Below are 56,234 nucleotides of genomic sequence, written 5' to 3' on the forward strand. Positions count from 1 at the left end.
CTTCATCGTCTGTCCTTCCTTCAGGCCAGACTCTAATCAAGCTTGGAGGAAAATCAGGGGGTCACGTCAGGGACTCTGATCGTTTCAGTCCCAGGCTCTTCAAAGAAAAAGAGAGGGTCAGTGGGCATCGGCCAAAAGGTCACTGGGCAGCGGCGCAAAATCTCGATCGATTATGCCCAGCAGGTCATCATGGATCTCCTTCCAAGCGCGATTGAGATCAATTGCCACCACACGCAACCTGTGATTTGAGACCTGATAGTCGACAGAAATTGAGGTGCCCACTGCAGGGTAGACTAATGCGCCGTCCACCAGGGTGCCGGGATAGCGAAGGGTTGCGTGATGGAGATATGTGAACAACTGATAGAGGTGCGTCGAACGCAATCGTTTAGGAAAACCGGGCCGTCCAACTAGAGTTTCCTTGTAATACTTTGCGTCAATCACGATCGTCCGCTCGCTAGAGGTAAGCGAGATATCTGTTTCCATCGTGGGAAGGATCGCACCGGCTCCGGGTGTCAACGCATCGGCATCCCATGTCATATTGTCGCGTTTTACCCTAAAGTCAGACTGCTCGTGAGCGTAGAAATTCCGCAAAAATTCCTCGAAGACGGTCGACATTCGAACCTCGTCCTTGAGGATGTCTGCGAATTTTGAACTTGCGCCATTTTCGTCGGGCAAGAGCGAATAGAAGACGAACTCACAAAGGCGCATCAGCAAGCCGTAGAGGTGCCGATCGCGTGATAATTGAACTCTACGAAATGATGACCCCGTAAGCCTGATATCGCTGACTAGAGAAAGTTGACGGAGCAACAGGGCCAGACCCTCATGCTGTCGTTTCGATATACTCTCGACTGACATCAAAGATCGAGCGGTCGCCTTGATGATCTGATTGTGTAGAACATCGTGGCGAAGCTCGTCAAAACTGCAGATCGCCGCACCCCGACGCAGGGATTGCTCCTTGATCATCCGATCGATTAGCATACGCCCTCTCGGGGCTTTGAGCTCTTCGACCTGCTCTAGGTAACCACGGTCTAATCCTCGGCGTATCAACCGGTGGGTGTTGTCGAGCAGCAATCTGGCGAAAAGATTGGCTAAATCTGGGCAGTCGTCGATCCCCACATCGACCTGCGCGCCCGCCGGAAAATGGGACCAAGCGTAGCAGAAAATGTAATAGAGATTTTGGATCGGTATCGTCACGTCGCGTTCAACCGCAACCGTTCACACGCCTGCTCCACCTTCTCATCATCGTCGATCCAGTACTCCTCTAGAAGCGGTCGGATTTCGGTTTCGACCACTAGGTTTGACCAGGTGCGGGGATCGCTAATCTCACCGGTGGGCACGAAGAAGCTGTGACCGATCCTAAACCCACGTCCCAAGTTCAGCGTGTCTTCGGATATGGCTTGATTGAGATCACGCATGCGGTCAGCAATGTGAGAAATGACGGGCTGATCCACACCAGCATTGGACAAAGCTTCAACAAATTTCGGACTATCAAACTGTGGATCGAGGGTCAGGAAGCTGAAGCGCCGGCGCAGAGCGTAATCGACCAGCGATAGAGAGCGATCAGCGGTGTTCATCATGCCGATGATGTGAACATTGGCAGGCACGAAAAATGGCTCCTGGCCTTTTTCCGCATACGATAGTTTTGCGGCCCATTCTGCTGACCGCTTGTCAGCCTCAATGAGCAACATTAGCTCGCCAAAAATCTTGGAAAGGTTCCCGCGGTTGATCTCGTCAATGATGAAGACGTAGGGTCGTTCAGGATCTTTGCGCGCACGGTTGCAGAAATCATAAAAAATTCCGTCGCGCAGGTCGAAGCCTCCGGTACCATTCGGCCTGTATCCCTGGACGAAATCCTCATAGCCGTAGGATTGATGGAACTGGACCGTCTCAACGCGTTTGCGGTCGCGCGCTTCAAGTAGTGCGTAGGCCAAACGCCTGGCAACGAATGTCTTGCCTACCCCTGGGGCACCTTGAAGGATGACATTCTTCTTTTGGCGCCAGATTGTGAGAATTCTTTCAAACTCCGCCCGAGGCATGAACAGACCATCCATCGCATCAACCAAAGTGTAGGGTTCATGAGCGACAGGCCCATCAAGCGGGCCCGGCTCGAAGACTTCTTCCACTGCTTCCTGCTCAGCAATCGTGTCGTAAGTCTGGAGCAGCGCCTCCAGTGCGGCCGTGATCGAACCGTCGTCGGGGAGATCATCAGCGTTTAGCTTCATGTAAGCGACAGTTCCTCGTTCGTAGTTTGTTGCTAGTCTGCCGTCGCACTTTAAGTCCAAGTCGTTTCCAAGCGTGAAGCCATGCGCATCAAGCTCACCAGCTTTCGAGCGAAATTCGGCAGCTAGCTCTTGCAGGATCCGCGCGCCGTCAGTCGGTCCATTCTGGTCTATGATCTGCGTCACGCCCTGGGCGAGCGTAAGATAGACGGTCTTTAAGTCCTGCGAGATTAGGAAGACGCAATAAACGCCCTCTTGGGTCGAAGAGGTAATGTTTTTATTCAGGATCGAAATCCACGGGACACGTGCCCAAACGCCTTTTCCGGCACTCCAGCCGACGCTCAAGTAAGGTCGATCTTGGATTGGGGGGCAAGCACTCAGCCATTCTCGAAGATTGCTCGCTGCTTCCCAGAGTGGCTTCACAACACCGAAGGGCCCCTCACGAGCACTGTCGAACTCAAGGATCAAATTTTCAAGGCGCTCGGCAAACGCTCTGGAGGCACGGTCAATTTGGGGGGTGGGCTGAGCCAATTTCGCAACTCCTCCGGCTCGGACCATTCCCATGAGGGGGCGGAAGATCTCAGCCATTTCTGTCACCTCGGCCAGCAAATTCGCGGCATCCACCTGATCCTCGGTTAGATAGCGTGAGACAGCGCCGCCCGCTTCCGCTTTGCCTCGGTCTGACCTCAAAAATGCCAGCCAATCTTGCAAGTTTGCGAAGTCGCTCTGGTTAGGGGTTTGGCGGGTTTTGGTGCAGCAATGCCAGCCCCCTGCCGCATCGAGACGTGCAGCAAGTTGGGCTGCAAAAGGACTATCAGGAGCAGGTAATAGATCAAAAATCCTGGGTGCGGCGCCGCGAACAGCTGATCTAATATCGCTGTTTGAGAACCCGCTCGGGTGTGTCGAAGGGGCAAAGCCAAACTCGATTCCTCGCTCCGACACAATCATGAACAGCTGTGGGCTGCCCACGAACGGATTGGCATTCTCCTTTGCGAAAACACCGAACCAGAGGTCCTTTGGTATCGCCCCTCTTACCCCGCTCTTGAGATGATACCCCGAGGTTAGGCGATACTCATAATCATCCGAACCAAGCCCTTCGATTGTTGCTTTCGCCAATGTGCCGAGTGCGAAATGGACGCTCTGGTATGCAGACAATTCCTCTGCATCCAGATCGCTATACCGAGACTTTCGGCGGGATCTCCTGAGCAACTTGACTTGGTCGGATGTGATCGACACGACACCCTCACTCGTTAGCCTCGACTTTCCCTCTCGATAATTTCTGATGTAGTTGATTGTCGTCCGGTAATTGCTCAGGTCTCTGAGTAAATCGTTTTTCAGGTTGAGGTGCGAAGGATTGGGTTTTCCAGCAGCTGCGTCCTGGGCCGTGTACTGCAAGGTTCGCATAACACCGTCTAAGCGATCCTCATCATACAGTTCATCCAGGTCACCATATGCAGCCTGAAGCTGACGGAATTCGAATATCTTGGTGCTGACGGTGTTCGGCTTGTAGTTTTTCTCAAGCCACTCGCGAAATCCGCCTTCACTCATTGCCGCAGTCCAGCCCCTGATTGAGAGGTCCTATTGTGTAGATTAAGGATTTGCCGAGTCCACAAGCATTTGATCGGCTCTTCCCGGGTTGGCGTTTAGCTCTTCGGAATGCGAGAGGCGCCCTCAGTTGAACCTTGATTGAGAATGCCCTGGCGGAGTGTAGCTCCGCCACAAATATAAATATCCATCTGATATAATGCTATATTTACTTCCGAATATGTTTCATCCCACATTTCACCCCACATGCAATGGCTCGTTCGTAAATGGCACCTTTCAATGTGCCTCTGCATCAAAGAGGCGGACGATGATATGAATGGACGCGCAAAGTTCGCTATCGCAAAGGGCAAGCTCACATCACTCGAAGTTTTTCAAAACGGCCTACTGCCTTGCAGAGATTCGCCACACTTCCCAGGAAGGCGGTGGACCATCAATCAGAGACTTCGATGTTGCCACAGGGGTTCAATGATGGCTTCGATGAAAGAGATAGCGCTGGGACTGACAACCATTCTTCCCTTGCCGGCAACACCCGACCCGCTTTGTGTCGATCTTTGGAACGAAGCGCCGAGTGAATGCGCCAGGCTGGTTCGGCTGGTAATTGCTGAATGCCATGACGCCCAAATCTCACTCATTCTCGTCCGCGTTCCCCTTGAGGTTTGGGCAGAGCTTTCATTGGACGCTGAATCATTGGTGCAGTCGCCGGAGACGCGGATCGAATGCGATTCTGGACTTCGGGAGCGTCTAGAATTTTGGCGCAGCGAGCCTTCCTAGCTATTCTGCAGAGTGATCCTGGACTCCGCCTATGGCAAACGACAACAAGCGGATATAAGCCGCAACGACCAATGGCGCCGACGTCGCTGACATTCGCTGGCTCAGTTAAGTCCATTCAAACCTACCCTTGGTTCAACGCGAGTGCGCAATCACATTCGGCAGCACTTCTTGTACTTGCGTCCGCTTCCGCAAAAACAGGGATCGTTGCGGCCGATCTTGCGCTGCGCTTTGGAGGGCTGAAACCCCTCCAGTGTTTTCGGAAGGCGCGACCGGGCATTTGCCAGCGGCAAATCGCGCGCGAGCTCCGCGCGCAGCGGGTCATATTTCCATGGAAATGCAAGTGAGAAGCCGACCAAAGGCAGGCCGTCTGCCGGATCTACGAACAGTCCGAACCAGCGGTCAGCCTTGCAGGCATATTTGCGCGCTTCGAGATGGGCTTCCAGCCGGTCGCGAACCTGCTGGGGCGGCTCGTAGCTACTATGGACGGTCAACCCTTCGCCGCCCATCGCGAAGCTGAAATCATGCAGCCGCAAGTCGGCGAGCGTCTGGGCCGTGATCAGACCGACGCCCTCATTATAGGCCTTAATCGAGGTACCGCTTGCTTCGAGCATGTAGAGCGCCAAGTCAATGAGGGGCGGCTCGGGGCGCTCCTCGATGCGTTTGAGCATGCCGTCGAACGCGGTTCCGGCAAAGGCCGTGAGTGGCCCCTTCGGTGTCTTCTCCCCGGCGATGCCGCGCCGCCTGGCCAGCATGGCGATCTCAATCGTGCCGGTGATGCTGTCGTCGAGCATCATCCCGCAGAAATCATCGCTGATCCAAAGATTTTGACGGACATGGCAGGCGAGCAGGACCAGTTCGTGGGAATAGATAAGCCGGTCGACGAACCGGTCGCGCAGCTCGCAGTAACCGAGAAACCGCAACGGGCGATCGAGAAGTTCGGAAATGGCGTCGAGAGCGAAAATGTCCGTGACGATCGGCTGGGCGACGCGGTCGATGTCTCGCTTTTCGAGAAAGCGATCGGTCTGGAAAACCAGCGAGGGATAATGGTCGGAGACAAGGCAGATCGGGTAGATTTTCTGCGGTGGATGCTGAAGCGTCACGGCCATGCCGTCTGCACGCGTGATTGACGTGCTCGGATCGAACAGCGCCTCGGCGCAGATCTGGGCCTGGTCATAGGCGTCCTGCACAGCCCGCTTGAAGTCGCTGCGCAAAATGCGCTCGTTACCCCGCCGCGCCTCAATCGTCAGGCGCTTCGACTTGGCCTGAACCAGCAGCAGCCGACCGCCGAATTCGACAAGAATGTCGATCTCACCGATCCGGTCGCCCTTCGCGCGGTCGAGATTGAGACCGCGATGAACGTTAGCCGCTCCGAAGACATCGATCAGCCGCTGATGCGTAAACGCCTCGGTGAAGTCGCCCCGATGTGTTGCCGCTGTCGCCCGATACGCCTTGTCCTTGAACATCCAGTACATTGGCGCTTCGTAGAGCGCCTCGACCGGCGCATAATGTTGCAGGACTGCGTAGCGGTCTTCGCCGAGCGCGATCAGCGGCGCCGAGACGGCGCGATTATAGTCGTTGAGCGCTACAAACTCTGCGTTGTCGCCGAGCGGGGTCGAGAATGCCGCGATGACGGCACCAGCCTTTTCCTCGGCTACGCTGCTGCGCGCGACCAGATCGGCTTTCGAGACGATGAAGCCAGGGAGAAGCGACCAAGTCGACGGGTCGTCGCGATCTGCCATCTTCCATCGCGCGGTCACCTGTTCTTCGGTGAGCGCGAGGCACGCGTCGACGATCGCCGCGGCGTCCTCGATCGTGAAGCCGCAATTGGCCTCAAGCCAGGGATTGTCGGCCTGGAATTTTTCGACGGCGAAGTCGCGATACTGGAAATTGAACGCGGATTCGCCGCCGTAGAAGATCGGTTCGCGAAGCGTTTCGACCAGCTCGTGGGCGGCGACAAAATTCTCTTTGCCAGCTCCGAACATAGGCCAGCTTAGCCGGCGATGCAGTTCTTCGAGCAAGGCCTCCACCTTCGCCAGAAGCGCAGATGGATCATCGGGTAAGAGATCGAAGGCCTCGATCCCGCCCTGAATCATGTATCCGATTAGCGTCGCGACCTCGGTCCGGATCAGCCGCTTGAAGCCGAAGAGATGAGCCATATCCTCCGGCTTCATCTCTTCCTGGTAGAAAACGAAATTGTCGCGGACAATGACTTGGGCGACCACATGGGCGAATCCGGGCGTCCAGCACAGCTGGCGCAGCTCAGCGAGGATGTCTGCCTCGTCGCGCGGTGGCGTTGCGGGTTCGGCCGCCGCGCGTGCCCGACGATGCTTGTCGCGCTGCGCCTCGAAGCGGCGCCGGCGGCCGCCCTTAGCCATGTTCGGCCATGCCCGCTTGCTTGAAAAGACACGGCGCCGCGCTGGATCGTGGCTCAACTGACCTCGCGCGCGTCATCGCGGCCGATCCGACTTCGCCCAGAGCTGCGAGAACTCATTGTGACGTTTCAACAGGGGCTTGATGTCGTCGGCCGGGATCCCGAGGCGTTGAAGGAACAGGAGGGTCAACAAGAGGACGATGCGCCGCGTCGCCCAGTACATGCCCTCGCCATCGAAGGTACGCGCACTCAACTCCTCGGAAAAATGGGTATAGTAGTTGCGCGTGTCGACTAGCTTGCGCAGGTATCTGCTGTTGAAGCCGCACGGCGTCTCGCCAAAAGCCGCTGTCAGCGACGCTACGATTGAACGCAGGCGTTGCTTGAGGCTCGGCTCATTGGCGTAGCGATAGAGGGATTCGAGCTTTTCATGCATGTCGGCCTCGGTGTCGGGCGGGATTGCCGCCACCATTGCCTCTGTGAATTCAGTGAACTTCTCCTCAGCCATGATGGCTTCATCGCTGGTCCGGCGGTGGAACACTTCGAGCGCCTGGATCGCGAGCAGCAGCCGGATGTTCGTGAACATATGCCGGGCGCCGGTGATCGTGAAAAACAGGCGTAACGCCGGGTCGAACGCCTCGAACTGGTCGAACCACAACTGCATCGCCTGTGGATTGAAACGGTTGAGCTCGGGGCCGGTGACGATCGGCGTACGCTGCTTCGATTGGGTTTCGGCCCGCCCCTCGCCATGGATCATCTGCGCATAGAAATGGACTTCCGCCGGACGCGTCCCGCCGCCGCCAAGCTCGACGTCGGGTCCGCGCAGCTCGAAGTAGGTGAGCGGCAAGAAATGACCGGTGCACAGTGAGGCCAGTTCTTGAAGCCGCCTTGCCCGGTTGAGGTGCCAGTTGAGCGACTTTGGCTCATGCGGTGTGATCGCCATCTGGCTCGTGACGTCGATCACGAAACGCGTTGCCTGCTTGTTGTCGGAATAGAGGCTCCCGACCGAGCTCACCTCGAAATCGGCATGCGATGCGAAGGCCACTTCGCGCGGCTTCGCCGCATGGACGGTTAAAGTCTTGGCTTCGGTATTGAGCACATCGGTGAACGGACTGTGCTCGAGCCAGGTCTCGATCTCGTCGAATCGGAAATAGGATTTGGAGAAGATCGCTTCCTCATCAGCGCTGGTGAGATGCGCGCCGATAACCAGCAGATTGCTTTTCCAGGTCTCGTTGGGGATGCCCGGCATATTGAGTTGCCGATTGGTGTCATGCGCGTGCAGCAAGCTGATCGGCTTGCCCTTCATGGTAACACCGTGAATAACTGCCCCATGATTGTCACGGGCGCCACCCAATGCTCGACCGAATGCCTCGTGCAGCTCGCCGAAGATGCCCAGCAGTTTGAGCACCGCGCCGTTTTCGGAATCGTAGCTGAGTGTGCCGGGAACCTCATCTTCCCGCTTGTTTGGTAGCCAAAAGAGCCCTTTTTCAGTGAAGCTGTCGTAGATGCCGAGAGGTGGACTCGCCAACTTCATTCTCCCTGCGATCGCGTTATCGGGCTCGCCGCCTGAGAGGTCAGGAATAAGCCAATCATTTGTTACGAAATGCTCACTCAAGGAAGCCCACATTGGGTTTCAGGTGCAAAATTGATCTTCTTTAGGCAAACGCACAGCTTGGCTACTAAGACAAGTCCTCCAACCCTTTCCTAATGACTGCGTTCCTATGAGCGCGCCCATACATCTGAGCAATTTCACCATCCGACATGTCGGAAAAATCGGGCTCTTGTTCTCGCTTTAAAACAAGATCACGGGGGACGAGAGAGGCAACAATCCGCAAATAGCTTGCTGGATCATCTTCTCGCAGCTTGGCCAGTACATTGGGGCCGTGCTCTGCAAAATCGGCTTCGATCGTAGCTAATAATGTCTCAGTTAGCCGGTTGCGATTCCCCTTCCTGCGTCCACCACCGATATTGCCCGCCAAAAAACGGCCTTTTGAGTCTCGATGCGAAAGATCTACTCCTGAGCCATGATCGCCTGGGGATCCTGCTGGGCTGCCAGAATCGCTCTCAGCATCAGGACCAGTTTTGGGGATCATCCAAGCCATGGCAGCTTCTCCCGATTGCGATCCAGAAATCTTCCTTGGGTACAGCAGGCCGAAGCCTCGTCAAATTTCGAGCGGATACAGTCAGCCCATTCTTCAGATTGAATCGCTGCATGCATGATCTCGAGGCCAAGTCGCACTCGGTCGTTTGGCATCCAATCGACGGCGCGGCGCTTTACCCTGAGCTTGCGCTTGAGCATGCGCTGATAGGTCCAAGACGCGAGAATGCCCGCAGCAAGTAGGAGTTCGGCCAGGCTCCCATTCCTTCTGGCGCAGATTTGAATGAGCGCTGTCGCATAGCGATCCATCAAGTTCATCTCCGCACCAAGGCAGAATCGGATGCCTGCCAATGTCTGTGGCAACTTTGGCGAAATGGGGCGGGATGCATTTCGAGGCATATCAGACCATTGCAAGTGGGTCAGAATGTGGGATGGAGTAGAAAGAACCTTCAAGATTCCCACAGGCTCTAAGTAAAGCAGGCGGAAGATGCGTCCGCCGGTGCCATTCGCGCGTTGGACATGGGACACCCCTAAAGGGGGGTGTCCTGTCCTGTCCCAAACGGCGAAGATCGAACGAAAGGGACATGTCACGCCAATGTCCCTGTCTTGTCCGCCTGTCTGGCAAGTACGGCGGCGACAACGCCGTTCGTGGCGGCAGCGGTTGGACCGTCGAACTGACATAGGTCATTCGTCACGCGCACCAGGCCCAAGCCGACCAAATCGCCACGCGCACGATCGAACGCCTTCCGGTTCGCGTCTTCGGTTGCGTTCGGGCGCTGACGATAGAAGGCGGCTCGCCATGCCCCAGTGGGGACGCCGACAAACTCGCCGACTTCGTTCAAAGCGCCGTTGCTGCTCGCCGCTTCGTGCAACGTTGCCATTGCCACTTGGCGATTGCCGGTCAGCGGTTTCAAATGCGCGACTGCCGAAGCGTCGGGCGTTATGACGCAAGACGTAATTGCATCGCCGTCCGCATCTTCGCCGACCTCGACGACCTTCAGTCGGAAAGGGTGTTCATCACCGTCCCGACCATCCTTCGCCTTGTCGATCTTCCACCGTCGCGCGTCACCTTCGCGCGAAACAAGGATCGCCGCGTCGATCGCTGCGAACAAACTCGAATGCCCACGAATCCCCTTGGCCGGGTCTTTGCCAGTGTGGGCAATTAGGACGACAAGCCCGCCGGTTGCCTGTTGGAGCGCCTTCGCGCCTTCGATAATCAGTCCCATGTCCTTGGAACTGTTTTCGTCGGAACCAGGCGCGGCGCGGTTTAGAGTGTCGATGAATACGACGGACTTCGGCGGGCATATTGCGGCCAAGTCCGATACGTCGGCTTGATCGGTCAATTTGAACGGTTGAACCAGGAAGCGAATGTCGTCCGGCACTTCTCGCCCATACTCGCGCTGCCAAGCGCGCACGCGCGATTGAATGCCCGCTTCGCCCTCTAGAACGACGTACAGGACATGCGCGAAGCTGGTGACGTATCCGAAGAACGGTTCGCCAGTTGCTATCGCCCCCGCCATAGCCATTGCGACGAACGATTTCCCGGAGCCGGAGGCACCATAGACGACGGCAATGCCCTGGGTTGGGAGAATCGGCTTCAGCCGGTATTCCTGAGGCGCCATGCTACAGATTTCCGCCGCTGATAGCGGCTGGAAGCGATTGCGCCGCTTCTCAGCGAGCATTTGACGTTCGGCGGCTTCTTCAAGCGCGTCGGGGTCTGGTCGTGCCTTCGACCAAAGTTGCTTCGCCTTGAAGCGACCATAGGGTTTCGCCCAATCGGCGAACACGCTTTCGTACTTGTCGCCTGAGCATTTGAGCGCGGCAGCGACCATGCGAACATCGTCTTGGGTGCGCGGCTCGACGTATTTGAGAAGGGCGCGCATCTTCTCTTGCTCCTCAGCAAGAGAGGGAGGGTCGAAGAACATTGGAGCCGTCCGTCGGGGCGAACTACGCCGAAACGCCGCGTTGGCTTTCAAGGTCCGCCACTAGTCGCCGAATGTCGTCATCGGACTTGCCCGCGATCCGAGCCGCATTGATCGCCGCGATTTCGGATTCGGGCCAAGCTGAAGCGCGTTCGCCAATCTTGACCGCCTTCGGAAGAAGGCCCTTGCTAACGTAGGAATAGACGCCCGCGCGAGACAGGCCGGTTGCCCCCATGACATTCGGGAGCCGCAAAAGATAAGTCATAGTTATACCCCATTACATCTAAGAACGCCGCCGGGGTAATTCAGCGCTCCCAAATACGTCAAATATTGATTAAAGGTTTATGTCGTTATACGAACTAGGCGTTTTTCTTATTCGAATTTAATTTGAATAAGTTTTCCCCTGAATTCGGCGGTTGCGAGCAATATTTCGTCCAATCCGACATTAGACGCGCCCGCTTCGTCAACAGGTCGCCTCGCTGATACGCCGCTTCCGCTTTATCCTTCAGTTGATGCGCCAATGCGTGTTCGATCACTTCGCGCGGATATGCGGTCGTTTCGCCTGCCCAATCGCGGAACGTCGATCGGAAGCCGTGCTGCGTTAGATCGCCGCGCTCCATGCGCTTCAGGACCGCCGTAAGGGCCATGTCGGACAGAACGCCGCCCCGTGGCGCCGGGAAGACGTAATCGCTTCCCTTGACGCGCGGCAGGGCCTTCAGGAGCGCAACGGCGGCGTCGGACAGAGGAATGCGATGTTCCTTGCCCGCCTTCATGCGATCGCCGGGGACGGTCCATACCTTGCCCACAAGATCGAATTCGGCCCAAGTCGCGTTGCGGACTTCGCCGGATCGTGACGCGCATAGTACGCTGAATTCGAGCGCACGCGCCGATATGCCGTCACGCTTTCGAAGATCGGCCATGAATGCGCCGACTTCGGCGTATGGCAACGCCGCATGGTGTTCGACCTTTTGGACCTTGTTTCGGGCGGGTAACAGCTTGTCCAAGTGCCCGCGCCAGCGCGCCGGGTTTTCACCTTCGCGATATCCGTTGACCTTCGCCCAATCCAATACGCTTTCGATCCGACCGCGAAGGCGACTGGCGGTTTCGGTTTTCACGCCCCAAATTGGACGAAGTACGTCCTGAATTAACCCCGTGTCGATCGCTGCAACCGGCAATGCCCCAAGCTTCGGATAGGCATACGTTTCGAGCGTCGCGCTCCATTGCTTGACATGCTTGTCGTTCTTCCACCCGGCCTTGTGGGCTTCAACATAGGCTTCGGCGCAATCCTTGAACGTCTTCGACTTCGCCCGTTCGACGCGCAATGCGGCGCGGGCCTGCTGGCGTTCCTGAAGCGGGTCGATGCCGTCGCGAACCTTCTTCCGATGATCGCGGGCAGCGTCGCGAGCGTCGGCAAGCGAGACTTCGGGATACGGCCCAAGTCCGATATCGCATCGGCGGTTGCCGATCTTGATACGAAGAACCCATGCCCGGCTGTCGCCGACAATGCGAAGGTGCAATCCGTCAACGCCGCCGACGGCATATCGCCCTGGTTCCTTCAATCGCTGCACCGCCAGCGCCGACAGTTCCTTCGCCTTCTTCGCCATGCCTTGAATCCCTCATGCTGTCCCACATAAGATCGCAGATTTTAGTAGCACGTATTGGACGGCTGTAAACCGGAAAGAGGAATAGGTGATTGAATCAACGAAGTAATTTTAGCGGTCTTTGGACTTCTCTAGACCCCGCTAGAGCGGACTCCGTCTCCGCCAACGGCTATTCGTGACCGTTCGGCTCCGTATGATACTGACGCGGTGAGGCTCGGTGGGTCATCACCGGATTCGTGAACCCGCTGGCGATCCTGATCTTCATTGCGCAACTGACGCAATTCATCGGCGTGACCTGGCAAACAGATGCGATGGTCGCAGGCGGGCTTGCGATCATCTATCTTCTGCCCCGACTTACCAAGGCTGGGAACCATGCTTGCGCAGCAGATCGCGGCAAGACACCCGGACCTCCCTATTATTTCGTGAGCGGCCTTGCCGACACGGCCTCGATAAGGAACGCCGCCGACCAAGGCGTTACGATATTGCAGAAACCATTCGATCTCGATCAGCTGCTTTCCGCATTGAAAGAGTTATGATCGCAGAGCGGTGGGCATCGGCCGATCCGGCCTAATTACGCAACTCTCGAGCGAAGGCCGCTGGCGACGAAAACGTTCCCGCGGGCCGGCAGTCGCAATCCAGAAATGGTCCGTGGGCCGGAACCATCACCAGGGCCGCCCGCTTCACCAAACGATGTGCATTGCGCCAAGCCGTCCTGACGGCAGCCTCACACAAGTCGATCGAGGTGCCCGATGGGGAAGATGAGTTACTCGCGTTTCTTCGCAATGATTGCCGTTTCGACGATGGTGATGTTCCCACTGATGTATTTGAACACCTACGCGACAAGCCACCTCTGGTTCAGCCAGACTCGCATGTGGATGGCGCTGCTGATGGGCGCGGTCATGGCGTTGGTCATGCTGGCGTTCATGGGCGGCATGTATCCCAGCCGGCGCACAAACCTCGCCATTGCCGGAACGGCCCTGGCAGTCTTCGCCGCCACTCTCTGGCTCATCAGGAGCCAGGAGACGGTCGATGACGTCGCATACATGAAAGCGATGATCCCGCATCACTCGATCGCCATCATGACAAGCGAACGCGCACATATCCGCGATCCTCGTGTCCGCAAGCTCGCCGACGGCATCATCGACGCGCAAATTCGCGAGATCGCTGAGATGAAGCGGGCAATCGCGCGCCTGGAAGCGCACCCAATTCCGGCGAATGCTGCAGACTTGCCGTCATATCGCGATGTGGGAGGCCCGCCGCCGCCGCCCGCTACAGACCAGTCGACCGGGATAGACACGCACAAGCCGATACGCTGAACCATCGCTCGGAAGGACAACTAACTCCTTGTCCTGACGCTCGTCTGCAAGCTACGCGAAATCGGTGTGGCGCTTTATGAAAAACCGACGTGTGCTGGACTGGCTGGCCCGGTTTTCCGATCGCGGCGTATCGATCGACGAAGTCCATCGTCGGGTGGCTACCGGCCTTGGGGCGGTGCTCGTCGGAGCCGTCGCACTGGGGTTCGCGGCCTCGGCCGATCTCGCTCAAAAGGCGTTTGACGCGCTAGTTGTGCGGTTCCCGCTGGCTCCGCTTGCGCTCACCCCGGCCTTGTTCGTGCTCGTCGCGTTCGCGACACGGCGATGGCTGCCCAATGCACGTGGCTCCGGTATCCCGCAGATCATTGCCGCTGCACGCTTGCCCGACAGCAGTGGCAGCCGCGCCCTGTTCGCTCTCAAAACCGGGATCGGAAAGCTGATTTTGACCCTTGTCATGCTTCTCGGAGGAGCATCGGTCGGCCGCGAAGGCCCCACGGTACAGGTCGGCGCGGCGACTATGGCGTATGTCCATCGCCTGCTCCGCGTGCCGATGACCTCCGGCGTGATCATCGCCGGTGGCGCAGCTGGCGTCTCGGCTGCGTTCAATACCCCCCTTGCGGGAGTGGCTTTCGCGATTGAGGAACTTGCTTCCGCCTACGAACAGCGGGTCGCGCTTTTAGTCATGGGGGCGGTCATGATCGCGGGGCTGACGACCATGGTGGCGGCCGGAGACTACGTCTATTTCGGGTCGGTCCAGACGACGCTGTCCTTTCGCTCGACCCTGATAGTCGCCCCGGTGGTGGGTGTATGTGGAGGTGTTGCGGGAGGCCTCTTTTCCCGCGCCCTGCTCGGATTTACCAACGCCGCGCGTGGCTGGCGAGGAGCGATCAAGCGTCGCCCACTGCTTCTCGCGCTTTGCTGCGGGCTTGTTGTCGGCGCCGTCGGCGTTGGGAGCGGCGGCGCAACCTGGGGCACCGGCTATACGCCCGCGCGGCTGCTGGTTGAGGGCGGGCACCTCCCGGCCTGGTTCGGTCTGGCGAAATTCGTGGCCTCGCTGTCTACGGCGCTGAGCGGGGCGCCGGGCGGAATCTTCGCCCCCTCGCTGGCGGTAGGAGCCGGCGTGGGTAACGCGCTGTCGCCGTTTTTTCCGGATGCGCAGCCCGCCTCCATCGTGCTGGTGGGCATGGCCGGTTATTTCGTCGGCGTGGTTCGCGCTCCCCTCACCGCGGTCATCATTCTCATGGAGACCACTTCCGGCCGGGCAATGGTACTGCCGATGTTGGCGACCGCCCTCATCGCCGACGGCGTCAGCGCATTGATCTGCCCGGAAAAGCTTTACGTCGGACTGTCGCGCGCCTTCGCCTCTGCCGCCCAACCTGAGCCAGCCACAAGTTAGCCTCCGTACGGGGGCTTGGCGTTTGGCACTTCTCCCCTGACCAAGCGTTCAACTCTCGTGGAGAGCGACAAAGAGACGAAATCCGAGCTGCGCACGCAGTTTGCCGAAGACCGCACGCTGTTGGCAAGCGAGCGCACATTTGCCGGCTGGATGCGCACCAGCCTTGGATGCGTCGCTTTGGCATCGGACTCCACGCTCTCTTCTCGAAAGTCGAGCCGGCCTGGGTGCCGCGGGCGATTGCGACGGTTTTTCTGGGTCTTGCGGCGGTCATCATGGTTCTGGCCGAACGCAGGGCCTGCGCGGTTACGCGCAGATTGAGCGCGCACGTCATTCAGACGGCCGAGATGATCAACCTGCGTGCGTTCACCACTGCCGTCACGATTGCGTCGCTTGCGCTTGTCGCGATCGTCTGGACGATGCCGGTCTCGTAAGGAGTAAGCTTAGCTCCCGCTCCACTCGGCGAGAACTTCGTGACTGTCTGGAAGCTCGATTGCCGTCCGATCAAACGTCCCGGTTATCAGGCATGATGGCGGCAGTGAATCGCTCACCACCCGGCAACTGATCACGGGCTGCCCGGACTGCGCCCGCAAACGTCCCTCAACGACGAGGTCGAACCCTTCACCGCCGGTTTCCATCGCGTCAGGCATGGCCTTGGTCACCTTGAGGCCACGCCGATCGCGCCGGCGCGATCGCGTGTCAGTCTCGCGATAGATCTGAACGATGCCCACCCGCGGCGGCTCGGCAACGATGCCGGGCTCGCTCTTCCCAGGCGCCTCTCCTCCAGCCTCTCTATCATTTTCGACACGAACGCAGCCCGCTGACTGCAGCCAGGGCCTATACAGCCAAAATCCTTCGGCGTCCTCGAAGTCACCCGAAACCACCCACTTGAGCTCAGGGGAGTCGCGTGTAATCTCCGGGTCGACAGCAACGCGGAGGATATGCTTAGCGGTGTCCAGCGACCAGCGGCGTGTCCTGCTGTCGGCGGACGCACCTGGGCAGCCAAAGCGCATGCGAACTTCGAAGCGCTTCCCATCCAGATCAGCCTGCCCTTGATCAGCCAGACCGAGCGCAGCAGCGTTTGCCGCCCTTCCTATCGCATCCAGGACCGCCGCGCGATCCAGAGGCGGTTCCGACACCTGCACTATTGGCAGCTTGGGCGCCGGACTGGCGAGCGTCGGTGGCGGTTGGGGTTCACGGCGGTTGCATGCCACCAAAAGCGTCGAGCAGAGCAACACAGTAGTGCAAATCTTCAGCATCACCCGTGGCCTATCACGGAAGACGTGATGTTTGAACTTCCGTGCTCGCGGTTTGCCTTCCGTTGCCGCTTGCGCATAACGGCGCCATGAGTGCAAGCCAGTGGATCACCTTGGCGGTCTTGGCCGCAGTCGTTGCGGCGCTGATCCTGGACAAGGTTCGCTCGGACGTCGTTGCGTTGAGTGGTGCAGCGGTGCTGCTTATGACGGGTGTGGTTCGACCCATTGAAGTCGAAGCGGCTTTTGCGAGCCCGGCAATCATTGCCCTGGCTGCACTGTTCGTCATTGCTTACGCAATGGAACTGAGCGGCCTGCTGGATGCCGCCATTCGCATCGTCACGCGGCTGTGCAACCGCATCGGCAAGGCCGGCCTCTGGGTTCTGATCGGCCTGTCGGGCGGGGCCTCTGCTTTCCTGAATAATACGCCCATCGTCGTCCTCGCAGCGCCTGTGGTTCGCGATGTCGCGCGCACGCTCGGACTGTCTCCCAAGCGCTTTCTTATCCCACTGTCCTACGCCGCGGTTCTCGGAGGCTGTTGTACGCTGATCGGAACTTCGACCAACCTGCTCGTCAGCGACATGGCATCGGTCGGAGGCCAACCCCGGTTTGGAATCTTCGAGATCACGCCCGTGGGCGTGGCGGTGGCGCTGGCCGGAGGGCTTTATCTGTTCGTCTTCGGTGAGAGGTTGATCCGCGTAAACGACGGCGAAGAAGCTCCGGGCGGAGTGTCCGAGCTTGAGGAGCCCGGACTAACCGGTGCCCAAATGGGAAATGCACGATCGTTCGCCGAGCACTCACCTCTGCGGCCAGTGGCCGCTATCGCCTCGGCAGGCGTCTTCGTTTCGGTCGTCATTCTGGCAGCCCTGAATGTGGCTCCGATTGCAGCATGCGCTTTCGCCGGTGCGGTTCTGCTCATTGCCTGCAAGGTCATAACCGCCGACGAAGCTTACCGGGGCCTGCGCGCCGACGTTCTGATGCTGATCGCGGGCATGGTCGTCCTTGGCATCGCGCTCGATGTCACGGGCCTCGCAGGCTCGGTTACGAGAGACTTGGTCTCCTCACTCGGTGAACTGACCCCGCTGCTTGCCTTGGTTATCATCTACGGCGTCACTTTATTTGCGACGGAGCTGCTTTCCAACGCAACCGTCGCCGTCCTGTTCACGCCGATCGCCATCTCCCTGGCCGAAGCCTTTGGCGTCAGCCCGCGGCCTTTCTTGGTTGCGGTAATGGTCGCTGGCAGTGCGGCATTTGCCACGCCGTTCGGGTATCAGACCAACGCGCTGGTCTATCAACTCGGTGGCTACAGCTACATGGACTTTGTAAGAGTCGGCATTCCGCTCAATCTGTTGACCTGGGCGGTAGCTGTCGTCGCGATACAGGCGTGGTTTCCGTTCTAAAATCTAGTTGGTGGCTCTGTCACCAAGCAGGACTTAGACCTGGGTAATCTGACGAGGCGGGGCAGCTGAATGCAGATAGATCAGGTTCCGCGGTTCTTCCAGATGATCGCGCAGATGATGCTGGTGAACGCTACCAGGCGAATGAGGTAGATATAACTCTGATCCTCCTGCGCGATATTGGCAAAGACCTGCACCGCCTGACCCAATCCCAATATGGCGAAGGCGACTGCGAAGGCTACAAAGAGCTGATCACCTGTCTGGCGCCAAAATCTCAGGAAGAATACCGCTGCGAAGAGAAAGCCGAACGTGATCGCGCCGGATAAAAAGTCGATCATCGTCGCCATCATTCGGTTTCCGCATCCCAGATGAACCCCACAATCAGCACGGCAACGGCAGCTAAAGCCGTGAGAAGCCGGGCAATGCGCAGATTGGCGTCAGGGAAGACCAGCAGATCGAGCACTAGGAAAAGGTTGTTCGCTGCCAGAAATACAAAACATGCGGCGCTCCAGAGGAGCAGCCGGGCACCCGAGGAACGGTAGCTGCGCCCGAGAAGAAAAGCGCAGGCGCTGCTCGTGATGAAGCAAAGAATGTAGACAGCGGCTGGAAAAAACTCGTCCACCTTCAGTCCTTCAGCCGGAATGCATCAGAAAACGCCGTCAGGCCGCGGTTGGAGTAGGACACGATCAGCCGCCGCACCCGGTCGGGTCGGGAAGCGTAAAGTTCCTCTGTCTCCTCGACAAGGGCCGCAACTGCCGGGCTGACCGGCATATAGCGTATCATGGGTCCATCCGTCCCGGCGAGGCCAGCGGCCACGAGCTCTTGGCGCGCCTTTTCGACCACCGAGGAACTCGCGCGCATTTGCTCGACCAACTCCTCGGAGGATCTGGCAGTCGCTTCGCGTTTCAAAAGCAGAAGGAGTTCGAGCGCCCACACGGAGCGGAAGCTCGAGGTGATGAAGGTCGGGAGTTCGTCAGATGACGCCATGGCTGCCCGTAGCCGGGCCTCGTCCCGAAGATCAACCGCCGATGGGGGCGGAATCCGTTCCCTCGGCCGCTGCAAGCTGCAGACTGGGTCTTCAAGACGGAAAATGATACTGGATCGCGGCTATCGCGAAGATCGATACTATTTGGGCGTGGTGGTTGCGCATGGCGGCGACTAACGTTGCGTGATGATCAGCGCGACAGACCAGCCCTCCTACATTCTGACCCTCTCCTGCCTCGATCGGATAGGAATCGTCGCGGCGGTCAGCGGGCATCTGGCCAGTATCGGCGGCTTCATCCTGGACAGCCAGCAGTATGCCGATCTTGAGGCGGGGCGCTTTTTTCTGCGGGTCGAGTTCAAGGCGACGGGCGATGCATTTCCGGAAACGCTCGAGGAGCTGCGGGCCGGATTCGCTCCGATTGCCGCAGAGTTCGACCTGACTTGGGAGCTGCAGTCGTCCGCGCACAGGCCCAAGCTGCTCATCGCGGCTTCAAAAAGCAGCCACTGCCTGAACGATCTCCTGCATCGTTGGCAGACGGGTAACCTGCCCGTCGATATCGTCGGCGTGGTTTCAAATCATCCCGACCTGCGCAAGCTGACCGAGTGGCACGGGATAGCCTATCACCATCTACCGGTAGGAGCGGCCGATCGCCCGCAACAGGAAGAGAAGCTTATCGCCCTCTTGCGCGAAACCGATGCCGACTATCTCGTGCTCGCCCGTTACATGCAGGTCTTGTCCCCCCGGGTCGTCGACCAATTGGCGGGGCGATGCATCAACATCCACCACAGCTTCCTGCCGAGCTTCAAGGGCGCGCAGCCATATCGCAGGGCACATGAGCGCGGGGTCAAACTGATCGGCGCCACGGCGCACTTCGTAACGGGAGAGCTGGATGAGGGCCCAATCATCGAACAGGATGTCGAGCGGGTGGATCACCGCTCGACCGAGAAGGATCTGATCAGGATTGGACGCGACGTCGAAGCCAGGGTTCTAGCGCGTGCGGTCCGCTGGACGGCAGAGCGGCGGGTCTTCCTGAACGGCATTCGGACAGTCGTGTTTCGATAGGGGCCCTCAGAGCCGGTCGAGCGCACCATTGCTGACGCGCTCGACCGGACTGAACCTTACACGACCGGCATCGCTGCCATCAGCAGCGAGTGATCGTCGAGCGGCGCTATGCCCGCAGGGGCGATGTCGGCGGGCGCGAAGCCCAGTGTCGGATAGACGCCGTCGTTATTGCCGTCGATCGCGACGCTGAAGCTCGCGTCGGTGAAATCATGATCGCCATCCTCAAGCCGGACGCTGAAGTCGAGCGTCAGGTCGTTCGGAGGCTGGATGATCGTGATGTCGCCGAGGCCGATCTTCAGCGCAGGACCACTGACCTTCGTGACAGTGATGAAGTCGATCAGGTCGTCAGCGTGTAGTCCGATGGGATCGATCGTCAGAGCCGTGTTCTTCGGCACCGTCTGGCTGTAGGTCAGTGGCGCCAGATTGGGATCGTGGAAGTCGATCTCAATCTGATAGGTCGACGCCTTCGCAGACTTAGTCCCGATGACCAGGCCAAGGACCGGCAGCAACGCATCGTCCGATCCGTGAAGGCTGAAGATCATCGATTCCCCGGCATCCAGGTTGCCATTCTTCACGCCGACAAACCCGTTGCTCTCATTGATATTGCCGGGCTCTCCATCGATCAGGACATAGTTCCCGGTGGTATCCGTCGTTCCGACTTCGATGCTTCCGGTGTCCGGCCCTCCCGCCTTGATGTCGGTGACATCAAGCATGGACGACGTGCTGGCAATCGGACCGGTCAGGGTGAACTGGTAGTTGCCGTCCTGGTCGATAGTCAGCGTGTAGAGTTCGGCGGACGGGTTCGGGCCGCTGCCGTCGCTGTCATAGTATCCGGTGATGCCGGAACTGGTGGTAACGAAGGAGAAGCCGTCCGTATCGGGCGCGCTCAGTATGCTGAAGCTGTAGGGCGCGTCGTTGCCGGGATCGAGCCCGAACGAGCTCGAATCCGAGGCATTGTCCACGTTGGCAACCTGCAGGTCGTTGGGCGTCGGATTGTTCGGATCCTGCGGCGTGATGACGGGGTTGTCGTCGGTAATGGTGAAGGCGAGACCGATATTCGCCGTTGCCGAACTGGTGTCGGCGTTCGCCCCCTCGGAATCGTGGACGGTCGCGGTGAGCGTGACGTAAGTCTCACTCGCAAAGCCGACCACCGTGTCGGTGAGAGGGTCGCTCTTGTCATGGAAGACCGCGCGCGCCTGTTCGAGCGTGACCTCGCCCGTCAGCGCGTCGCAACTGATCGTCATGACGATCAAGCCGCCCGCGTCAGCCGCGCCGCCGGCCGTGCCCACCCGGCCGACCACAAGATCGGTTCCGTCGGGACCGGCACCTTCCTCGAGGAAGAGAAACACTTTCTGGCCCGTCTCGGTATCGAGCAGGCCGCTGTCGGTGCCGTCCACGCTCCCTACCTTGTAAGTCACCGAACCCTCACCGTCCGGGCCGAAGTCGGGTGTGCCGAACAGGGTCGAGAAATCCTGCGAGGCCGGGGTGTTAAGCTGGGAATCCGCCACTGACAGCGAAACCGTATCTGTCGAAGGCGCGATAGACGGTCCGCCATCTTCGAAGATCACGTGCGAGCCGAGTTCGACGTAGCCCGTGTCGGTTCCGCCAACCAGCGTCGTCACGTGGATCTCGCCCACGTCGAAGGTGCTGGGCCCGCTGCCGTTGTAGGTGTTGGTGATCACGAAGCGATCGAAGGGAATGTTGTCACTGGTGAACTTGACCTGCTCGCTAGCCAGAAGCCCCGTGACCTTGACGCCCAGTCCGTCGGCCACAATCGTCCCGCCGCGAGCAACGAAATCGGCGGTGATGTCCTGGTCCGCAGCGTTCAGGACACGCACGTCCTCCGCGTCGATCTCCACCGCCGATCCCTGGTCGCTGATCGCCTTGGTCGGGAACAGGGTTCCCTGGTAATCGGCTGAGTCAGGCCCGGCTCCGTCGGTGTCCTCGTCCTGGAATGCGAAGACGCTGACCGTCGCGGCCTTGTTGGTGGGGTTCAACTGGTCGATCTCGAACGTCGCAGAGATCGCGTTGGCATGCGCGGTGTAGTGAATATTCGCCGCGTCCTTCACGAAGGTGGAAGTCAGGGCGCCGCTCGTATCCAGTCCGGAGACGATGTCGATACGGATGGATTCGTTGGGATCGACGTGCTGCGCGTTGGTGCCGAGACCCTGCACGCTGACGTTGACCGTACCCACCGTGTTTCCGGCAAATCCGGTTATCAGGAGCTGGACCGTGTTCGCGCCGGACGTCGGAACGACGGGCGCAAAGGCATCCTGGCCCGACTTCACGCCGCTGAAATTCTCGAACGGCACTTCGGTTGCGGTGTTGAAGTTGTAGCCGAGATAGACGGTGCCGAGCAGGTCGAGCGTATCGACGTCGAAGTTCGACGTGTCAGCCTGATCGTGGACAAGCGGGGCATAGACGACCAGCCCAAAATCGAGGTCCGTCACGATCCCGGCCCCGTCCTTCGTTTCGTTGAGCATCAGCACGAAGGCGATGTCGCCCGAAGGATCGTCGCCGATCCGGCCGACAATCGCATTCGGGTTGATCTGGCTGGTGTTCGGATCGACCGCGGCAAACAGATAGACGGTTGTGGTTCCGACCTTCAGTTCGGTCGCGATGCCGGTCGTCGTCGAGAACGCGGCGCCCGTGCTGCTGGCGGTCAGGAAATAATCCGTGACCTGTTGGTCGGTCACGACGAAGCCGCTGTCGTCCTTCTCCGCATATTGCGGAAAGCCGGTGTACCCGGGCGTCGGCAATGGAAGCGTGCCCAGGCCCGCGAGAACGGCCTGCATGCTGGTTGAAAACGCGCCGACATCGTCGTCGTTGTCGTCGATGAGGAAACCTTCGTCATAAACAAAGGTGCCGTCGATCTGCAGAGCCATCTGATCTCTCCCACATCACGCGGGCTGCAGACGCGCGGAAACGCGCGAGACTTGCCCGCTAGAGTCACGACCCCGAATGCGACCCTGCCGGGTGGCGCGGTCGCGCGATTCACTGATGCATGGGTGTGCCCGCCACGACGGACCTCGCCCCTACTCGCTCTTGCGAGGGCTGGTCGGTGAACGGGCCGTAAGCGGGTCCAGGGGTCAGTCGACGCTTGAGCTTCGAAATGTCCGGTGGGCCGGATCTGGGACAACCTGAATTGCGGAAACTGCGGCGATCATCGCGCGATGTCAACAACGAGTTAGGTTAACGCGCTTGACAAGAAGCAAAGGTTTGAATCGCGATATTAATTGATTCGCCAGTCCGCCCCAGGAAGCGCTCATCACGGCGACTGACGGCGAACCGGGGGAAAACGACTCGCAAGGCGTTCGTGTCCGCTGCCAACATTTTCGACGCTCGCCACTTTCGGAACTCCATCCCACTCCCAGCATGGTTGACTGCGTTCTAAAGCTTTGGCGGTTTCTTTAGCCGATTTTAACGACGATGCTGGATGATGGCACGATGGCGCGCCCCAATGTCCAGATGAAGATGCTCGGCCATGAGCGGCGCGCGTTTGCGCGCGATCAGGTTGCGATTTCCGCGCGTCTGGAACTTCCCAGCGGCGGTCGCACCGTCCTGATCGTCGATCTGACCGATCGCGGCGCGCGTCTTCAGCTCGATCGGCCGCCCCCCGCCGGCGCGCCCGCCGTACTGAAGTGGGAATCGCGCGTCTGCTACGCCACCGTGATCTGGTCGGAGGAACAGGCGTGCGGCCTGCAGTTCGAACAGATCCTTCCGAAGGCCGTCGTCGCCGAAGTCACCCCGCAGGAGGCGCCGCGGATCAAGCCCGTTGCCGCACTCGACAAGATTCGCATTGGCGCAAGGCGCGGAGACGGCCGGTCGCGGGTGCCGGTGCTGGGGGCGCTGGAACCCGGTTCCTATGCTTGGTCGGTGGTCCTGCGGCGACCTGGCGGTTCGACGACGCAACGGCTTTCGGCGGCAGAGGAAATGTTCTTCTACGGCGCGCCCAATGCACACCTGGTCAGTTACGAGCAGCGCTTCCGTTAGCTCAGCGCGCCGCCGGCTCAGGGCTTTCCATCGAGACGAAGCCGGGCGTGGGCGAGGCCTTGCGCACCGGCAAATCCGCCAAGCTGATGCGAACCACATAGTCGGGTCGGGCACCGCTGCTGGAACACGACGCAACCGCCAGGGCTCCGAGCAGTACCGTTGCAGCCAGCTTCATCCCATCGCCACCTTTCCGGCTGTTCGATCCGCGCCCTGCGCCGGTTTTGCATCCCCATGGTTGATTTGACGTTAAATCGGCCCTCCAGCGACAATTTCTTTATCCTATAATCTGCTTTGCCGCACGATATTGTCGCAAACGTACAAGTTTCGCGGCCGCGAACGCGCTACGGAGTGGTCGTGGAGTCTTTACTGCGACCCGAAGGCTCAACGGACGGCGGCCCACCTCGGTGGGTCGCCGTTTTTCATGTCATGGCCGCTCGCTAGCGTACCGCCGAGACGGTTCTTGCCGCCGCTGACGGCGTAACTCGCCAGATCACATTGCCGACATCGTCGGCGACAAGCAGCGCACCGCCTCGATCGAACGCCACGCTGACCGGGCGACCGCGGGTGTGGCCGTCCTTGCCGAGGAAGCCGGTTAGGAACGTCTCGACCTTCCCTGCCGGTTTTCCGCCCGCAAACGGGACGAAGGCGACCTGGTAGCCACTTGGCACGTTGCGGTCCCAACTGCCGTGTTCGCCGATGAATGCGCCGTTGGCGTAGTGCGCCGGGAACGCCGGGAAGCTGTTGAACGCAAGGCCGAGTGCCGCAACGTGGGCACCAAGAGCATAATCGGCGGGAATGGCTTTGGCGACCATGTCGGGCCGTTCGGGCTTTACCCGGATATCGACATGCTGCCCGTAGTAGCTCCACGGCCAACCATAGAACGCTCCCTCGCGCACCGATGTCATGTAGTCGGGAACCAAGTTATTGCCGATTTCGTCGCGTTCGTTAACCACGGTCCACAACTGGCCAGTGGCAGGCTGGAAGGTCAGTCCGTTGGGGTTGCGTAGGCCGGTGGCGAACGGCCGCGACGCGCCGGTCACCGGGTCCACCTCCCAGATCTGCGCGCGCTGGTATTCGGCACCGATCCCGCGCTCGACGATGTTGCTGTTCGAACCGATACCGACATACAGCTTGCTGCCATCGGGACTGGCGGTAAGGCTCTTGGTCCAGTGATGGTTGACCGGCCCGCCGGGAAGCTCGGTGACGAGCGATGCCGGACCGGCGATCCGCGTCTGTCCCACGGTGAACGGATAGCGCATCACCCGGTCGGTCTCCGCCACGTAGAGCGTGTTGCCGACCATGGTAATCCCGAACGGGGAGTTCAGCTTGTCGATCAGGACCGCTTGCTGATCGGCCTTGCCGTCGCCGTTGCTGTCTCGAAGCAAAACGACGCGATTGCCCGGCTTAACCGGACTGTGCGCCTTGCCGATAACCATACCGTAGATGATGTTCTTTGGGCGCAGCACGTTCTCGGTCCCCGGACCACCGGACTCGACCGCAAGCACGTCGCCGTTCGCCAGGGGCAGGATATTTCGCGGCCCTTTCAAGCCGCTCGCGAACGCAGTCACCACGAAGCCCGGCGGAGCGGTCGGCGCTTCACCCGCCTTCCAGCCCACCGGCGTCGCGATCTTCATCGGCGGGAAAAGGTACTGGATCGGATCGGGCAGGACAGGTTGACCGCCAGTCTGCGCCTCTGTCGTCCCCACGTTATGCGAGCAGGCGGCAAGCACCAATGCGGCGGCAGTCGCACCAAGGGCGAGGCGCGCCTTCACGGCCGTGCTCCGACGTGACGATAGGCCATTCGGTGTCCCAGGAAGCCTGTAACGACCATCAAGGCCACGGTTACAATCGAAAGAATGAGACCTGTCGGCACTACCGAAGTCCACCCATCGCGCGCGTGGACAAAGTTATTCACCAGCGCGACGGCCATCAGCAGGGCGTTGCCCCCGAGATGCCACCATCCGATGGAAGGTCGCGGCCGGGGGCCTGACAGGAAATCGACAAGTCCGAACAGACCCGCGATGACAGCCATCAGCAGCCCGAAGGCGAGCAGCCATTGCGAGAAGTTCGTCCACTGAATATCGGCCGACTTGGCGTAGGTGATGTCGGTCAGCAGCGCGCCCGTGAAGCAGGCAATCGGAAACGGGACCAGCATTGCATGGATCGGCACTCCGCCAATCGACGCGCGAGGCCTAATCGGATTTGCTTCCATGTAATGCCTCGCGCTTTGCGTTGCCGGACTGTCGAGGCCCAAACGTGCGTCGAGGAATAAGGTTGCAATCGGGCGACCGGCAGGCGCTTTGACGGACTAGGTCGCGAACGTGATGCCCGTCATGCTTTCGGAAACAGCCCACAAGCGTTCCGCCAGCGCAGCGTCGCGAACGTGCGGGTGCACTCCCTGATAGGGCGGCTGCCCCTCCATCCATGGGGCCGAAATGTTGCAATCGGCGCAATAGACGCCGCCTTTGCCTTCGAGCAGCGGCGAGACCGCACACCACACGCTGGTCGCCGCGCCCTGCTCGACGGTCTTGAACAGCGGGTTGGGCTTGCCGTCCTTGTCGTACCAGCCCATCGCCACCTGCTCTTCGTGGGGAAGATGGCGCTGGAGCGGGGTAAAGATGCCGCCAGGATCGACCGCAAACGCGTGAACGCCGTGTTCCGCCCCCCGCCGGTCGAGCTCGAGCGCGAACAGCGCATTGGCAGACTTGGCTTGGCCGTAGGCGGTCCATTTCTCGTACTCGCGCGAGGCGAAGTTGAGATCATCTAGATCGAGCCCGTTGCGGGCGTGCCCGGATGAAGACAGCGCTACCACCCGCGCGCCGTTGGCCGCCTTGAGCAAGGGCCAGAGCCGGGCGGTCAACTGGAAATGGCCGAGGTGGTTGGTGGCGAATTGGCTTTCGTAGCCGCGCGCATCGCGCGTCAGCGGATTGGCCATGACCGCCGCGTTGTTGATCAGGATCGCGATCTTCGGCGTGATAGCCTCGACCTCTCCAGCGAACTCATCGATTGAACCCGGGTCGCCAAGATTCAGTGACAGGATCGTCACGTCGCCCTGCACCTCTGCTAGATCGCGGCCCGCCACTTCCGGACGACGGGCGCCGACGATGACGGCCGCTCCTGCTTCGGCAAGGGCGCGGACGGTTTCGAGGCCCAATCCCGAATAGCCGCCGGTAACGACCGCCACTTTGCCGGTCAGGTCAATGCCCGCAACCACCTCGCGCGCGGTCGAGCGATAGCCGAACGGCGATGCGACTGGTTCCTGCAGAGTGATCATCGGGGGGCTTCCTCATGCTGCACGTTCGGGGTGCAGCATGGGTGCGTCGATCGGGACTGGCAAGCGCGGCGAGATTACTCGTTGCTGGCCGCGTGCAGCCAATCGGCGTGGCGCGGCGCCTTCTTCGTCTGGCTCCACTCGTCAAGCATCGGCTGGGCAACGCGCTTCAGCTCGGCATATTGCTCGTCAGTCCCGATATCGGCCGCCAGTTCGATGCGGTGGCCGTTGGGATCGAAGAAGTAGATCGACTTGAAGATGCCGTGGTGCGTCGGGCCGAGCACGTCCACGCCCTCGCCCTCGATATGCGTCTTGGCCGCGAGGAGGGCATCGAGATCCGGCACGCGGAAGGCCATGTGCTGGACCCACGCGGGGGTATTCGGGTCCCTGCCCATTTCGGGCTGGTTGGGCAGTTCGAAAAACGCGATCACGTTGCCGTTCCCCGCATCGAGGAAGACATGCATGTAGGGATCGTATTCACCGGTCGACGGGACATGATCTTCGGCAAACGCGGTGGTGTAATCCATGCCCAATACGCGGCGGTACCAATCGACTGTCTCGGCGGCATCGCGGCAGCGATAGGCGGCATGGTGTATCCCGCCCAGTTTGACCGGATGCCCGGTCATTCCGCCGGCTCCGCTTCGACCGCCAGAGCGCCTCGGCGAATCTGGTCGGCCTCCATCGATTTGAAAAGCGCGGTGAAGTTGCCATTCCCGAAGCCTTCATCCTTCTTGCGCTGGATGAATTCGAAGAACACCGGTCCGATCTGCGCCTGCGCGAAGATCTGGAGGAGAAGGCGCGGGTCGCCGTTATCGGTCGATCCGTCGAGCAGGATTCCGCGCGATTGGAGATCGGCGACCGGCTCGCCATGGCCCGGAAGCCGATCCTCGAGCATTTCGTAATAGGTGTCGGGCGGCGGGGCCATCAACGGCACTCCCAGCGCCTTCAGGCGATCGATGCAGCTGATAAGGTCGTCGCAGATGAGCGCGATATGCTGGATGCCCTCGCCGTTATAGGCGCGCAGGAACTCGTCGATCTGGCCGCGGCCGCCGGCGCCTTCCTCGTTCAGGGGAATGCGGATCTTACCGTCGGGCGCGGTCATCGCCTTGCTGGTAAGGCCGGTGTACTCGCCCTTGATATCGAAGAAGCGGATTTCGCGGAAATTGAAGATCCGCTCGTACCAGCTGGCCCAGTGATCCATCCGCCCGCCGTAGACGTTGTGCGTCAGGTGATCGATCATGCTGAAGCCTGCGCCGACCGGATGGCGATCAGCGCCCGGCTCATAGACGAAATCGATGTCGTAGATGCTGAGATCGTCGGCCCCGCCGGCCTCATAGCGGTCGATGAGATATATGATCGACCCGCCGATTCCCCTGATCGCGGGAAGCCGGAGTTCCATCGGGCCTGTCGCAACTTCGACCGGCTCGGCGCCCCGCTCCAGCGCGCGCTCATAGGCCATGCGGGCATCGCGGACCCTGAATCCCATGCCGCAGGGCGAGGGGCCATGCTCCGCCGCGAAATAGGCGGCCGGGCTTTTCGGTTCATAGTTGGCGATCAGGTTGATGCCGCCCTGCCTCCACAGGTCGACGTCCTTCGACCGGTGGCGGGCGATGCGGGTGAAGCCCATCGCGGCGAAGACAGGCTCGAGCAGCCCCTTTTCCGGTGCACAGAATTCGACGAATTCGAAGCCATCGAGGCCCAACGGGTTGTCGAACAGGTCGGTCATTGCATCCAGGCCCTTTTGCAGCACCGCATTATGTGGTTTCAATTGAAACCTTATCGGCAGCAGGGCCCGAAATGTCAAGCGCGACGGCGGCGAACCGTCGCGGTCGAGCTATGTGGCGAGCCGCCGTGCATGCCACGCCAGGTGGTCGGCCATGAACGTCGAGATGAAGTAATAGCTGTGATCGTACCCCGCCTGCATTCGCAGGGTCAGCGGTTGCCCGGCCTGGTCGCACGCGGCCTTGAACAGTTCGGGCCGAAGCTGCTCGGCAAGAAATGCGTCGGCGCTGCCCTGATCGATCAGGATTTCTCCGCTTCGCGCCCCGCTCTCAACCAGCGCTACCGCATCGTGCGCGCGCCAGGCGGTGCGGTCTTCGCCGAGGTAGCCCGAGAGTGCCTTTTGCCCCCAAGGCACCTGCGACGGCGCGACAATTGGCGCAAACGCCGAGATCGAGCGGAACCGCTCGGGGTACGTGAGGCCCAGCGTCAGCGCCCCGTGGCCTCCCATCGAATGACCCATGATCCCCATGCGGGCGAGATCGAGCGGGAGCGACGCGGCGAGGAGCTGAGGAAGCTCGTCCGCGACGTAGCTCCACATCCGGTAGTTTGTGGCATACGGCGCCATTGTCGCGTCGACATAAAACCCTGCGCCGAGGCCGAAATCGTAGGCGGCGGCGGGATCGTCGGGCACGGCCTCGCCGCGCGGACTCGTGTCAGGGGCGATGAAGATCAGCCCAAGCTCGGCGCAAGCCGCGCGAAATTCTCCCTTCTCGGTGACGTTGGCATGCGTGCACGTCAAACCTGACAGGTAGATCACCGCGGGGAGCGAAAGCGCGTTCTGGGCCGCGGGGGGCAGGAAGACCGAAAAGGTCATCTCCGTCCCCGTCGCGGCCGAGACGTGGCTGCAGACGCGCTGGATACCGCCGTGAGCGCGCGATTCCGAGAGCGTCTGCAAGGTCATTCAGGAGATACGCGGATTACTTCGGCATGCGGTGCAGCGCGCACAGCTTGTTTCCATCGGGATCGCGCAAATAGGCGAGGTAAAGGTCGCCCATCCCGCCACTGCGCACGCCCGGCGGATCCTCGATGGCCTTGCCGCCCGCCTCGACTCCGGCCTTGTGCCAGGCGTTGGCCTGCTCGGGTCCGTCGACAGCAAAGCCGATGGTCATACCGTTGCCGTGCGTCGCGGCCTGGCCGTCGATCGGCGGAGTTACGAGGAACAACCCGCCGTTGTGCATGTAGATCAGGCGGCCCTTGTCGTCCTTGATCCCGGGCTTGCCGCCCATTGCGCCGAACAGGTGGTCGTAGAATTTCTTGGACCGGTCGATGTCGTTGCTGCCGACCATCATGTGACTGTACACGTCAATTCTCCCTTGCTTCGGTTGCTTCCCGCCACCCGTATCTCGGCGGCTTGCGCGGTCAACCCGCGCGTTATCCTGCCGGCTTGCCCGATGAAGTCGCGCCGGGTTTGGGCGTGGCAGATGTTACCGCGCCGGGAGCGGCCTTGCCTTCCAGCGCCTTGTCCTCGTTCGCCCGCTTGATCACGTACTGGCGAATGTTCTCGATCTGCTCGCTCGAGAAATTGGCTGCCCAGCCGACCATTCCCATATCCTTCAGCACGCCGTCGTGGACGATCTGCTGCCAGAGCTGCGGATTGGACAGTGCCGCGGAATGGCGCAGGTCGGGGTTGAGCCCACCCGCCACAGCTGAATCGCCGTGGCACACGCTGCAGCTGTTCTGGTAATGCATCGCGCCATCCGAAACCTGCGCCTCGGTGCCGGTGAACGGCGGCGGATCAAGCACGCGCTGCGATTCCGGCGGAGCAGCGGGAAGTGTACCCTTCGCGCCAAGCTTGAAGACGAGCAGGCGGCTGATGTTGCGGGTGGAACCGGACTTGCTGGCCAGCAGGCCGGGCGAAACGTCCCACACCCCGCCCCATCCGACCAGGATCGCGACATACTGCTCGTTGCCGATGGCGTAAGTCATCGGTGCCGCAAGCACGCCGGTCTGCACGGGGAACTTCCACAGTAGCTTGCCGGCATCCGCGCTGTAGGCCCGGAATTCGCCACCGGCAGTGCCCTGGAAGACGAGGTTGCCCGCAGTCGCCAGCGTACCGCCGTTGGTCGGCCCGGCATACTGCACCGTCCAGCGCGGCTTGCCTGCGATCGGGTCCCACGCGATCAGCGAGCCGGTTGACCCTGCCAGCGCCGCGGCACGCGCCGCAGGGTCGGCGGGCAGTCCCATCTTCGCGGAATCGAGGCCGAGCTGGAAGCCGAGCTTCGACGGCTTCCAGTCCTTTGCCGCCGCATTGTAGGGCTGCGCAGCCTGGTTGGCCGGAATGTAAACGAGGCCGGTCTTGGGGCTGTAGGACATCGGCGTCCAGCTGTGCGCGCCGATAGCACCCGGCATGCCGATCCACGGCTTGCCGGTCTGTTCGTACTTCGCCGCCGGGTTCACGTTGGGACGGCCCGTCACGGGATCGAGGCCGCTGGCCCAGGTCACGACGGCGAACGGTTTGCCCGAAAGGAACTGACCCGTCTTCGCGTCGAGGATGTAGAAGAACCCGTTCTTGGGTGCATGCATCAGGACGCGGCGCGGGGCGCCATTCCACTGGATCGTGGCCGCGATGATCTGCTGGTTGGAGTCGAAGTCCCAGCGGTCTTCAGGCGTCTCCTGGTAATGCCAGACATATTCGCCGGTATCGGGGTTCACCGCGACGATCGATGCCGTGTAAAGGCTGTCGCCGCCCTCGCTTCCCCGCGCCGCGGGGTTCCAGGGCTCGGCGTTGGCAGTGCCGAAATAGACGAGATTGGTGGTCGGATCATAGGTGATCGAATCCCACACCGTGCCGCCGCCGCCGCGCTTCCACCACTCGCCCGCCCAGGTCTTGGCCGCCGCTTCTAGATGCTTGCCCTCGAAGGGCTTCGACGGATCGCCGGGCACCGTATAGAACCGCCAGGCTTCGTTCCCCGTCTTGGCGTCGTAGGCGGCAAGATAGCCGCGCGTTATGTATTCGGCGCCGGCGGACCCGATCAGGACCTTGCCCTTCACGATCCGCGGCGCTCCTGTAATCACCATCGGCGAACCTTCAGGCGTGGTCTTCTTGTCCCACACCACCGCCCCGGTCTTGGCATCGAGCGCGACAAGATGCCCGGCGAGCGTGCCGACATAAATCTTCCCGTCATAGATCGCGACGCCGCGGTTGACCGCATCGCAGCACACGTTGACCAGCACCTCGCGCGGGACCTTGGGATCGTAGGACCACAGAAGCTTGCCCGTCGTGGCATCATAGGCCTTCACCATGCTCCACGCGGTCGAAACGTAGAGCTTGCCGTCGTGCATCAGCGGTGTCGCCTCCTGCCCCCGCGCCGTATCCATGTCGGCGCTCCAGGCAAGGCCGAGCTGGCCGACGTTGGTGTCGTTGACCGCGGTCAGAGGGGAGAAACGCTGCTCGTCGTAAGTGCGGCCATAGCTGAGCCATTCGCCCTGGTTGGCGTCGGCGGCCACGAGCATCGCATCGTCGACACCCCCGCTTGCAGAGGCGGTGGTGGATGTTCCGCTCATGTTGCAGCCAGCCAGAAGCGCGACAGCCGCGAGCGCGATCGCGCTGCCCATAGTCCTACCAAACATCGAATCTCTCCCGCTCCGGCGTTGTCCCGGTTGGAGCGCACTCTTCGCGCGGATTCCAACCTTTGCAAGCCCTTCGACATGTCCTTCGCTGGTTTCCGGGAGCATCGGATAGCGAGCTAGGCCGGACACCGGCTTGCCCGCTCGAAACCGCGCGCTATCGTGCCGTGCACGAGGGGCGAGCGAAGGGAACAATGGCATGTGCGATGAACATACCGAAGCCGAGGACGCCGCCTGGCTCGAACGCAATCCGATGTCCCGCCGACAGTTCGGCGGTACCGCCGCAGCCCTGGCCGCAGGCTTCGCCGTGACCGGAACCATGGCGGGCTGCATGACCCGCAGCACGCACGACGACCCGGCGGGCCTGACCGAGGAAATGGTCAAGATCACGACACCCGACGGCACCGCCGATGCCTACTTCGTGCATCCGGGCGGTGCGCCGCGTCCCGGCATCATCATATGGCCGGACATCGGCGGGCTGCGCGATGCGTTCAAGACCATGGGCCGCCGCCTTGCCCAGGCGGGCTATGCGGTGCTCGTCGTCAACCAGTACTACCGCAGCAAGGTCGCGCCCGTGCTCGCGCCGGGCCAGTCGTTCTCGACGCCCGACGGCCGCGCCGCGCTCGAACCGATGATCGCCAGGATCGATCAGGCCGGAACATTCCGGGACACGCAGGCCTTCGTTGCGTTCCTCGATGGCCAGCGCGCGGTCGATACCAAGCGCAAGATCGGCACCGTGGGCTACTGCATGGGGGGAATGATGGTCGTCCGTTCCTGCGCGGCGTCGCCCGATCGCGTCGGTGCGGGAGCATCCTGCCACGGGGCAAACCTCGTCACCGACAAGGCCGACAGCCCGCACAAGCTCATCGCGCAAAGCAAGGCTTCCTATCTTTTTGCAATTGCCCAGAACGACGATCAGCGTCAGCCCGAGGCCAAGAAGGTGCTGCAAGATACCTGCGCGGCGGCCGGCCGCCCGGCGGAGATCGAGGTCTACCCCGCCCAGCATGGCTGGTGCACGATCGATTCCAAGGTTTACGATCAGGTTCAGGCCGAGCGCGCGTGGTCGCGGGTTCTGGCCTTGTTCGCGAAACTCTGAACGCTTTTCATCTTCAAAAGAAAAGGCCCCCGGAAGCGGACTTTCGGGGGCCTTTCTTCAGGCTCGAAGAAGCTCGAACCTTAGAACTTGAAGCCCGCCGCGATGCCGTAGCGGCGCGGTTCGAGAGTGAAGATATTCGTGAACAGGCCCGACGACTGGTCGGTCACGTAAAGGCCGGTAGTCGCGTTGCTGTCGAACAGGTTCTGCACGAACCCGCGGACGAAGAAGCGATCTTCGGGCGCGTTGAGCTGGATCTGGGCATTGACCTGCGCATAGCCCGAGATCTTGTTGATGTGGCCGTTGAAGATGTTGCCGAAGCTGTCGCCGGTATAGGCCAGGTCGACCCGCGGGACGAGCTGGTAACCGTTGCCGAATTCGGCGGTGTACTGTGCGCCGGCCGACCACTTAACGTTGGGCGCCTGCGGCAGCTTGTTGCCCTTGATGTTCACCGCGACGCCTGCCGACAGGACCTGGAACGGGAGAGTTCCGTTCGCGGCCGTGCCGAAACCGGCCGCCAGCGCTGCCGATGGTGCGATCGCCGAAGCGGCAAGCGCCTGGCAGACGCTGTACGCGCCGGTTGCCGTAAGCCCGCTGTTCGACGGGAAGGCGGTCGGCGCACGCAGCCCAAGCGCCCCGTTGACGGCGCCGACAAAGGCGTTCGTCCCGGCGGCGTTGCCCGCAACGGTCGGGATGACCGCGCAGTTCGAGCCATTGGTGATGTCCTTGATGATCACCGCATCGGCCCGCCCGCCCGAAGGATCGCGCGGGTTGGACAGGAACTTGTCGCTGACCACCTTGGTGTTGAGGTAGCTGAAGCCCATGTTTACCGCGAAGTTGCGCGAGGGACGGACAATCGCTTCGGCTTCGAGGCCGTAGATTCGGGCATCGACGTTGTCATTGACCGAGGTCCGGGCGACGATCCGGCTGAGCTGGAGCGCCTTGTAGTCATAGTAGAACGCGGTGACGTTGAGCTGAAGCGCGCTGCCGATCTGGTTCTTCGAACCGATTTCGAAAGCGTTGACCGTCTCGGGCCCGAACGTGGTCGGAACCGCGAAGATCGGCGACAGCGGCGGGTTGATGCCGCCCGACTTGTACCCGCGCGAGTAGGAAACGTAGACCAGGTTGTCTGGAGTGACCTGATAGTCAAGGACGGCGCGGCCGGTGAGACGACCGAAGCTGACCTTGTTGTTCTGGTAGGACTGGATGCCGGCCAGCGTGCTGTCGAAATCCAGGGCCGCGTAGTTCAGGGCCTGGGTAAAGTCGGTCGCGGCGTACGGCACGATCGCCGAGGTGGTCGCGTTTCCGACGACGCCCGAAGTCCCCTGGGCGTTCGTGACCGTAACCGGCTTGCCCGAGTCACCGAACAGGGTGGTGCGCGCGCTCACCGACTTGGCATCGTGGTTGTAGCGCAGGCCGACCGTCAGCTTGAGCTGGTCGGTGAACTGGAAATAGGTTTCACCGAAGATGCCGTAGGACTTCAGGCGGAAATCCTTGGTGTTGTTCCGATAGAACGGCGTGCCCAGGTATCCGATGTTGCCCGTCGCCAGGCCGCCGACGACACCCGAGAAATAATCGAGGCCGAACGCGTTGACGTAGTAGTCGACGTTGGTTGCCTTGGCATCGACGTAGCTGCCGCCGAGCAGGAAGTTGAACATCCCGTCGAACGAGCTGTCGACGATCAGTTCACCGGCGTACTGGCGATCCTTGGCGATCGAACGGTCGAAGTCGAGCGCCGTCGCGGCGCAGACCGACTTGCCGCCGAAGGCGCCGACGCCGTTCGGATCGGAAGCCGAGGTGCAGAGCTGCCCGCCGGGACCCGAGGGGAACAGCGCAGCCGCGACCTTGGGAATGGTAGCCGCCACGACCGCGAACGGCGTGCGGTTCGTGTATTGGCCAACGGCGAGGTTGTAGTCCTGCTGCGAGTCGACGAACGACTTCTTGTAGATGCCCGAAAGCGAAGCGGTGATGTCGCTGAAGTGGTGCTCGATCTTGGCGCTATACTGCTCTTCGGTCGTCTTATAGGTCGGGTTGAAGTCGGTGTAGACCTGCCGCTTGTCGGCCGGGTTGATATTGCCCGCCTGGGTGTAAGTGTCAGGCCCGTAGATCGAGCCGAGACCATAGGCCGCGCCCGCAGCAGCGCTGCCCAGGATGATGCCGAGGCCCTGCTGTGACGTCAGGACTGCCGCCAGGGTCGAGTTGCCGTTGGTGGTCTCGTAGGCGAGGCTGTCGGGAAGGCAGCCCAGCACGCCGGTCGGATCGCGATGGCAGAGCTGCTTCTGGATGCGGGCGCGATTGTCCTTCTCATGGAAGTAATAGCCCATGAGGTCGACCGTCGTGTCCGAGGTCGGCTCCCAGCGCAGCGAGCCGCGCACCGCGTAAAGGTCGCGGCCGTCCACCTTTTTGCCGTCGTAGAGGTTCTTGGTGTAGCCGTCGCGGTTCAGGTAGGTCCCGGCCACGCGCAGACCAAGCGTCTCGCCGATGGGCAGGTTGAACATGCCCTTGCCCTTGATGCTGTTGTAGTTGCCGTATTCGGCCTCGCCAGAAGCATGGATCCCGGTCAGGTCCGGCTTGGCGGTGATGAAGTTGATCACGCCCGAAGTGGCGTTACGGCCATAGAGCGTGCCCTGCGGTCCGCGAAGGACCTCGATGCGCTCGAGGTCGAAGAATTCGGTTTCGAACAGGCGGGTGCCCAGCACCGGCTGGTCGTTGACGTGGATGCCGGTCGCCGCGTCGCAGGTCGTGCCCACGCACAGGTCGCCGATGCCGCGGATGGTGAAGCTGGACCCGGTAAAGTTGCCCTTCGTGAAGGTCACGTTCGGCAGCGTGAGCTGAAGGTCCGACGAGTTCTTGATCTGCTGCGATTCGAGCGCCTGGGCGCTGAAGGCCGACACCGCGATCGGCACGTCCTGCAGCGACTGGGACTGACGCTGAGCGGTAACGATGATCACGTTGGGATCGGCCTGCGCGTCGCTTTGCGCATCCTGCGGAGCCGTCTGTTGCGCATAGGCAACACCCGCGCCCATGCCGCCAAGGGCCACCGCCATGGCCGAGGTGGTCCCGGCAAGGCGCATGAATTTCCTGATATAAGTGGTGTTCACAGCTCTCTCCCCAAGATTTTTTGTATCGTTGTTTGAACGTGAAACTAGCGGCTAATTACAATCCTGCAAGTAGCTAATCGCACGATTAAATTGCGCCGCAATGCAGCATTCCTGCGGGATTCACTCCCCGTCCAGAGGGACGCCAGGCAATTGCTTGGCCGTGCGGATGGTCAGCGAAGTCTTGACGCTGGCGACGTTCGGCGCCGGGGTCAGCTTGGACGTGAGGAATTCCTGAAAGCTCTGCAGGTCCTTGCTCACGATCTTGAGGATGAAATCGATCTCGCCGTTCAGCATGTGGCACTCGCGCACCTCGGGCAGGGTCCGCATGTGCTCTTCGAACTGGCGGAGGGATTCTTCCGCCTGGCTCTTCAGGCTGACCAGCGCGAAGACCGAGATGGCGAAGCCCAGGCTCGATGGATCGAGGTCCGCATGGTATCCGCGAATGACGCCGGCATCCTCAAGCGCGCGGACCCGGCGCAGGCAGGGAGGCGCCGTAAGCCCTACCCGCTGCGCCAGTTCGACGTTGGTGACGCGCCCCTCGTCCTGCAATTCAGCCAGCAGCCGCCGGTCGATCTGATCCAGGTTGGCCATGCGATGCTTTCAATCCCGATTAGTGCCCAGCCCACATGCTGCGCTACGCGGCAATTTTCCACAACCCTTTCGCAATGTATCGCTAATATTATTGTGTCGAACAGCGATTGTCCCACATTGCGACGCAAGCACCGCGGCACTGGCCAGCACTTTGGCGCAAGTTATGGCAAAACCTGGCCACCATTGTTCCCCTTAACCGGACAGATTTGCGCTGATGATCGTCGACGACCGCCTCGAGACTGTGCTCCGGACGCTGCCGGCAAGCCGGGCCTCGGCGCGCATCCAGTATCGGCAGCTCATCGACCTGCTCGGCCGTGAACTGTCATGGGCGGGACTTCCGATTCAGGCGACCCAGCGCCTTGACGCGCTGGCGGCGGACCTGTCGGCGACAGATCGGGCGGAAATACTGCGTGCGGCACGCGGGAGCCTGCGCAATCCCCTGCTCATTCGTCATCTAGTCGAGGCGGAACCGGCGATCGCTTCGGCGGCGGTTGCTTCTGCCCGGCTCGACGATTCGACTTGGGCCAGCCTCATTCCCGATCTCCCGGTAACGGCGCGCGGCTTTCTGCGTCACCGCACCGACCTCGGCCCCAAGACGGCGGCCGTCCTGCGCCAGCTCGGAATCGGCGACCTCGTCCTGGCGCAGCCGGAGGCGGAGGCCGGAGAACGCCACGAGGCCGAGGTGCTCCGCCACCCCCGCGCAGCGGCGCGCGCGCCGCGCGACGACGGCATCGGGGCTCTCGTCCGGCGGATCGAGGCTTTCCGCCGCAGCCGTGAGGAGGCCCAGCGCACGAGCGCAGCAGGCGGGCTGCTTGCGGGCGATCCGCGGCTGCCGCTTTCCGATGCGGCGGGCGAGGCTCCTCCCGTCCCTCTCGCCATCCTCTTCGCGTGCGATTCGCGCGGGACGATCACCTGGGCGCAAAGCGAATCCGCGCCCATGCTGGCTGGTGCCGTGCTTGGCGCCGCTTCGACCGACGCGCCCGTGGCCTGCGATGCCGCGAGCGTACGGGCCCTGCGCGAACGGCGCGTCGTTCGCGCAGGCCGGGTCACGATCACCGGCGCGGCTGCGATCACCGGGGCCTGGCGGCTCGACGCAACGCCGCGGTTCGATGCCGAGACCGGCCAGTTCGTCGGTCATGCCGGAATCCTGCGGCGACCGTCCCAGCGGGATCTACAACCGGCCGTGCCATCCGCGCATGATCGGCTGCGGCAGCTACTCCACGAGCTGCGCACGCCGATCAACGCCATCCAGGGCTTCGCCGAGTTGATCCAGCAGCAGCTTTTCGGCGCGGTCGCGCATCAGTACCGCGCCATGGCCGCAAGCATCGCCGCCGACGCCGCGCAGATGCTGGGAGGTTTCGATGAAATTGAGCGGCTGGTGAAACTCGAGACCGGCCGCAACGAGGACATGGGCGGCGTGTGCGACCTCGCCGCGATAACCCAACGCCTGGTGGGTCAACTCGGCCCGACGCTCGACCAGCGCGGCATCCACATCGCCTTCTCGCACCCAGCTTCCCTGCCCGCCTCGCTCGACCCGGACGAGGCGGAGCGCTTGGTCTGGCGGCTTGTCGCCACTCTCGCCGGCGCGGCCCAGCAGGGAGAGACCTTGGCTGTCGACGGATCGCGGGACAGAGGCATCATTACCATACGCTTCGCCCTCCCCACGGCGCTTGCCGCGCTAGATGACAGTGACCTCTTCGCCGTGACGCCGCCGGCCGAAGGCGTTTCGCTCAGCGCGGGAATGCTCGGCCGCGGTTTCGCCCTGCGCCTTGCGGCCGCCGAGGCGCGCGGGGCGAACGGTTCGCTCGACCGCGAGGGAGCGCAGATTTGTCTGCGCCTTCCCGTCGCCGATCCCGACACCGAGGCGGACTTGACCGGCCGTAGCGATGCCCATAGCCGTCGTTGAGAGGCAGGCGCCGACGACGCACTAAGCTGATCCGAAGCGCCAGCGCCAACTCGGAGCAGCCGCGCGTGCGCAAGCCTGACCTTACCGCGCCGCCCCGACCCGCCGACCTCGTCCGTTTTGCGCCTGATTTCGGCCAGCGTTTCATCCTCAGCGTCGATGTGGAGGAAGATTTCGACTGGGATGGCCCGCTTGCGCGATCCAGCCACAGCCTCGACAGCCTTCCTCGCCTCGCCAAGTTCCAGCAGTTTTGCGAAGGCTTTGGCGTCGCGCCGATCTATCTGGTCGACTTTCCGGTGGCGAGCGCGCCGCTTGCCGCTGAAATCCTTCGCGAACCGCTGGCTGCCGGACGTGCTGAAATCGGAATCCAGCTCCACCCCTGGGTCAACCCGCCTCACACCGAAGAGGTCAACCAACGCAACAGCTACGCCGGTAATCTGCCGCTAGAGCTGGAACGGGCGAAGTTCCGCAAGCTGCGCGACACGATCGAGACGAACCTCGGCGCAACTCCGCAAATCTACCGCGCTGGTCGCTACGGGGTGGGTCCCAATACAGCAGCGATGCTCAGCGACGCAGCGATCGCGATCGACACCTCGGTCCGGGCGCGGTTCGACTATTCCGCGGATGGTGGCCCCGACTTCCGCGACCACGGTATCCATCCATGGTGGGTTGACCGGCATGGCGGCCTGATGGAGCTGCCGCTCACGACCATTTACTGGGGCATCCTGCGCAACCAGGGGCCGTATCTCCATCCCGCGCTCTGGCGCGCGCCGCGTCTGCGCGGGCTGCTAGCGCACCTGGGCCTTCTCCAACGCATACCCCTGAGCCCTGAAGGCGTGACAAAAGAGGAGGCCCTGGAAGCGATCGACATCGCGATCGACGAGCAGGCGCCGATCCTCAACTTTTCCTTCCACAGCCCGTCGCTTCTGCCGGGAAGCACGCCTTACGTCCGCGACGAGGCGGATCTCGATGCGCTCTACGACTGGTGGCGGAGCTGTTTCGGCTATCTCGCGCAGCGCGGGATCCGGCCGGCGAGAGTCCGCGAAATCATGGCAGCGGTGCAGCTTTAACGGCAGGACGACGCTTGCCAGCCGCTTCCGCCGTGGGTAACGCGCCCGACGTGAACCGCTGGGGGCCTGTAGCTCAGTTGGTTAGAGCTGGCCGCTCATAACGGCTAGGTCGCGGGTTCGAGTCCTGCCGGGCCCACCACCGCCCAGCCGGCGAACCGGCGGGCCACCGCGGAGAACGAGTGTCGGGGAGTAGCGCAGCCTGGTAGCGCATCTGCTTTGGGAGCAGAGGGTCGCAGGTTCGAATCCTGTCTCCCCGACCACTTACCGAATATCGAAGCTCAACAGCGTGAAGCGCGCGGGGGCGGTCGTGAATACGCCGTGTCCGCGCCTTGCGGACGAGCCGAAGACCACGCCGACCTGGTCGGTTTCCGCCAATGCCGCCGCGAATGCGTCGGGATTCGATCCGGCGGGAGCGCCCTGGACCGAGGTCCAGCCGGGGTCTGACAGGCTTACACTGATTTCCTGGACACCCGGCGATAGCGTGCGGATGGCGCTTGCCGGAGCATACCAACGGAAGTGCTCGAAACCGCGCTTTCCGCTCCAGTTATCGCCGCCACGCTGAAAGTAGAGCGACACGGTTGCTGGTGCTTCGGGGTTGTCCTGCGCGACGAACCCCGTGCCCGGAGCGGCATCGACCCGATAGCGAACGACGATGCGCGAGGCGCCCTCCAACGGGCCGGTGCGGTAGGTTACGTAGTCGACATGCCCGCTGCCGGGAAACTCGAACGACCAGCCCCGGGCCGCCGGCGTCGGCGACGGAGGCATGTTCACCGAATAGTTTTGGCCCCGGATCACCGGACCGATCTCCCACGCCTGGGCCGGCTGCCGCGCGATGTCTTCGGCCGAGGCCGCGGCCCCGCCCAGGACGGCAAGCGCCGCACCGACAATGACCTGAATCTTGCGCATCCGAAACTCCTGCTGGAACAGGCGTTTGCTTAGACAATACGAAGTGTCGGCGCGCTGAACGGCGCTGTTATGCGGCGGCAAGCTGACCCGGGTCAGTCCAGCTTGGGCGACATCCCCGGCTCGGCCCAGGCCATCGCCCGCTGATAGGCGGGACGTGCGCCGATCCGCTGGAGATAGGCCTTTACGTTCGGCCATGCGTCGATCGAAACATCGCGGAACGCGCGAGAAGTCGTGAGGCAATAGACCATCATGATGTCAGCGGTCGTGAGTTGGCTGCCGCCGAAGAACTCAGCCTCGCCCAGTCGATGCTCGATCATTTCCCAGCCGCGGCGATTGCGGTCGCCGACAAAGCCCGACGCGGCGCTTTCCGCGTTGCCAGACATCGTCAAGACGAGCTGCATCATCAGCGTGGCCATGAAGGTTCCGTTCGACCAGTGGAACCAGAACAGGTGGTCGGCAAAGTCCGGATGGTCGGGCGAAGGGGCCAGCCGCCCGCCGCCGTGCTTGGCATTGATATAGTCGCAGATCGCTCCGCTCTCGCCCAGGACGAGATCGCCGTCGGTGATCACCGGCGCGATTCCCATCGGGTGAAGCGCCTTGTACTCGTCGGGCGCGAGACGGTTGTCGGCGCGCCGGTCATAGACCTTCAGTTCGTAATCAAGGCCGAGCTCCTCGCAGAGCCAGACGATACGTTCGGACTGGGAGATGCCGAGATGATGGACGGTAAGCATGCGGACAATCCTTGCTAAGGCGCGGGGGTCGAGCGCCTGCCCTATAGCCCGCCCGTCCCTCGCGCCAGCGGATCGTTGCGGCTGCTACATTCCGGCGATCGATCCCGGTTCGTTGGCGACGATTCGCAGGACAGTCGTCCACACCGCGACATTCTGCGCCAATCCATCCCGGTCCACCTTGTCCAGGGTGTCGTCGGGCGAATGGTGGATGTCGAAGTATCGTGTCATGTCCTGGTTCAATCCGATCACCCCGCTCCGCGCAGCCTTTGCGATCGGTTCGACATCGGTCCCGCCGTTCGCCTTGCTCGTTCCGCGCACGATTCCGAACGGCGCGAGCGCCTCGACAATGCGGTCCGCGAGCGGGCCGTTCGCCTCCGTCAGATCGAACGACACGCGCCAGACCTTGTCCGCGCCGGTATCGCTTTCCATCACCAGGGCGTGCGGCTGGCCCTTGTGCGCTGCCGCGTAGGCGTCGCCGCCGACGCCGCCCGGCTCTTCGGATCCGGCCCAAAGGACGCGGATCGTGCGCAGCGGCGCGCCGCCATTCTGCGCAGCGAGCGCCGCGGCGGCGACGATCGCGCAGCCCGCACCGTCGTCGATCGCTCCCGTGGCAAGGTCCCAGCTATCGAGATGGCAGGCGACCAGGATCGGCGCGAGCGTGGGATCGCGTCCCGGCAGATCGGCCACGACATTGCCCGAGCTCAGCTTGCCCACCGGATGGCCGGTCAGCTTCAGCGCCAGATGCATCGGCAATGCCTTGGCTGCGATCTTCGCAATCAGGTCGGCGTCCGGGTTCGAGACTGCCCCGGCGGGGACGGCCTTGCCGGGGGCCGTGAAATTGGTCGCGCCGGTGTGCGGGTTGCGATGGTTGTCCGTGCCCGCGGAACGGATCACGGTCGCGATCGCGCCCTTTTCAGCGGCGACGGCGGGGCCCGAACGTCGAGCATCGCCGAAGGGACCGTAGCCACTGCCATCCTGGCTGGCGCGCATCGCATGATCGATGAACGCGATTTTCCCGCGAACGGCCGAGGCAGGCGCCGCGCGAAGCGCCGCGAGCGTGGGGAAATAGACGAGTTCGCCGGAGATGCCCTTCGCCCCGGTCGAAGCGCTGGTGCCAAGCGCGGTGATGGCAAGCGTCTGGGGATATGGCGCCGTCAGGCGGGCGGTCTCCTCGCCCCGAACCCAGCCGTCGAGCGTGAACGGTTCGATCCGCACATTCGTGAAGCCGAGCCGGGTCAGGCGCTCCACGGCCCAGTCGCGCGCGGCGGCCTCGCGGGGGGAGCCGGCAAGACGCGGTCCGATCTCGGTGGTGAGATCGGAAACGATGTCCCAGGCAACCTGCGAAGGGTCCGCTGGGGGCTGCGGGGGTTCTTGCTGGGCCGAAGCGGAAGTTGTGACGAGAGAAACGGAAAGGGCGAGCGCGACAGTCTTTTTTATCATCAGCCGCGCCACTATATCGTGCAAAGGCGCCTGCCAATCCCGCAGATTGGCCAGTCTGCTTGCCGCTGTCGCGGTGCAAGGCTAGAGCGCGGCGACTTTTTTCCTGAACTCACTCCCGCTTCTTCGAGGACGCTAGCCCAATGGCCGCCCAGTACGCATACGTCATGAAAGGCATGACAAAGACCTTCCCCGGCGCCCCGAAGCCGGTTCTGAAGGACATCAACCTCCAATTCTACCAGGGTGCCAAGATCGGCATCGTCGGGCCCAACGGCGCCGGCAAGTCGACCCTGATGAAGATCATGGCCGGGATCGACACCGACTATACTGGTGAGGCCTGGCCGGGCGAGAACATCACCGTCGGCTATCTCGCGCAGGAGCCCCAGCTCGACGAGAGCAAGACCGTGCTCGAGAACGTCAAGGACGGTGCCCGCGGGACCGCCGACCTCGTCGACCGCTTCAACGAGATCTCGACGATCATGGGCGATCCGCCGGAAGATGCGGACTTCGACGCGCTGATGGACGAGATGGGCACGCTCCAGGAAAAGATCGATGCCGTCGACGGCTGGACGCTGGACAACCAGCTCGAGATCGCGATGGAGGCACTGCGTTGCCCACCGGGTGACTGGGAGGTGCGCAATCTTTCGGGGGGCGAGAAGCGCCGCATCGCACTGACCCGCCTGCTGATCCAGAAGCCGTCGATCCTGCTGCTCGACGAACCGACTAACCACCTCGATGCCGAAAGTGTCGAATGGCTTGAGAACCATCTCAAGGAATACGCCGGCGCGGTGCTGATGATCACCCACGACCGCTACTTCCTCGACAACGTCGTTGGCTGGATCCTCGAGCTCGATCGCGGAAAGTACTTCCCCTACGAGGGCAATTACTCGACTTATCTGGAGAAGAAGGCCAAGCGTCTCGAGCAGGAGGACCGCGAGGAATCCGGACGCCAGAAGGCGATCAAGGACGAACTCGAGTGGATCCGTCAGGGCCCCAAGGCCCGTCAGACCAAGTCCAAAGCGCGTATCGCCAAGTTCGACCAGCTCGTCGAAGCGCAGGCCAACCGCGCGCCCGGCAAGGCCCAGATCGTCATCCAAGTGCCAGAGAGACTCGGCGGCAAGGTCATCGAGGTCAAGGACATCTCGAAAGCTTATGGCGACAAGCTGTTGTTCGAGAATCTTTCGTTCATGCTCCCCCCGGGCGGGATCGTCGGCGTTATCGGGCCGAACGGCGCGGGCAAGTCGACGCTGTTCAAGCTCATCACCGGGAAGGAAAAGCCCGACAGCGGAACGATCGAGATCGGCTCGACCGTCCACCTCGGCTTCGTCGACCAGAGCCGCGATGATCTTAATCCCGCCAACAACGTGTGGCAGGAGATCTCGGGCGGTCACGACTACATGACGGTCAACAAGCACGAGATGAGCACACGCGCCTATGTCGGCGCGTTCAACTTCAAGGGCCAGGATCAGCAGAAAAACGTCGGCAAGCTGTCAGGCGGCGAACGCAACCGCGTTCATATGGCCAAGATGCTCAAGGAAGGGGGCAACGTCCTCCTTCTCGACGAGCCGACCAATGACCTCGACGTCGAAACGCTCGGAGCGCTCGAAGAAGCGATCGAGAACTTCGCCGGTTGTGCCGTGGTGATCAGCCACGATCGCTTCTTCCTGGATCGCCTGGCCACTCATATCCTCGCTTTTGAGGGCGATAGCCATGTCGAATGGTTCGAAGGCAACTTCGCGGCCTACGAAGAGGACAAGCACCGCCGCCTGGGCGATGCCGCCGATCGCCCCACTCGGCTGGCCTACAAGAAACTGACGCGTTGATTCAGGGCCGGGGGGCAGGCCCTTGCCCTGCGGCCAAGCTGAACGGTAAGCAGTTGTACCGGTTCACATTCGCGACAGTCCGAATCGGTTAATTCCATCTCAAGGGTTGCCGCTCCCTTTGCGGCACATGGATGGAAGGCTGCCTCCAATGGCACGATTCACGCTTCTGCAAACGGCGGCACTTGCCGCAATGGTGGCGACCGCCACATCGATCGCTCCGGCCCAGGCGCAGGACGCCGACGGCCAGGGCAACCAGGCACGGATGGAACGCCGGGCCGATGCCCGCGCCGAACGCCAGGAAGCCCGCCAGCAACAGCGGGCTGAATCTGGCGGCGGCTGGCAGGGCCGTCAGCGGCAAGAGGCGCCGGCGGTTGCTGCACCTCAGCAGCGCGCAGCACAGGGCGGATGGGGTTCCCAGCGTCCGAGCGAAGGCACGCGCTATGGCCGCGACTGGTCGAACGGCGGAGCGGTCAACCGCCCTGCCCCGGCTGTTCGCGCGGCCGATCCGGCAGTTCCGCAGCGCCGCTACGACCGCAATCGTCGCGGCGCCTATGGCCAGATCGAGGGCAGCGGCCAGGTTGAGCGGAACCGCACCTACGATCGCCAGCGCAGCGGCGCGTACGGCCAGATCGAAGGCCGCACGCAGGTCGAACGCAATCGCACTTACAGCGATCCCAATCGCGACCGCAGCTATGGCGGCCGCGACGGCTATCGCGATCGTGACGGGAGCCAGTACCGCAACGACCAGTACCGCAGCGGATCGCAATATCGTGACGGTGATCGATATCGCGACGGCACCCGCTATTCGCGCGACGGGCATCGTCAGTGGAATTCCGACTGGCGACGCGATTCCCGCTACAACTGGTCGAGCTATCGCAACAGCAACCGCAACGTCTATCGCCTAGGGCGCTATTACTCGCCCTATCGGAACTACAGCTATAGCCGGGTGAACATCGGGTTCTTCCTCGACAACCTGTTCTACAGCAATCGTTACTGGATCAACGATCCCTGGCAGTACCGTCTGCCCGAGGTCTACGGCCCCTATCGCTGGGTCCGGTATTACGACGACGTTCTGCTGGTCGACATCTACTCGGGCGAAGTGGTGGACGTGATCCGCGACTTCTTCTGGTAAGGCCGTCCGTCAGGTAGCCCATGCCGGTCGGACCGGCCAGGACCCCGCCAGCAATGGCGGGGTCCTTCCGATTCTGGGGACCGCTTTGTCAAACGATGCTCAGTTGGGGCCGGGCGTGGCCGCGGCTCTTCCAGGGATCATCCGGACGAAACCGTCGGTGAACATGTGCTTGGCGGCGCCGGCGACATGGAGGGCGAGCAACCCAAGCGTGCCTAGCCCAAGGACTTCGTGAATTCCCGCTACCTGTTCCGCGACATCGCGATCCGGCGCGAACGGGAAGCCCGGGAAATTGAACAGGCCATACATATCGATCGGCTTGCCTCCGCTGGCCTTCGACACGAACAGCCATCCAGTGAGCGGAATAGCGACTATAAGGAAGTAGAACGCGGTGTGGGTGATCCGCGCCAGGGTGATCTCCCAGGGCTTCATCGTGGCTGGAAACGGCGGCGCGGGGTGCGTGACGCGCCAGAAGATCCGCACGACCGCCAGCAGCAGCACGGTGATGCCGTTCGCCTTGTGAATGCCCATCCAATACATCGCTTCAGGCTTGGGTAGCCCTTCGACGCTAAGGGCGATCACCACATTGGCGATGATCAGGATTGCCATCAGCCAGTGAAGGATGATCGCACCGAGCGAATAGCGTGGGCTTGGGTTCATGCCCGCTTGATTGCTCGCTTTGCGCGGCGGCGCAAGCGCGAACGATTCGCATGCGCCGCACCTCTTGCACCGGCGGCGGCGCTTTGCCATCAGGCGCCAGCCATGCCGTCCCGCGCCCCCTTGCCTACCCAGCATCCAGACATCGCCGCCTTGGCCCGGCTGGGGGGAAGCGTGCGCCAGCGGCTCGATGCGGACCCCAGCGCATTCAAGGTGCCGACGGACCAGATCGAACTATACGGCGTCGCGAATTTCCTGAGCGAAGCCGAATGCGATCGCCTGATCGCTATCATCGATGCCGTGGCGCAGCCATCCGAACTGTTCACGACCCCATATTCCAAGGGCCACCGGACGTCCTATTCAGGCAACGTCGACAGCAGCGACCCGTTCGTCCGGATGATCGAGCGGCGGATCGACGATCTCCTCGGTATCCCGCACGAATTCGGGGAAACGGTCCAGGGCCAGCGCTATCAGGTAGGCCAGGAATTTCGCGCGCATAACGACTACTTCCACACCGGTGAAGCGTACTGGCCCGAACAGAGCCGCCGCGGCGGACAGCGCAGTTGGACCGCGATGGCCTACCTCAATGCAGTGGAAGAAGGCGGCTCGACCCTGTTCAACAAAATCGGGCTCGATATTCCGCCGCAGCCCGGAACGCTGATCGTGTGGAACAACATGCTCCCCAACGGGGCGCCGAACCCAGACACGATCCATGCCGGCACGCCGGTGGTGCGAGGCACGAAATACATCGTCACGAAGTGGTACAGGACACGCAAATGGGGCTGAAAACGTTGCGCCTTCGACATGTGGCGCACGTCGTCATCCTTCTTTCAGGGTCCATGCTTGCCGGTTGCGCAGCGCCGGCAGGGATTGCCGGGGGAACGACTGCCGCTGCGGCTCCCCTTGCGCCGCAGACGCACGCCATCGCCTCCCAGCGCCTGGCCGCGCTGTTCGAAGCCGACGCGATGGCCGAGCGCAAACTGTCTCCGCTCGAGTTGGTTGCGCGCGGTGAGGCCTCGCCGCCGCAGGACTTCGCGCTGATCTACACCGACGAGATGCTGGCGCGGCAACGCAAGTCGCTGGGCGAAAGCCTGGCCGCCCTCGCCCGGGTCGATCGCAGCGCTCTCTTGCCCGACGAGCAGATATCGTATGACGTGTTCGCGGCCAACAAGCGCGAGGACGCGGTCTTTCTGTCGCCGAAGTTCGTTGCGCTGACCTCGGTGGTTCCGATGAACCACTTCTATGGCCTGCACACGAGCTACCCCACGTTCGTTTCGGGCAAGGGCGGCGCCTCGTTCAAGACCGTCGCTCAATACGATGAAAACCTGGCGCGCACCGCGCTGCTGCCGCAGATCTTCGACCAGGCGATTGCCCGTTACCGCCAGGGCGAGGCGAGCGGGGTCGTCACCTCGAAGTTGACGGTTCGCAACATGATCGGCCAGATCGACGCTCTGCTGGCCCAGCCACCCGAGCAGTCGCCATTCTGGGGGCCGGTCACGGCGCTTCCGGCAAGCTTCAGCAAAGCGGAGAAAGCGCGGATCACGCGCGAATACCGCGCCACGATCTCGGACAAGGTGATGCCCGCCTATGCCCGCCTGCGCGCCTTCCTGAACGACGAATACCTGCCGGTCGCGCGCGAGGGTGTTGGCCTCTCCGCGATGAAGGGCGGAGACGTGCTTTATCGCGAACTCGTCCGCTCGACGACCACCCTCGATCTGGATCCTGCGGCGATCCACGAACTGGGGCTGAAGGAAGTCGCGCGCATCCGCGGCGAAATGGAAGGGGTGAAGCGCGAGATCGGCTTCACCGGCCCGCTGCATGACTTCTTCGACTACATCCGCACCAATCCGCGCTTCCACCCCCGCACCCGCGAGGAGCTGAGCAACGGCTTCGCGCAGATCGGCAAGACGGTGGATGCGCAAATCCCGCGGTACTTCTCGACCGTCCCGAAGACCCCGCTGTCGATCACCCCCTACCCGGCCTACAGCGAGAAGTATGAGGCGGGCGGCAGCTACGACAGCGGAACCGCGGACGGCAGCCGGCCCGGGACGTTCTATTTCAATACCTACGACCTGCCGAGCCGCTTCCTGACCGGAATGACGACGCTGTATCTGCATGAGGGCATCCCGGGCCATCACTTCCAGATTAGTCTCGCGCAGGAAAACGAGAAGCTGCCCGACTTCCAGCGCTTCGGGGGCAACACCGCCTTCGTCGAAGGCTGGGCGCTCTATGCCGAAACGCTGGGCTACCCGATGGGCCTCTACAAGGATCCGCTCCAGCACTGGGGCACGCTGGATGACGAGATGCTGCGCGCCATGCGCCTCGTCGTCGACACCGGCCTTCATACCAAGGGTTGGACCCGCGACCAGGCGATTGCCTACATGCTCGACAATTCAGGCATGGGTCGGACCGACGCCACCGCCGAGGTCGAGCGCTACATCGCGATCCCCGGCCAGGCGCTTGCCTACAAGATCGGAGCGCTGACCATCCAGCGCCTGCGGGCGAAGGCGGAAAACGCGCTTGGCCCGCGATTCGACATCCGCAAGTTCCACGAGCAGGTCCTGGTCAGCGGGGCGCTGCCCCTTCCCGTCCTGGAAGCCAAGATCGACCGGTGGATCGCGTCAGGCGGCACCTGAGGCTGGCTCCTTCGCCGGCGGCGGCGTCGCCTCGATAGCCTGCTCGACAGCCGCCTCGGTCGTCAACGCGGCTTCCTCGATGCTGCCGTGCATCTGGCCGAGCTTGTTGAAGACGCGGTCGATCTTGCGGTGAAGCCGCAGGATTTCGACGGTGGTCCGCAAGTTCACCTCGTAGTCGTGCCGGTTCGAAATCCGGTCCTTCTTTGCCGAACGGTTCTGGCTCATCATGATGATCGGCGCCTGCAGCGCGGCGATGGTCGAGAGCATCAGGTTGAGGAAGATGAACGGATATTCGTCCCAGACGACGCCGAAACGCTTTGCCAATGGGCCGTTGATCAGCATCCAGGCAGCCAGGATCAGCGAGAAGACAATGATGAAGCCCCAGCTTCCGCCTACCCTTGCCACACCGTCGGCCAGCCGGTCGCCGAACTTGGCCTTCACTACATCAAATTCGTCGGGGTCCAATTCGATGTCGCTGCACTGGACCCGCTCGAGCGCGCGCTGTTCCTCGGGATCAAGCTCGTCGTAAGGCCGGCCCAGCAGTTCCTCGGCAAGGGCCTGAGGGCTGGTGTCGAGCTTCATCTTCATCGTCAGTCGGCCTTTGCGAGCGCCTCCGCGATCAGCCGGCGGGTGCCATCGATGCCATACAGCGCAATGAAGCTTCCCATTCGCGGCCCTTGTGATGAGCCGAGAAGGACTTCGTACAGCGCCTTGAACCAGTCACGCAGGTTTTCGATCCCGAACGCAGGATCCTTACCGATCTCGTAGACGATTGTCTGGATATCTTCGGCAGTTGCATCCGCTGGAAGCGTTGCAAGCCGTTCGTCGAGCGCTCGCAATGCCGCGGTCTCTCCCGCAGACGGCGCGCGTCGCTCGAGCGTGGTGGCAACGACCTCGCGGTTGTAGGTCAGCGCTCGTCCGACGAGCGCATCGAGTGCGGGATGCGCGGCAGGATCGGCATTCGCGACATAGTTGGAAAGATACGACCAGACCTGCTCGGCGGTCGCGGCCGGGCCGAGCACGCCGACGAGGTTGAGGAGAAGGCCGTACGTCACCGGCAGCGGCTCTCCCGCGCCCTGTCCACCCGTAAGATGCCACACCGGGTTGCCGAGCTGCTGCTCAAGCGACTGGTTCGGCAGGTTGGCGGCGAATTGCCAGTATTCGTCGACGCTGCGCGGGATGACGCCCGGATGGAGGCTCTTGGCGCTCTTGGGCTCGCGATAGAGGTAGAAGCCGAGACTGTCCTCGCTGCCGTAGGCAAGCCATTGCTCGATCGTCAGCCCGTTGCCCCGGGACTTGGATATCTTCTCGCCCTTCTCGTCGAGGAACAGCTCGTAGATCAGGCCCTCGGGCTTGCGCCCGCCAAGGACCTTGGCGATCCTTCCCGACTGGACCCCGCTATCGGTCAGGTCCTTGCCGTACATCTCGTAATCGACCCCCAGCGCAACCCAGCGCATGGCCCAGTCGACCTTCCACTGCAGCTTGGCCTGCCCCCCAAAGATGCAATGCTCGACCCGCTCGCCAAAGTCGGTGAAAGCGACGATCCCTGCCTCGGCGTCGATAACTTCGATCGGCACCTGCAACACCTGGCCGGTCGTTGGCGAGATCGGCAGAACGGGTGAATACGTCGCGGCGCGTTCGGCGCGCAGGGTCGGCAACATGATTGCCATGATCGCTTCGTACTGACGAAGGACATCGCGCAGCGCGTCGTCGAAGCCGCCCGAATTGTACATCTCGCTCGACGAGACGAATTCGTAATCGAAATGGAAGCGGTCGAGGAAATCGCGCAGCATCGCGTTGTTGTGATGCGCGAAGCTTTCGAAGCGCCCGAAGGGATCGGGAATTCGGCTGAGCGGATGACCGATGTGCGCGGCGAGCAGGCCCGGGTTGGGCACGTTGTCGGGCACCTTGCGAAGCCCGTCCATGTCGTCGCTGAACGCGACCAGCCGCGTCGGCGCGCCGCCGGTCAAGGTTTCGTACGCGCGGCGCACCAGCGTCGTGCGCAGCACTTCCTGGAACGTGCCGATATGCGGCAGACCCGAGGGGCCATAACCGGTCTCGAACAGCACCGGTCCGTCCTTGCCGTCAGGATAGCGCTTCAGAAGCTTGCGCGCCTCCTCGAACGGCCAGGCCTTCGATACCTGTGCAGCGGAGGTGAGATTGTCGGCGATGTGGGCGTGCGTCATGCCCCGCGCCTTTCACTGGATCGCATCCCTTTCGCAAGCGAAAGGTGGCATTTCCGGCGCCCCGAACCTTGCCCGTTCGACCAGACGGATGCTGCCAGTAGCTGAGGTGAGCGGACCGCGCGGTGGATGGTCGCTGCAATGCGGCGCCCCGCGTTTACTTTTCGTTCCACCTTCGCCACATCGGCAGACGATGCCTGACGCACTGCCTGCCCTGCCCTATCCCGCGCTTCACGCGAGCCACGGCGGGGTCTGGCTGCGCGGACCGGACGGCGCGACGCGCGCGATCGCAAAGGGCGAGGCGATCATGCTGGCGGCAGACACCCCGCTGCTCATGCTCAATGCGCCGCTCGTCGCCAGCCGCCTGGGCTATCCCGAGCTATCGGGTCTCGACCTTCTCGAGGCCTTTGCATTCATCCATCCGGCGCGGTTCATGGTACCCACGCCCAAGGGTCTGGCCGATGCCCTGGGGCTGGCGCCGCCGGAAACGGACGCCGACGTTCCGGCCCTGCTTCATGCCGCGGGCTCGCGCCTGCTGTCCGACTGCGCCGACCCGGACTGGGCCGAGCGGGAGGGCGCGTGGAGCGTGCTTCAATCGCTCGCCCGCCTGCGCTGGCCGTGGGCCGGCGTTCTGGCGCCCCATGTCGCGCGGCCCGAACGCGCCGAACGCTGGCTGTTCGCTCGCCTGCCCGAATGGGAGGAAGTAGCCGAGCGGCCGCAGCCGGCCCAGGTTGCGTTGGACGGCGATGAGGTTTCGGGGCGGCTTGCGCGGCTGGTCGGCAGCGAGTCGGAAGAGCGGCCGGGCCAGCGCGATTATGCCCGAGCGGCTGCGGGCGTATTCGCGCCGCGTCAGCGCGAGCGCGAGCCGCACGTGCTCCTCGCCCAGGCCGGGACCGGCATCGGCAAGACCCTCGGCTACCTTGCGCCGGCCAGTCTCTGGGCCGAAAAATCGGGCGGCGCGGTGTGGGTCTCGACCTTCACCAAGGCGTTGCAGCGCCAGCTCAGGCGCGAAAGCCGACGCGCCTGGGATCCCGCAGAACCCGGACCGGCAAAGGTGGTGGTTCGCAAGGGACGCGAAAACTATCTCTGCCTCCTCAATCTCGAGGATGCCCTTCAGGGAGGCTTTGCGGGGCGGCCCGCGATCATGGCCCAACTCGTCGCGCGCTGGGCTGCCTACACGCAGGATGGCGACATGATCGGCGGCGACCTGCCGGGGTGGCTGCCCACCCTTTTCCGCCAACGCGGCGTGGCGGCGCTGACCGACCGGCGCGGCGAGTGCGTCTATGCCGGCTGTCCGCATTACCGAAAGTGCTTCATCGAACGCTCGACCCGCGCCGCCGCCGCCGCCGAGCTTGTGATCGCCAATCACGCACTGGTGATGATCAACGCAGCGCGTGGGCGCGAGGCAGGCGGGGCCATGACTCGGATCGTTTTCGACGAAGGCCATCATTTGTTCGAGGCAGCCGATTCGACCTTTTCGGCTGCGCTCACAGGTGGCGAGACCATCGAGTTACGGCGTTGGGTGATCGGCCCGGAAGGACGGTCGAAGGGACGCAGGCGCGGCCTCGCGGCACGGCTTGCCGACCTCGCCAGCTATGACGAAGAAGGCGGCCGCGCGATCGCGCAAACGATCTCGGCCGCTGAAGCGCTGCCTGGCGACGGGTGGCTCGGCCGGCTCAACGAGGGCGCCCCTTCGGGCCCGTTGGAAGAGTTGCTCGCCGCAGTCCGCGCGCTCGTCTACGCCCGCGACGAAAGCGGTGGCCAAGAGGCTGGTTACGGGCTCGAAACCGAAGCCGCCCAGCTCGATGGCGCGTTCGTCGAATTGGCCGGCGCCGCGCAGGCCGCGCTTGACGCCATCCGCGCGCCACTCATGCGGCTTGCCGTCCGGCTCGAAGCGCTTATCGCGGAACCGCCCGACTGGCTCGATGCGAGTGCGCGTGCCCGCGCGGAAGGCGCGCGCCACGCGATCGGCTGGCGCGCCGACCTGCTGGCGGCCTGGATCGCTCTTCTCGAGCGGCTCGGAGGCCCCGCCGATCCCGAATTTGTCGACTGGCTCGCAGTCGAGAGGTCCGATGCGCGGGAATTCGACGTCGGCATCCACCGCCGGTTCCTCGATCCGATGAAACCTTTCGCCCAAACGGTCCTGGCCCCCGCCCACGGCGTCATGCTGACCAGCGCCACGCTGAAGGACGGACTCGAATGGGACAGCGCGATCGCACGCAGCGGCGCCGCGCACCTTGGCGTCGTGCCGCGGCTGGCCAGCGCCGAAAGTCCGTTCGATTACGCGGCGCAGGCCGAGGTGCTGATCGTTACCGATGTGCCCAAGGGCGACATTCCACAGCTCGCGGCCGCCTACGCCCGGCTGATCGAGGCTAGTCGCGGTGGGGCGCTGGGCCTTTTCACCGCGATCCGCCGGCTGCGCGCAGTCCACGGGCGGATCGCCGACAGGCTTGCCCGAGCCGGATTGCCGCTGTTCGCCCAGCATGTCGATCCGATCGACACGGGCACGCTGGTAGATATCTTCCGCGACGATCCCCACGCCTCGCTGCTGGGGACCGACGCCTTGCGCGATGGGGTCGACGTACCCGGCCACTCGCTCAGGATGGTCGTGCTAGAGCAGGTGCCGTGGCCCAAGCCGTCGATCCTGCACCGCGCGCGAAGGCTCGCCGGCGGGGGCAGCGCGTACGACGACCGCCTGATCCGCGCGCGTCTGGCGCAGGCGTTTGGGCGATTGATCCGATCAGCTGACGACAAGGGTCACTTCGTTGTCCTTTCTGCCGCTTTTCCGTCGCGTCTCCTTTCGGCTTTCCCGCCGGGCACCCCCATCCGCCGGTGTACGCTGGACGAGGCTTTACAAAGCGTGGCCGCCGGTGTTTCTGGCGCGCCTGACGCAGCACGAGAATCCGGTCTCATCGGTCCCATGACATCGCCGCACCCATGAAAACGCTGGGACTGTTCCGCCACGCCAAGTCCGGCTGGGCCGATCCGCGCGCCCGCGATTTCGACCGCCCGCTGAACGAGCGCGGCGAAAAAGGCGCGCTGCTGATGGGACGCTACATACGCGACCACGGCCCGCGCTTCGACCGGGTGGTCGCCTCGCCCGCGATCAGGGTGAGCGAGACCATCGACATCGCCAGCAAGGCGTTCGGCCGCAGCTTTCCCGTCGAATGGGACCGCCGCATCTACCTTGCCAGCTCGGCGACCCTGATCGATCTCCTCCATGCGCTGGACGGCGATCCCGACACCGTGCTGATGGTGGGGCACAACCCGGGGCTCGAGGACCTTATCTTCGATCTAGTGCCCGACGATGGCTCCTCGCCCTTGCGCGACGAGGTCGAAGTAAAGTTTCCGACCGCCGCCTTCGCGGTGCTCGCGCTGGCGGTCGACCGGTGGAGCGATGTCGCGGCGGGATGCGCCAAACTGGTCTCGCTCACCCGGCCGCGCGACCTCGATCCCACCTTGGGCCCGGAGCTGGTGGGCTGAGCGGACCGCGCTGGAGTTTCGCGATCGACCGCGGCGGCACGTTTACCGACATCGTCGCGCGCTCGAGCGACGGGCGGCTGCGGGTCGCCAAGCTGCTGTCCGAAAATCCCTCTGCCTATCCCGACGCCGCGAGCGAGGGAATCCGGCGCATCATCGCCGCCGAAGGGGGCGAGATCGAACGGGTACGCATGGGTACGACCGTGGCGACCAACGCGCTTCTTGAGCGCAAGGGCGAGCGCCTAGCCCTGCTCACCACCGGGGGCTTCGCCGATGCCCTGAGGATCGCCTACCAGGCGCGCCCCTCGATCTTCGCGCGACATATCATCCTCCCTTCGCAACTGTATGAAACAGTTCACGAACTGGATGAGCGTGTTTCCGCAGAGGGCGCCGTGCTGCGCGCGCTGGACGAGGATGCCGCCACGCGGATTCTCAAGGGTCTCCGTGACCAGGGCTACGATGCGCTCGCCATCTGCTTCATGCACAGCTGGCGGTTCGGCGGTCACGAAGCGCAAGTCGCCCGCATCGCGCGATCGCTTGGCTTTGCGCAGGTTTCCGCCAGCCACGAAGTCGCGCCGCTGATCAAGCTCGTCGGGCGCGGCGACACCACCGTGGTCGATGCGTATCTGTCGCCGGTGCTGCGCCGCTATGTCGAGCGCGTCGCCGGGGCGCTCGGAACCGGAGTGCCACTTCAGTTCATGCAATCGAACGGCGGCCTTACCGATGCCGGCGCGTTTCGCGGCAAGGATGCGATCCTTTCGGGTCCGGCGGGCGGTGTCGTCGGGATGGTCGCGGCCAGCTCACCCCACTTCCCCCCAGGCGAGCCGGTGCGGCTCATCGGTTTCGACATGGGCGGAACATCGACCGACGTTGCCCACTATGCAGGATCGTTCGAACTCACCGGAGAAAGCGTGGTCGCTGGCGTCCGCATTCGGGCGCCTATGATGGCAATCG

At 62.4% G+C, this 56,234-nt stretch carries 48 protein-coding genes, 2 tRNA genes and 2 pseudogenes (1 of these 52 running past the window's edge); 21 read left to right on the top strand and 31 right to left on the bottom strand.

Going from position 1 to position 56,234, the window contains the following annotated elements:
* Positions 1-117: 117 nt before the first annotated feature.
* Together ACFO0A_RS14055 and ACFO0A_RS14060 are read right to left on the bottom strand one after the other, a co-directional pair.
* Positions 118-1,194 carry a 5-methylcytosine restriction system specificity protein McrC gene (locus ACFO0A_RS14055; protein WP_379539670.1) on the bottom strand — a complete coding sequence of 359 codons (1,077 nt, stop codon included), beginning with the start codon at positions 1,192-1,194 and terminating at the stop codon, positions 118-120.
* Complete coding sequence (locus ACFO0A_RS14060) at positions 1,191-3,767, bottom strand: MrcB family domain-containing protein (protein ID WP_465263013.1); 2,577 nt, start codon at positions 3,765-3,767, stop codon at positions 1,191-1,193. The genes ACFO0A_RS14055 and ACFO0A_RS14060 overlap by 4 nt, the downstream gene beginning before the upstream one ends.
* Before the next feature lie 462 nt (positions 3,768-4,229).
* Here ACFO0A_RS14060 and ACFO0A_RS14065 point away from each other — a divergent pair, with 462 nt between their 5' ends.
* Positions 4,230-4,535 carry a hypothetical protein gene (locus ACFO0A_RS14065; RefSeq protein WP_379539671.1) on the top strand — a complete coding sequence of 102 codons (306 nt, stop codon included), beginning with the start codon at positions 4,230-4,232 and terminating at the stop codon, positions 4,533-4,535.
* A 149-nt stretch (positions 4,536-4,684) separates the two neighbouring features.
* On the opposite strand, the gene ACFO0A_RS14070 is transcribed toward ACFO0A_RS14065, so the two are convergent.
* The 7 genes from ACFO0A_RS14070 to ACFO0A_RS14100 all read right to left on the bottom strand — a co-directional run bounded on the left by ACFO0A_RS14070 (position 4,685) and on the right by ACFO0A_RS14100 (position 12,527).
* The gene (locus ACFO0A_RS14070) at positions 4,685-6,910 is read right to left on the bottom strand and encodes a YecA family protein (RefSeq protein ID WP_379539672.1); all 2,226 of its coding nucleotides are present in this window, start codon (positions 6,908-6,910) and stop codon (positions 4,685-4,687) included.
* Between the two features lie 72 nt (positions 6,911-6,982).
* Entirely contained in the window at positions 6,983-8,530 is a 1,548-nt protein-coding gene (locus ACFO0A_RS14075) for an ApeA N-terminal domain 1-containing protein (protein WP_379539673.1), read from the bottom strand.
* Between the two features lie 52 nt (positions 8,531-8,582).
* Positions 8,583-9,005, bottom strand: a complete 423-nt coding sequence (locus tag ACFO0A_RS14080) for a hypothetical protein (RefSeq protein WP_379539674.1) — start codon at positions 9,003-9,005, stop codon at positions 8,583-8,585.
* Positions 8,993-9,310, bottom strand: a complete 318-nt coding sequence (locus ACFO0A_RS14085; RefSeq protein ID WP_379539676.1) for a hypothetical protein — start codon at positions 9,308-9,310, stop codon at positions 8,993-8,995. Before ACFO0A_RS14085 ends, ACFO0A_RS14080 begins: the two co-directional genes overlap by 13 nt.
* 278 nt (positions 9,311-9,588) lie before the next feature.
* Complete coding sequence (locus ACFO0A_RS14090) at positions 9,589-10,926, bottom strand: AAA family ATPase (protein WP_379539678.1); 1,338 nt, start codon at positions 10,924-10,926, stop codon at positions 9,589-9,591.
* 22 nt (positions 10,927-10,948) lie between these two features.
* Complete coding sequence (locus tag ACFO0A_RS14095) at positions 10,949-11,188, bottom strand: helix-turn-helix transcriptional regulator (RefSeq protein WP_379539679.1); 240 nt, start codon at positions 11,186-11,188, stop codon at positions 10,949-10,951.
* 94 nt (positions 11,189-11,282) lie between these two features.
* On the bottom strand, positions 11,283-12,527 hold the full coding sequence (locus ACFO0A_RS14100; RefSeq protein WP_379539681.1) for a tyrosine-type recombinase/integrase: 1,245 nt from the start codon (positions 12,525-12,527) through the stop codon (positions 11,283-11,285).
* A 209-nt stretch (positions 12,528-12,736) separates the two neighbouring features.
* On the opposite strand from ACFO0A_RS14100, the pseudogene ACFO0A_RS14105 reads away from it, so the two are divergent.
* The 5 genes and pseudogenes from ACFO0A_RS14105 to ACFO0A_RS14125 all read left to right on the top strand — a co-directional run.
* Positions 12,737-12,889 (top strand): annotated as a pseudogene (locus ACFO0A_RS14105) (sodium-independent anion transporter); the annotation flags it as partial.
* Positions 12,890-13,273: 384 nt separating this feature from the next.
* Positions 13,274-13,840, top strand: coding sequence for a DUF305 domain-containing protein (locus ACFO0A_RS14110; protein WP_379539683.1), 567 nt, complete (start codon positions 13,274-13,276; stop codon positions 13,838-13,840).
* 76 nt (positions 13,841-13,916) lie between these two features.
* On the top strand, positions 13,917-15,233 hold the full coding sequence (locus tag ACFO0A_RS14115) for a chloride channel protein (protein ID WP_379539684.1): 1,317 nt from the start codon (positions 13,917-13,919) through the stop codon (positions 15,231-15,233).
* A 57-nt stretch (positions 15,234-15,290) separates the two neighbouring features.
* Positions 15,291-15,383 (top strand): annotated as a pseudogene (locus ACFO0A_RS14120) (YidH family protein); the annotation flags it as partial.
* A gap of 17 nt (positions 15,384-15,400) precedes the next feature.
* Positions 15,401-15,664 carry a hypothetical protein gene (locus ACFO0A_RS14125; protein WP_379540031.1) on the top strand — a complete coding sequence of 88 codons (264 nt, stop codon included), beginning with the start codon at positions 15,401-15,403 and terminating at the stop codon, positions 15,662-15,664.
* Positions 15,665-15,673: 9 nt separating this feature from the next.
* Here the strand turns inward: ACFO0A_RS14125 and ACFO0A_RS14130 are convergent, their stop codons facing one another.
* A complete protein-coding gene (locus tag ACFO0A_RS14130; RefSeq protein WP_379539686.1) occupies positions 15,674-16,489 on the bottom strand; it encodes a hypothetical protein in 816 nt (271 codons plus the stop codon).
* A gap of 86 nt (positions 16,490-16,575) precedes the next feature.
* Here ACFO0A_RS14130 and ACFO0A_RS14135 point away from each other — a divergent pair, with 86 nt between their 5' ends.
* Positions 16,576-17,883, top strand: coding sequence for an SLC13 family permease (locus tag ACFO0A_RS14135; protein ID WP_379539687.1), 1,308 nt, complete (start codon positions 16,576-16,578; stop codon positions 17,881-17,883).
* A gap of 80 nt (positions 17,884-17,963) precedes the next feature.
* Here ACFO0A_RS14135 and ACFO0A_RS14140 read toward each other — a convergent pair whose 3' ends face one another.
* The 3 genes from ACFO0A_RS14140 to ACFO0A_RS14150 are packed head-to-tail and all read right to left on the bottom strand — an operon-like array spanning position 17,964 to position 18,867.
* Positions 17,964-18,227, bottom strand: a complete 264-nt coding sequence (locus tag ACFO0A_RS14140; RefSeq protein WP_379539689.1) for a DUF5985 family protein — start codon at positions 18,225-18,227, stop codon at positions 17,964-17,966.
* Positions 18,227-18,502, bottom strand: coding sequence for a DUF5985 family protein (locus ACFO0A_RS14145; protein WP_379539691.1), 276 nt, complete (start codon positions 18,500-18,502; stop codon positions 18,227-18,229). The genes ACFO0A_RS14140 and ACFO0A_RS14145 overlap by 1 nt, the downstream gene beginning before the upstream one ends.
* 2 nt (positions 18,503-18,504) lie before the next feature.
* On the bottom strand, positions 18,505-18,867 hold the full coding sequence (locus tag ACFO0A_RS14150; protein WP_379539692.1) for a hypothetical protein: 363 nt from the start codon (positions 18,865-18,867) through the stop codon (positions 18,505-18,507).
* A 184-nt stretch (positions 18,868-19,051) separates the two neighbouring features.
* On the opposite strand from ACFO0A_RS14150, the gene purU reads away from it, so the two are divergent.
* Complete coding sequence (gene purU / locus ACFO0A_RS14155; RefSeq protein ID WP_379540020.1) at positions 19,052-19,927, top strand: formyltetrahydrofolate deformylase; 876 nt, start codon at positions 19,052-19,054, stop codon at positions 19,925-19,927.
* Between the two features lie 56 nt (positions 19,928-19,983).
* Here purU and ACFO0A_RS14160 read toward each other — a convergent pair whose 3' ends face one another.
* Entirely contained in the window at positions 19,984-22,812 is a 2,829-nt protein-coding gene (locus ACFO0A_RS14160) for a DUF5801 repeats-in-toxin domain-containing protein (RefSeq protein ID WP_379539694.1), read from the bottom strand.
* 544 nt (positions 22,813-23,356) lie between these two features.
* On the opposite strand from ACFO0A_RS14160, the gene ACFO0A_RS14165 reads away from it, so the two are divergent.
* Entirely contained in the window at positions 23,357-23,920 is a 564-nt protein-coding gene (locus ACFO0A_RS14165) for a PilZ domain-containing protein (RefSeq protein ID WP_379539696.1), read from the top strand.
* A 1-nt stretch (position 23,921) separates the two neighbouring features.
* Here the strand turns inward: ACFO0A_RS14165 and ACFO0A_RS14170 are convergent, their stop codons facing one another.
* The 9 genes from ACFO0A_RS14170 to ACFO0A_RS14210 form a co-directional block, all read right to left on the bottom strand.
* On the bottom strand, positions 23,922-24,095 hold the full coding sequence (locus tag ACFO0A_RS14170) for a hypothetical protein (RefSeq protein WP_379539697.1): 174 nt from the start codon (positions 24,093-24,095) through the stop codon (positions 23,922-23,924).
* Positions 24,096-24,357: 262 nt separating this feature from the next.
* Complete coding sequence (locus ACFO0A_RS14175) at positions 24,358-25,692, bottom strand: PQQ-dependent sugar dehydrogenase (protein ID WP_379539699.1); 1,335 nt, start codon at positions 25,690-25,692, stop codon at positions 24,358-24,360.
* A complete protein-coding gene (locus ACFO0A_RS14180; protein WP_379539700.1) occupies positions 25,689-26,132 on the bottom strand; it encodes a DUF2231 domain-containing protein in 444 nt (147 codons plus the stop codon). The genes ACFO0A_RS14175 and ACFO0A_RS14180 overlap by 4 nt, the downstream gene beginning before the upstream one ends.
* Before the next feature lie 96 nt (positions 26,133-26,228).
* Positions 26,229-27,194, bottom strand: coding sequence for an oxidoreductase (locus ACFO0A_RS14185; protein ID WP_379539702.1), 966 nt, complete (start codon positions 27,192-27,194; stop codon positions 26,229-26,231).
* Positions 27,195-27,268: 74 nt separating this feature from the next.
* Positions 27,269-27,817, bottom strand: coding sequence for a VOC family protein (locus tag ACFO0A_RS14190; RefSeq protein ID WP_379539703.1), 549 nt, complete (start codon positions 27,815-27,817; stop codon positions 27,269-27,271).
* Positions 27,814-28,917 carry a 4-hydroxyphenylpyruvate dioxygenase gene (gene hppD, locus ACFO0A_RS14195; protein WP_379540021.1) on the bottom strand — a complete coding sequence of 368 codons (1,104 nt, stop codon included), beginning with the start codon at positions 28,915-28,917 and terminating at the stop codon, positions 27,814-27,816. Before hppD ends, ACFO0A_RS14190 begins: the two co-directional genes overlap by 4 nt.
* Before the next feature lie 108 nt (positions 28,918-29,025).
* The gene (gene fghA / locus ACFO0A_RS14200) at positions 29,026-29,874 is read right to left on the bottom strand and encodes an S-formylglutathione hydrolase (RefSeq protein WP_379539705.1); all 849 of its coding nucleotides are present in this window, start codon (positions 29,872-29,874) and stop codon (positions 29,026-29,028) included.
* A 16-nt stretch (positions 29,875-29,890) separates the two neighbouring features.
* On the bottom strand, positions 29,891-30,274 hold the full coding sequence (locus ACFO0A_RS14205) for a VOC family protein (protein WP_379539707.1): 384 nt from the start codon (positions 30,272-30,274) through the stop codon (positions 29,891-29,893).
* Positions 30,275-30,344: 70 nt separating this feature from the next.
* Entirely contained in the window at positions 30,345-32,477 is a 2,133-nt protein-coding gene (locus ACFO0A_RS14210; protein ID WP_379539708.1) for a PQQ-dependent dehydrogenase, methanol/ethanol family, read from the bottom strand.
* A gap of 262 nt (positions 32,478-32,739) precedes the next feature.
* Between ACFO0A_RS14210 and ACFO0A_RS14215 the strand changes: the two genes are divergently transcribed.
* Positions 32,740-33,636, top strand: a complete 897-nt coding sequence (locus ACFO0A_RS14215) for a dienelactone hydrolase family protein (RefSeq protein ID WP_379539710.1) — start codon at positions 32,740-32,742, stop codon at positions 33,634-33,636.
* 80 nt (positions 33,637-33,716) lie between these two features.
* Here ACFO0A_RS14215 and ACFO0A_RS14220 read toward each other — a convergent pair whose 3' ends face one another.
* Together ACFO0A_RS14220 and ACFO0A_RS14225 are read right to left on the bottom strand one after the other, a co-directional pair.
* Positions 33,717-36,680 (bottom strand): TonB-dependent receptor, encoded by a 2,964-nt coding sequence (locus tag ACFO0A_RS14220; RefSeq protein ID WP_379540022.1) that lies wholly within the window; start codon positions 36,678-36,680, stop codon positions 33,717-33,719.
* Between the two features lie 174 nt (positions 36,681-36,854).
* Positions 36,855-37,325, bottom strand: a complete 471-nt coding sequence (locus ACFO0A_RS14225) for an Lrp/AsnC family transcriptional regulator (protein ID WP_379539711.1) — start codon at positions 37,323-37,325, stop codon at positions 36,855-36,857.
* A gap of 214 nt (positions 37,326-37,539) precedes the next feature.
* On the opposite strand from ACFO0A_RS14225, the gene ACFO0A_RS14230 reads away from it, so the two are divergent.
* The 4 genes from ACFO0A_RS14230 (at position 37,540) to ACFO0A_RS14245 (ending at position 40,558) form a co-directional block, all read left to right on the top strand.
* Positions 37,540-39,231: a sensor histidine kinase gene (locus tag ACFO0A_RS14230; RefSeq protein ID WP_379539712.1), complete on the top strand. Its 1,692-nt coding sequence runs from the start codon at positions 37,540-37,542 to the stop codon at positions 39,229-39,231.
* A 65-nt stretch (positions 39,232-39,296) separates the two neighbouring features.
* Positions 39,297-40,298, top strand: a complete 1,002-nt coding sequence (locus ACFO0A_RS14235; RefSeq protein ID WP_379539713.1) for a polysaccharide deacetylase family protein — start codon at positions 39,297-39,299, stop codon at positions 40,296-40,298.
* 62 nt (positions 40,299-40,360) lie between these two features.
* Positions 40,361-40,437: transfer RNA gene (locus ACFO0A_RS14240), tRNA-Ile, on the top strand.
* Positions 40,438-40,481: 44 nt separating this feature from the next.
* Positions 40,482-40,558: transfer RNA gene (locus ACFO0A_RS14245), tRNA-Pro, on the top strand.
* A 1-nt stretch (position 40,559) separates the two neighbouring features.
* On the opposite strand, the gene ACFO0A_RS14250 is transcribed toward ACFO0A_RS14245, so the two are convergent.
* The 3 genes from ACFO0A_RS14250 to ACFO0A_RS14260 form a co-directional block, all read right to left on the bottom strand.
* Positions 40,560-41,204, bottom strand: coding sequence for a hypothetical protein (locus tag ACFO0A_RS14250; RefSeq protein ID WP_379539714.1), 645 nt, complete (start codon positions 41,202-41,204; stop codon positions 40,560-40,562).
* 92 nt (positions 41,205-41,296) lie between these two features.
* A complete protein-coding gene (locus tag ACFO0A_RS14255; protein ID WP_379539715.1) occupies positions 41,297-41,935 on the bottom strand; it encodes a glutathione S-transferase family protein in 639 nt (212 codons plus the stop codon).
* A gap of 84 nt (positions 41,936-42,019) precedes the next feature.
* Complete coding sequence (locus ACFO0A_RS14260; RefSeq protein ID WP_379539716.1) at positions 42,020-43,375, bottom strand: M20/M25/M40 family metallo-hydrolase; 1,356 nt, start codon at positions 43,373-43,375, stop codon at positions 42,020-42,022.
* 140 nt (positions 43,376-43,515) lie between these two features.
* On the opposite strand from ACFO0A_RS14260, the gene ettA reads away from it, so the two are divergent.
* Together ettA and ACFO0A_RS14270 are read left to right on the top strand one after the other, a co-directional pair.
* A complete protein-coding gene (gene ettA / locus ACFO0A_RS14265) occupies positions 43,516-45,195 on the top strand; it encodes an energy-dependent translational throttle protein EttA (RefSeq protein WP_379539717.1) in 1,680 nt (559 codons plus the stop codon).
* Positions 45,196-45,343: 148 nt separating this feature from the next.
* On the top strand, positions 45,344-46,327 hold the full coding sequence (locus ACFO0A_RS14270; protein WP_379539718.1) for an RcnB family protein: 984 nt from the start codon (positions 45,344-45,346) through the stop codon (positions 46,325-46,327).
* Between the two features lie 99 nt (positions 46,328-46,426).
* Here ACFO0A_RS14270 and ACFO0A_RS14275 read toward each other — a convergent pair whose 3' ends face one another.
* A complete protein-coding gene (locus ACFO0A_RS14275; RefSeq protein WP_379539719.1) occupies positions 46,427-46,984 on the bottom strand; it encodes a cytochrome b in 558 nt (185 codons plus the stop codon).
* Between the two features lie 102 nt (positions 46,985-47,086).
* On the opposite strand from ACFO0A_RS14275, the gene ACFO0A_RS14280 reads away from it, so the two are divergent.
* Positions 47,087-47,767: a prolyl hydroxylase family protein gene (locus tag ACFO0A_RS14280; RefSeq protein WP_379539721.1), complete on the top strand. Its 681-nt coding sequence runs from the start codon at positions 47,087-47,089 to the stop codon at positions 47,765-47,767.
* The gene (locus ACFO0A_RS14285) at positions 47,758-49,617 is read left to right on the top strand and encodes a DUF885 domain-containing protein (RefSeq protein WP_379539722.1); all 1,860 of its coding nucleotides are present in this window, start codon (positions 47,758-47,760) and stop codon (positions 49,615-49,617) included. Before ACFO0A_RS14280 ends, ACFO0A_RS14285 begins: the two co-directional genes overlap by 10 nt.
* Here ACFO0A_RS14285 and ACFO0A_RS14290 read toward each other — a convergent pair.
* Positions 49,603-50,205, bottom strand: a complete 603-nt coding sequence (locus ACFO0A_RS14290; protein WP_379539723.1) for a DUF1003 domain-containing protein — start codon at positions 50,203-50,205, stop codon at positions 49,603-49,605. The two genes, ACFO0A_RS14285 and ACFO0A_RS14290, sit on opposite strands and share 15 nt — an antisense overlap.
* Positions 50,206-50,207: 2 nt before the next feature.
* Positions 50,208-51,803 (bottom strand): lysine--tRNA ligase, encoded by a 1,596-nt coding sequence (locus tag ACFO0A_RS14295; protein ID WP_379539725.1) that lies wholly within the window; start codon positions 51,801-51,803, stop codon positions 50,208-50,210.
* A 190-nt stretch (positions 51,804-51,993) separates the two neighbouring features.
* Here ACFO0A_RS14295 and ACFO0A_RS14300 point away from each other — a divergent pair, with 190 nt between their 5' ends.
* The 3 genes in view from ACFO0A_RS14300 to ACFO0A_RS14310 are tightly spaced (each overlapping or abutting the next) and all read left to right on the top strand, a layout consistent with a single transcriptional unit that may run on beyond the window.
* Positions 51,994-54,741, top strand: coding sequence for an ATP-dependent DNA helicase (locus ACFO0A_RS14300; protein ID WP_379539726.1), 2,748 nt, complete (start codon positions 51,994-51,996; stop codon positions 54,739-54,741).
* Positions 54,738-55,283, top strand: a complete 546-nt coding sequence (locus tag ACFO0A_RS14305) for a SixA phosphatase family protein (protein WP_379539728.1) — start codon at positions 54,738-54,740, stop codon at positions 55,281-55,283. The genes ACFO0A_RS14300 and ACFO0A_RS14305 overlap by 4 nt, the downstream gene beginning before the upstream one ends.
* Positions 55,211-56,234 carry the start of a hydantoinase B/oxoprolinase family protein gene (locus tag ACFO0A_RS14310; RefSeq protein ID WP_379539730.1) on the top strand. 2,600 nt of this gene lie beyond the right edge of the window, so only the first 1,024 of its 3,624 coding nucleotides appear in the window; its start codon is at positions 55,211-55,213; its stop codon lies off the right edge, out of view. Before ACFO0A_RS14305 ends, ACFO0A_RS14310 begins: the two co-directional genes overlap by 73 nt.

Source organism: Novosphingobium tardum (genome assembly GCF_042652045.1).
Lineage (GTDB): Bacteria > Pseudomonadota > Alphaproteobacteria > Sphingomonadales > Sphingomonadaceae > Novosphingobium > Novosphingobium tardum.

What these genes read in the sequence shown, in the direction of transcription:
- ACFO0A_RS14215 (WP_379539710.1), top strand. Translation starts at nt 32,740, where the DNA reads ATGTGCGATGAACATACCGAAGCCGAGGACGCCGCCTGGCTCGAACGC.
- ACFO0A_RS14150 (WP_379539692.1), bottom strand. Translation starts at nt 18,867, where the DNA reads ATGGCGTCATCTGACGAACTCCCGACCTTCATCACCTCGAGCTTCCGC.
- ACFO0A_RS14220 (WP_379540022.1), bottom strand. Translation starts at nt 36,680, where the DNA reads ATGGCGGTGGCCCTTGGCGGCATGGGCGCGGGTGTTGCCTATGCGCAA.
- ettA (WP_379539717.1), top strand. Translation starts at nt 43,516, where the DNA reads ATGGCCGCCCAGTACGCATACGTCATGAAAGGCATGACAAAGACCTTC.
- ACFO0A_RS14095 (WP_379539679.1), bottom strand. Translation starts at nt 11,188, where the DNA reads ATGACTTATCTTTTGCGGCTCCCGAATGTCATGGGGGCAACCGGCCTG.
- ACFO0A_RS14255 (WP_379539715.1), bottom strand. Translation starts at nt 41,935, where the DNA reads ATGCTTACCGTCCATCATCTCGGCATCTCCCAGTCCGAACGTATCGTC.
- ACFO0A_RS14285 (WP_379539722.1), top strand. Translation starts at nt 47,758, where the DNA reads ATGGGGCTGAAAACGTTGCGCCTTCGACATGTGGCGCACGTCGTCATC.
- ACFO0A_RS14130 (WP_379539686.1), bottom strand. Translation starts at nt 16,489, where the DNA reads ATGCTGAAGATTTGCACTACTGTGTTGCTCTGCTCGACGCTTTTGGTG.
- fghA (WP_379539705.1), bottom strand. Translation starts at nt 29,874, where the DNA reads ATGACCTTGCAGACGCTCTCGGAATCGCGCGCTCACGGCGGTATCCAG.
- ACFO0A_RS14075 (WP_379539673.1), bottom strand. Translation starts at nt 8,530, where the DNA reads ATGTGGGCTTCCTTGAGTGAGCATTTCGTAACAAATGATTGGCTTATT.
- ACFO0A_RS14250 (WP_379539714.1), bottom strand. Translation starts at nt 41,204, where the DNA reads ATGCGCAAGATTCAGGTCATTGTCGGTGCGGCGCTTGCCGTCCTGGGC.
- purU (WP_379540020.1), top strand. Translation starts at nt 19,052, where the DNA reads ATGATCAGCGCGACAGACCAGCCCTCCTACATTCTGACCCTCTCCTGC.
- ACFO0A_RS14140 (WP_379539689.1), bottom strand. Translation starts at nt 18,227, where the DNA reads ATGGCGACGATGATCGACTTTTTATCCGGCGCGATCACGTTCGGCTTT.
- ACFO0A_RS14160 (WP_379539694.1), bottom strand. Translation starts at nt 22,812, where the DNA reads ATGGCTCTGCAGATCGACGGCACCTTTGTTTATGACGAAGGTTTCCTC.
- ACFO0A_RS14270 (WP_379539718.1), top strand. Translation starts at nt 45,344, where the DNA reads ATGGCACGATTCACGCTTCTGCAAACGGCGGCACTTGCCGCAATGGTG.
- ACFO0A_RS14280 (WP_379539721.1), top strand. Translation starts at nt 47,087, where the DNA reads ATGCCGTCCCGCGCCCCCTTGCCTACCCAGCATCCAGACATCGCCGCC.
- ACFO0A_RS14300 (WP_379539726.1), top strand. Translation starts at nt 51,994, where the DNA reads ATGCCTGACGCACTGCCTGCCCTGCCCTATCCCGCGCTTCACGCGAGC.
- ACFO0A_RS14180 (WP_379539700.1), bottom strand. Translation starts at nt 26,132, where the DNA reads ATGGAAGCAAATCCGATTAGGCCTCGCGCGTCGATTGGCGGAGTGCCG.
- ACFO0A_RS14065 (WP_379539671.1), top strand. Translation starts at nt 4,230, where the DNA reads ATGATGGCTTCGATGAAAGAGATAGCGCTGGGACTGACAACCATTCTT.
- ACFO0A_RS14115 (WP_379539684.1), top strand. Translation starts at nt 13,917, where the DNA reads ATGAAAAACCGACGTGTGCTGGACTGGCTGGCCCGGTTTTCCGATCGC.
- ACFO0A_RS14165 (WP_379539696.1), top strand. Translation starts at nt 23,357, where the DNA reads ATGCTGGATGATGGCACGATGGCGCGCCCCAATGTCCAGATGAAGATG.
- ACFO0A_RS14090 (WP_379539678.1), bottom strand. Translation starts at nt 10,926, where the DNA reads ATGTTCTTCGACCCTCCCTCTCTTGCTGAGGAGCAAGAGAAGATGCGC.
- ACFO0A_RS14190 (WP_379539703.1), bottom strand. Translation starts at nt 27,817, where the DNA reads ATGACCGGGCATCCGGTCAAACTGGGCGGGATACACCATGCCGCCTAT.
- ACFO0A_RS14170 (WP_379539697.1), bottom strand. Translation starts at nt 24,095, where the DNA reads ATGAAGCTGGCTGCAACGGTACTGCTCGGAGCCCTGGCGGTTGCGTCG.
- ACFO0A_RS14080 (WP_379539674.1), bottom strand. Translation starts at nt 9,005, where the DNA reads ATGGCTTGGATGATCCCCAAAACTGGTCCTGATGCTGAGAGCGATTCT.
- ACFO0A_RS14085 (WP_379539676.1), bottom strand. Translation starts at nt 9,310, where the DNA reads ATGGATCGCTATGCGACAGCGCTCATTCAAATCTGCGCCAGAAGGAAT.
- hppD (WP_379540021.1), bottom strand. Translation starts at nt 28,917, where the DNA reads ATGACCGACCTGTTCGACAACCCGTTGGGCCTCGATGGCTTCGAATTC.
- ACFO0A_RS14295 (WP_379539725.1), bottom strand. Translation starts at nt 51,803, where the DNA reads ATGACGCACGCCCACATCGCCGACAATCTCACCTCCGCTGCACAGGTA.
- ACFO0A_RS14210 (WP_379539708.1), bottom strand. Translation starts at nt 32,477, where the DNA reads ATGAGCGGAACATCCACCACCGCCTCTGCAAGCGGGGGTGTCGACGAT.
- ACFO0A_RS14110 (WP_379539683.1), top strand. Translation starts at nt 13,274, where the DNA reads ATGGGGAAGATGAGTTACTCGCGTTTCTTCGCAATGATTGCCGTTTCG.
- ACFO0A_RS14290 (WP_379539723.1), bottom strand. Translation starts at nt 50,205, where the DNA reads ATGAAGATGAAGCTCGACACCAGCCCTCAGGCCCTTGCCGAGGAACTG.
- ACFO0A_RS14260 (WP_379539716.1), bottom strand. Translation starts at nt 43,375, where the DNA reads ATGATAAAAAAGACTGTCGCGCTCGCCCTTTCCGTTTCTCTCGTCACA.
- ACFO0A_RS14230 (WP_379539712.1), top strand. Translation starts at nt 37,540, where the DNA reads ATGATCGTCGACGACCGCCTCGAGACTGTGCTCCGGACGCTGCCGGCA.
- ACFO0A_RS14135 (WP_379539687.1), top strand. Translation starts at nt 16,576, where the DNA reads ATGAGTGCAAGCCAGTGGATCACCTTGGCGGTCTTGGCCGCAGTCGTT.
- ACFO0A_RS14070 (WP_379539672.1), bottom strand. Translation starts at nt 6,910, where the DNA reads ATGGCTAAGGGCGGCCGCCGGCGCCGCTTCGAGGCGCAGCGCGACAAG.
- ACFO0A_RS14305 (WP_379539728.1), top strand. Translation starts at nt 54,738, where the DNA reads ATGAAAACGCTGGGACTGTTCCGCCACGCCAAGTCCGGCTGGGCCGAT.
- ACFO0A_RS14125 (WP_379540031.1), top strand. Translation starts at nt 15,401, where the DNA reads ATGCGTCGCTTTGGCATCGGACTCCACGCTCTCTTCTCGAAAGTCGAG.
- ACFO0A_RS14225 (WP_379539711.1), bottom strand. Translation starts at nt 37,325, where the DNA reads ATGGCCAACCTGGATCAGATCGACCGGCGGCTGCTGGCTGAATTGCAG.
- ACFO0A_RS14275 (WP_379539719.1), bottom strand. Translation starts at nt 46,984, where the DNA reads ATGAACCCAAGCCCACGCTATTCGCTCGGTGCGATCATCCTTCACTGG.
- ACFO0A_RS14100 (WP_379539681.1), bottom strand. Translation starts at nt 12,527, where the DNA reads ATGGCGAAGAAGGCGAAGGAACTGTCGGCGCTGGCGGTGCAGCGATTG.
- ACFO0A_RS14060 (WP_465263013.1), bottom strand. Translation starts at nt 3,767, where the DNA reads ATGAGTGAAGGCGGATTTCGCGAGTGGCTTGAGAAAAACTACAAGCCG.
- ACFO0A_RS14185 (WP_379539702.1), bottom strand. Translation starts at nt 27,194, where the DNA reads ATGATCACTCTGCAGGAACCAGTCGCATCGCCGTTCGGCTATCGCTCG.